Raw genomic sequence first — 57,671 nt, forward strand, 5'->3', positions numbered from 1 at the left:
GGTGATGACATTTTTGTACATTTCTCAGCTTTAAATATGTCTGGTTTCAAAGTATTGGAGGAAGGCGACAAAGTTGAGTTCGAAGTAATTGAGGGAGAAAAAGGACCTCAGGCTGCAAATGTAACAAAGCTGTAAGCTGATACATAATGAAGATACCTCATGACAGATCATCGGTACTCAGAATTTTGAGAACCGATGATCGCCATGGGGTATTTTTCTGCGGATTCTTGCTGAAATTATGATTATATATTAGAATAGCGGCACAGGAGAAAGAAAATATGAACAATCCAATAAAAGAATTAACAAAGAAGGAATGGATCATCTGGTTAGGATCTATTTGTATCGTATGCATATCGAACCTGCTGACAACAGATTTTGATCTGCTGACTCTGGTAGCTGCATTAGTGGGTGTAACTTCGCTGATCTTTGCAGCAAAGGGAAATGTATGGGCGCAGATCCTGATGGTGATATTCAGCATCCTTTATGGGATCATTTCCTACCGGTTCCATTACTGGGGCGAGATGATTACATATCTTGGCATGACAATGCCTATGGCGATCTGGTCTACGATCACATGGCTCCAGAATCCTTCCGGCGGAAACGGAAATGTCGTAAAGATCCAGAAGCTGAACCGGAAGCACATCATAGGGCTTGTTATATCCGGCGTGATCGTAGCGGCAGTATTTTATTATATTTTAGTTGTATTCGATACCCCGAATATTATATTCAGCACCATATCGATCATAACCAGTTTTCTGGCAGCGGCACTTACGATGCTCCGTTCCTCGTATTATGCAGTATGGTATGCGGCAAATGATATCGTGCTGATCATTTTATGGGTGCTGGCATCCATGAAGAATCCTGCCTATATCCCGGTCGTTGTGAATTTCGGTATCTTCTTTATCAATGATATGTATGGCTATATCAGTTGGAAAAGGCGGGAACGGATACAATTGTAAAATGCAGAAAAAGTGGGCTGTTGGTACTATTACTTTACACAAGAGAGTTTGTAGCTGTGGAGCTGAAGAAGTTACCGACTAATAAAAAACAGAATCCCCGCTATGGTGTGTTTTACTATTCATAAAGCAAGCCTTTGGGAGCGTCGGTTCTTAGTGAGTCGCTATATGCGACGAACTTTTCATAGGTATGGAATAGTGAGACAGGCAGAAAATAAATCAGCCCTTGGGGTATATTATAACCCCAAGGGCTGATTTATTTTCGTATGTGTGATTAGTTCTTCGAACAGCGGAACAGCAGATCCTCCCAACGGCGATCCACTTCCTCCTGATACTGAACGAGTAAATGCTCATTTTCAGGCTTGAACAAATGCTTGAAACGTCCCTGTGTCCGTAAGAAGTCCTCGATCGGAAGCTTCTTCTTAGGAGAATAGCTTAAGATCCATTTGCCTTCGATGACTTCAAATAAAGGCCAGTAGCATGTTTCAACTGCCAGCTTACAGATATCCATGATCTGTTCGGTAGGATAACGCCAGCCACGAGGACAAGGAGCCATAACATTTAAGAAAGCAGCACCCGGTGTGTAGATGGCTTTTTCGGATTTCTCGTAGATATCACGCATATTACCAAGCAGAGTAGTCTGACCGACATAAGGGATATCATGAGCTGCCATAACCTGTGCCAGATCCTTACGGTTCTGCATCTTACCGTTTGACTGGGAACCGACAGGAGTGGTTGTTGTATCTGCATACATCGGAGTAGCGGAAGAACGCTGGATGCCGGTATTCATGTAAGCACCATTATCGTAGCAGACATATACCATGTCATGACCACGCTCCATAGCACCGGATAAAGACTGAAGACCGATATCATAAGTACCGCCGTCACCGCCAAATGTTATGAATTTATATGTTTCATCTAATTTACCCTTTTTCTTTAATACATGATAAGCAGTCTCTACACCGGAAAGGGTAGCACCTGCATTTTCAAATGCATTATGAATGTAACTGTCTTCGTAAGCAGTATATGGATACATGAAGGTGGAAACCTCCAGACATCCGGTAGCGTTACCGATAACTGCTTTGTCACCCTCATGAAGGGCACGGAGTACATTACGAACTGCGATCGTACCGCCGCAGCCTGCACACATTCTATGACCCGGAGCAAGACGCTCAGGCTTGTTCATTACTTCTTTAAAATTATATGCCATTTTGTCTTACCTCCTTACTTTCTAAGTCCAATATACTGATACTGCGGAATGGTCTTGCCCTGCTCGATCATTTCCTCTAACTGGTTAAATACATCGGTTGCTTCCACTGTTGTATAATCTCTGCCACCAAGACCGTAGATATAGCTGACAGCCTTTGTAGAAGCTCCGATATCATACAGGTGCTCCTTGATCTCAGCAGATAAAGGACCGCCGCCTGCACGGAAGCCTTCGGAACGGTCTAAGATCGCAACTGCTTTTGTATGAGCCAGCGCCTTTGCAATTTCTTCACCGGGGAATGGACGGAAGACACGGAGCTTTAATAAGCCGACCTTCTTGCCCTGTGCGCGCAATGCATCGATTGCTTCTTTTGTCGTTCCTGCTGCGGAACCGATCATAACGATCGCATAATCAGCATCTTCTAATTTATATTCCTCAAAGAAGCCATACTGTCTGCCGGAGATCTTTGCGAAATCATTCGCAACATCCAGGATCACCTGCTTGGCATTCTTCATAGCTTCGTTTTGATTCATTTTGGATTCCATATAGAATGGAGAAGTTGCATATGGACCGACTGCCATAGGCATCTTTGGATTCAACAGGTACTGTTCCGGATTGTATTCACCGACAAATGCTTTTACCTTGTCATCCTCTAACAGTTCGATATTCTCAACTGCGTGGCTGGTGATGAAACCATCCTGACAGATCATGATCGGAAGACGGACATCCTTGTGTTCTGCGATCCGGTAAGCCTGTACGAAATTATCATAAGCTTCCTGATTATTCTCTGCATAGATCTGGATCCATCCGGTATCTCTTGCACCCATACTGTCTGAGTGGTCGCAGTTGATATTGATCGGGCCGGATAAAGCTCTGTTTACAAGAGCCAGTGCGATCGGCAGACGATTGGAAGCTGCAACATAGAGCTCCTCCCACATCAGCGCCATACCGCAGGAAGAGGTTGCTGTTAAGACACGACAACCGGCAGCACTTGCACCGATCGCAGCACTCATAGCACTGTGCTCACTCTCGACCGGAATAAACTCTGTATCGATCTCACCGTTTGAAATATATGTAGAAACAAACTGTGGAATCTCTGTAGAAGGGGTGATCGGGAATGCCGGCATGACATCCGGGTTGATCTGCTTGATCGCATAAGACACCGCTTCATTTCCTGATAAACGTTCTCTGATACCCATTTATTTGCCCTCCTTCATCGTAATAGCACCAAACTTACACTGATAAGCACAGATACCGCAACCCTTGCAGTGGTTCAGATCGAAGTCAAGACGTTTGCCGCCTACGACCGGGATGCAGCTGTCCGGACAGACCGGTGCACATAACAGACAGTGTACACATTTGCTCTCATCTATGACGGGAGTAGCAGTTCTCCATTCACCTGTGTTAAATGCTTTGGAAGTACCACCGCCGTACACATGGTTACCGGGTGTGATTTCTGTATATTTACTTTTTTCATGTATTCTGCTGATATCTGTTCTCATTACTTGGTTACCTCCTTAAATGCAAGCTCAAGGGCTTTCATATTTCCATCGATAACCTCAGGCTTCTTTGCAAATTTGTGCTGATAGGAAAGTCTCATATCTGCAAGGAAATCATCCTGCTCCATGATACCGCTGACTGCAACGATAGCAGCAAGCATAGGAGAATTCGGGAAGTTCCTGCCGAGTGTCTGCATCGAGATCTCCCGGGCATCTAATGTATAAACTTTTCCTTTGTAGCCATTTAAATGAGGACGAACCTCATCCGGTGTCTTTGGGGTGTTAATGACGATCGCACCATCTTCTTTTAATCCGGCGGTTACATCCACGGATTCCAAGAGGGACTCGTCAACGACAACAACATACTGTGGGGTGTAGATATTGGAATGAACGCGGATCGGATCGCTGCTGATTCTGTTATAAGCAGTGATCGGCGCACCCATTCGCTCCGGACCATATTCCGGAAAACCCTGAACGTATTTTCCTGTTTTAAAAGCTACGTCTGCAAGCAGCAGAGCAGCAGTTTTGGCACCCTGGCCGCCCCGGCCATGCCATCTGATCTCAATCGTATCTTTCACTTTTTAATCTCTCCTTGTGACTATAAACGCATCGATATGTCAGAATGAATATAGAAATGATTTCCCCTATTATTTCAGACAAATAGAAGGTTTATTGAAAAAAATTCTTAATAAAACGTAGACTTTTTTATTATATCATGTATAAATAAGAAGTAAATAAAAATTTTTTTGTAAATAAGAGAAGAAATTTGAACGAATAAAAGGCGGAAAAGTGCAGATAACAGAATTTCGTCATAATGAAAAATGAGGTATAATGAATCGCACCAAGAATGTTAAAAAAGAGGAGAGAAAAATGTCAAAGGGGAAAAAAGTAAAGGTCGTAATTGAGGGAATCATTCTGTTGTTTATTGTTTACTGTGTCGTTTTAAAGATGCTGCCGGTATCGACAGGAAGACTGTCAACATACGAAGAGATCAATGATGCAGTAGCAACAGCCGCTTCAAGGTATAAGAATACGGTTACGCTAAAGACAACAGGGGAACCGTATATGGATTATCAGTCGGTCCTTGACAAGCTGATGGAAAAGAATATGTATGCAGGTGGAGAATTTTATGCATTTTCTTATGTATATACGCCGGATTCAGGTGGAGAAAAAGTAGCGGTAAGGATCAGTCATATGAGCCGGTTAAAAAGCTTTCTTGTATTTATCCGTTCCGGTCAGATTTCGGGGAAGATAAAGGGGCTGTCAGATTACGAGAAAGTGAAAGCGGTACATGATTATATTATCTTACATAATGAATATAACCGCTCATCCGGTGGTGCATGTAATACTCTGTACAGAGGAGATTCGGCATGTAACGGATATGCGCTGGCATTTTATATCATTATGAAAAAGGCCGGAGTCCCGGTTACCTGTGAATACGGTTATGGACTGGAATCCGAGCATCTGTGGAATCGGGTTCAGGTGGATGGACACTGGTATAATATCGATCTGACATGGGATGATCTTGGTGGACAGAATGTCGGATATGATTATTTCCTTAAATCTGATGCGGACTGGCAGGGACATGATCATGGCGGTTCCGATGCAGAAGTTTCTATGGATGTGACAGGAAAGACGGCAGCGGAATATTATAGAATGTTCCCGAATTATAATGCGATTATGATCTGGTCGATCATCGGAGTGATCGCGGCAGGGTTTGCATTATATATCTGGCTGCTTGACCGGAAGATGAAACGGAAGAAGTTAGAGAAAGCCCGTTTGGAAGCACAGGAGGAAGCGCAGAGAATGGAAGAACTCCATAAGAGAATGCAGGTGGTTACAGGGGCATTTACAGATGAAGCGACCGTTCCGGCGGATAGAAATGCAGACACGGACTATCAGACAGCACCATATATGACACAGATGGCAGAGAATGTAGATGAGATTACCATGAATCATGAACAACCCCAGACTGCGGACCCTTCTGAAAGTGCTTCACAGAATAAAGGCAGTGGTGCTCATTCAGGGTTCCGGTTGAAGCAGGATGATTAAAAATATAATAATGAAAACTTTCATCGGCATAGTTGTTCACAACTATGCCGATTTGTGTTAAAATAAACAGCGATTGACAAAATGAGAAAAAGAATCACCAACAAATCAGGAGGAAATAGAATGATTAAATTATTTGACAATGGTGCTTATCTTTTGAATGGCACAGAGCTTGTAGAAGACAATGCCGATGCAAATGCGATTCTTACACAGAAGTTAGGTACAGCCCCATCCAAGGAAGAAGCTGCAAGGAATACTATGGCATACGGTATCCTGGAGAAGCACAACACATCTGACAATATGGACAATCTTAAGATCAAATTCGATAAGATGACCTCTCATGATATAACATTTGTAGGTATCATCCAGACAGCAAGAGCTTCAGGACTGAAAGAATTCCCGATCCCTTATGTCCTTACAAACTGTCATAACTCCTTATGTGCAGTTGGTGGTACGATCAATGAGGATGACCACATGTTTGGTCTTTCCTGCGCAAAGAAATTCGGTGGTGTTTATGTTCCGCCTCATCAGGCTGTTATCCATCAGTTTGCAAGAGAAATGCTTGCAGAATGTGGCGCAATGATCCTTGGTTCCGACAGTCATACCCGTTATGGTGCGCTCGGTACAATGGCGATCGGCGAAGGCGGCGGAGAGCTTGCAAAGCAGCTCTTATGCAGAACTTACGATGTAGCTAAGCCTGGTGTAGTAGCAATCTATCTGGACGGAGAGGTTGCAAAGGGAGTAGGTCCTCAGGACGTTGCTCTTGCAATCATCGGTGCAACCTTCCAGTGCGGTTATGTTAAGAATAAGGTAATGGAGTTCGTAGGACCTGGTGTTGATAAATTATCTGCTGATTTCCGTATCGGTATCGATGTAATGACAACCGAGACAACCTGTCTGTCCTCTATCTGGAAGACAGATGAAAAGATCAAAGAGTGGTATGATACACACTATAGACCGGAAGCATACAAGGAAATGAATCCGGGCCCAGTTGCTTACTATGATGGCGTTGTATATGTGGATCTGTCAAAGGTAAAACCAATGATCGCTATGCCATTCCATCCAAGCAATACATATACAATTGAAGAATTAAATGCAAACCTGATGGATATCTTAGACGACTGCGAGAAGCGCGCACTGGTTAGTCTGGACGGTAAGGTTGACTTCACATTAAAGGATAAAGTCCGTGATGGCAAGTTATATGTAGAACAGGGAATCATTGCCGGATGTGCCGGTGGTGGATTCGAGAACATCTGTCAGGCAGCGGATATCATCCGTGGAAGAAGCATCGGTGCAGATGAATTTACATTATCTGTATACCCTGCATCAACTCCTATCTATATGGAGCTTGCAAAGAACGGTGTACTGGCTGACCTGATCGAGACAGGTACGATCGTTAAGACAGCATTCTGCGGCCCTTGCTTTGGTGCCGGAGATACACCTGCAAATAATGCATTATCAATCCGTCATTCAACCAGAAACTTCCCGAACCGTGAAGGTTCCAAGATCCAGAATGGTCAGATCTCATCCGTTGCACTTATGGATGCACGATCGATCGCAGCGACAGCAGCTAACAAGGGATACCTTACAGCAGCTACAGATCTGGATGTTGAATACAAGGGACAGAAATATTTCTTCGATAAGAGCATTTATGACAGACGAGTTTACAATGGTGTCGGCAAGGCTGATCCATCTGTTGAGATTAAGTTTGGTCCGAATATCAAAGACTGGCCGGAGATGATCGCACTGACAGACAACCTGTTATTAAAGGTTGCATCTGTTATTAACGATCCTGTAACAACTACAGATGAACTTATTCCATCTGGTGAGACATCTTCCTATCGTTCAAATCCGCTGGGACTTGCTGAGTTCACTTTATCCAGAAAAGATCCTGAATATGTAGGCCGTGCAAAGGCAATTCAGGCAGTTGAGAAGAAGAGAGAAGAACTTGGATGCTTCTGCAAGGCAGATGAATCCATGAAGCCTATGATGAAAGAAATCAAAGCAAAATTTGCAGATCGTGAGATCACAGGTTCCAATACCGGTTACGGCAGTACGATCTTTGCTGTAAAGCCGGGTGACGGCTCTGCCAGAGAGCAGGCTGCTTCCTGCCAGAAGGTACTTGGCGGCTGGGCAAATATTGCTAAGGAATATGCAACAAAGCGTTACAGATCCAACCTGATCAACTGGGGTATGCTTCCATTCATCATGGAGGAAGATTTCGCATTTGATAATGATGATTATGTATTTATTCCGGGTATCCGTGAGGCTGTTCAGAATAAGAATGAGATCATCAAGGCATATGTGGTAAATAAAGACTTCAAGGAATTAGATCTGAAGCTTGGAAGCCTGACCGATGATGAGAGACAGATCATCATGGATGGCTGCCTGATCAACTACTATAAGAACAACTAAGGTATTCTAATATAACAATTTCCTTACAAGGTGAGTCCTACCTATAAGTGGAAGTTGTAAAAACGTTGAAACCGCTGCTGGTGGTTTCACAAATATGGCTATGTCTTATGACATAGCCATATTTATATTATAAGAAGGAGAGAAACAACATGATATATATAGGAAATCACCTGTCGTCCTCCAAAGGCTTTGAGGCGATGGGAAAGGCGGCATTAAAACTTGGTGCAAATACATTTGCATTTTTTACAAGAAATCCACGGGGCGGAAAGGCGAAAGAGATCGATCCGGCAGATGCGGAGCGGTTACGTTCCCTGATGGAGGAGCATCATTTTGGGAAACTGGTCGCACATGCACCATATACGATGAATGTCTGTGCAGCAAAACCGGATATTCGGGAGTTCTCATGGAATATCTTAAAGGATGATATGGAGCGGATGGAGTATCTTCCGGGAAATTATTATAATTTCCATCCGGGTGCACATGTTGGTCAGGGGGCAGAAGAAGCCATACCGGTAATTGCTGACGCATTAAATCATGCGATCAAACCGACTCAGAGTACAGTTGTATTACTTGAAACAATGGCAGGCAAAGGCTCGGAAGTCGGAAGAAATTTTAAAGAACTGGAACGTATCATAGAGCTTGTTGACTGCAAGGATAAGATCGGGGTATGCTTTGATACCTGTCATACATGGGATGGTGGCTATGATCTTGTGGAAGATCTGGATGGTGTACTTCACACGTTTGATCAGATCATCGGACTTGACCGTTTAAAAGCTGTTCATCTAAATGACAGCATGAATGTGAGAGATTCACACAAAGACCGACATCAGAAGATCGGAGAGGGTGAGATCGGAGCAGAAGCATTAAAACGGATCGTAACGCATCCATTGCTTGCAGGCAGACCGTTTATCTTAGAAACACCAAATGATGATGCCGGATATGCAAGAGAGATAGCAATGATAAAGAGCTGGGCGGATGAAAGCATGGAGTAATTGTAAGGATAACAGATAAAATAAAAACGGCCACTATCAGAATGGTTACCCAATAACGGTTTCATTCTGACAGTGGCAGTTTTTAATATTACCAATGAATCAGTTCAATCTTATTTCTCTGTTTTTACTAATTCCGATAATGAAGTTGCAAGTCCTGCAACACCCTGAATATCAGATGGAATAATGATCTTGGTTGACTTGCCGTCAGCAGCCTTTGCGAATGCTTCCAGACTCTTGATCGTAAGAACCTGATTAGATGGAGCAGATTCATTTAAGAGACGGATACTGTCTGCATTTGCCTGCTGTACAGCGAGGATAGCCTGTGCCTGACCTTCAGCTTCACGGATCGTTGCTTCCTTCTTAGCTTCTGCGCGAAGAATCTGTGACTGCTTCTCGGCTTCTGCTTCCAGGATAACGGACTGTTTGTTACCTTCTGCAATAAGGATTGCAGATTTCTTTTCACCTTCTGCTTTCAGGATCTGTTCACGTCTTTCACGTTCTGCCTTCATCTGTTTTTCCATGGCATCCTGAATCGCTGCAGGTGGGATAATATTCTTTAGCTCAACACGGTTTACCTTGATGCCCCAAGGATCAGTTGCTTCGTCCAGGGTAGCACGCATCTTTGTGTTGATCGTCTCTCTGGATGTCAGTGTCTGGTCAAGTTCGAGATCACCGATAATGTTACGGAGAGTAGTGGCTGTCAGGTTTTCGATTGCCATGATCGGATTTTCAACACCATAGCAGAAAAGCTTTGGATCTGTGATCTGGAAGAAAACGACAGTATCGATTCTCATTGTAACGTTATCTTTCGTGATAACCGGCTGTGGAGCGAAGTCTACAACCTGTTCCTTTAAGGTAACACGACGTGCGATCTTATCGATAATAGGCATCTTCATATGAAGACCTACGGACCATGTACCGCAGTAGGTCCCCAGACGTTCGATAACGTAAGCATGTGCCTGTGGGACGATCTTGATTGTGCTGCAGATAATAATGATAGCAATGAATACTAAGATAATTACCAGCCATGTGAGTGGTGAATCCATAATAAGTACCTCCTTTAAGTGGCGACAGATATAGTATCTGTCAAATTAAATAAATTATATTCTGCTGACAATAAGTTTTACGCCGGAAACCTCATTGATCGTGACTTCGGTCCCCTGGGGAATAATATCAGTTTCATCAGCAGCACGTGCGGTCCATTCGAGACCATTTACTTTTACCTGCCCGGTAGCCTTTAGATTATCAATGGTTTCAGATACGATCACCTGTTTGCCGACCAGACTTTCAACATTTGTTTTTTCCATATCGGATAATTTGAAATGTTTTAAAGCCACAGGCCTTGTAGTAAACAGAAGAACTAATGAAATAACTGCAAAGATCAATATCTGGATGATCAGTGATGTACCAAAGAATACAGAGATCGCAGATACCAAAGCTCCTCCCGCGAACCAGATGGTTGTAAGTCCGAGAGTAATGATTTCGATAATTATACAGACCATAAAGATAACGGACCAGATAATTAATTGACAGATTAATTCATTTTCCATAAGAACACCTCCTTTATGCCTCCCCGGTCTTAGGCAAAATAAGTTTTGTGGTTTGTTAAGAACCCTTAAACATGTCACCATTTTACTATGTAACTCAGATATCGACAATGCTTTTTTCAAAAATATAGGGTTATTTAAGGTTCATTTTTTGAACGATTTTGGATTTGGTAAAGTCATGGTTAAATCTATTTTAAATCTATTAAAAATAGGAAATTCTATTGCTTGACTTTTTGAAACAGTATATAATTTTTTCAGGTTGTTTATAATTATATGTAAGAATAAATCCATTGATGTGTTGTTACAGGAATGGAATGAAACGACATATCCGATGTTGGGTTTTGAATGCGGAAAGGGAAAGGTTATCAGACAAAATTGGGAAATGAAAAAAAAAGACGGCTGTTTAAGGCGGGAACGATCATATTTCTGGTAATTGCAGCAGCGCTTGTATTTAATAAGATATTGGAGGAGTGGACAGGCTTTCGGAAGGTACTGGATACGATAACCGGGGCGGCAGCACCGATTATAATTGGTTTTGTGATCGCTTTTTTGTTGAATCCGGTGCTTATCTTTTTTGATCGCCTGTGTCATACGATCTTACAGGATCGGGTGATCATAGACAAGAAAAAACTGTTTCATGTATCAAGAGCCATATCGATCATTATAACGATCATTTTGTTCCTTGGTCTGCTCACGGGTTTGATCTGGATGGTAGTGCCACAGGTCATCGACAGTATCAATCTTCTTATATCCAATATGGATAATTACTATAATAATATCATGAAGGCGATCAATACCATTTATGATAAATTCAAGAACCTTGGCGAATCCGAAGAAATGGTAATGAATGTCGTAAACACTGTATATGACCGCTTACAGAAATGGGTAAATACAGATGTTGTTCCGAATCTGGATAAGATTGTATTGAATATCAGCTCCGGTGTTGTGGGCGGATTGAAGTTCATTTATAATTTCCTGATCGGTATTGTAGCATCTATCTATGTGATGGCGAATAAGGAATATTTGGCTTCCAGAGGCAAGAAAATCGTCTATGCACTGTTTAAACTGAAAAACGCGAATATCATTCTGGATGGACTTGCAAGTGTAAATAAGATATTCAGTCAGTTTATCAATGGTAAGATCGTGGATTCGATCATAATCGGGATTATAACATTTATTTTGACAACGATCGTAGATATGCCATATGCATTGCTGATCAGTGTTATCATTGGTGTGACAAATGTAATTCCGTTTTTTGGTCCGATCATCGGTGCGATCCCATGTGTGTTTATTGTTCTGATCGCAGATCCGATCAAGAGTATCATATTGCTTATCATGATCCTGTGTATTCAGCAGTTTGATGGAAATATTTTAGGACCAAAGATCCTTGGTGATGTAACGGGACTTTCCAGCTTCTGGGTTCTGACCGCGGTTATCGTAGGCGGTGGTATCTTCGGATTCTACGGAATGTTACTGGGTGTTCCGGTATTTGCATGTATCTACATGTATATCAATAAGACATGTACCGACAAGCTGGAAAAGAAGCATATGGTATCGGTGTCCTCGGAATTTGAGCGGATCAAACGGATCGATGAAGAAACCGGAAAGCCAATCTATCTGACAGAGGAAGAGGAGGATATCCGTTTTCATAAAAAAACTCCGGAGGAAAAAGCAGCCGCAAAGGCAGATCGCGAAGCAAAGAGGCATGCGAAGAAGCTTTATCAGCAGATTGAGAAAGTGATGCATGCAGAGAAAGCTGACGATCAGTTGGCAGCAACGAAGCATGAAGCGGAAAAACAGAGCAGTGATGACGACAAAGATGATCAAATGTAGGAAACGTAGCATATTCAGAAATGACAGGGCACATATAGTGTAGCTTTATGTGATAGAATAAGCCGGCAGATTTCTGTGGGGTAAATACCCGGTTAGAGATTTGCCGGCGTTCCTTTTGCAATAGGATAAAATAGTTATTTTCTTTGAATTAGAAGCATTTTATCAGATAAATCGATTTAATTTTCCATCGTAGTTAAAACCGGCAGATGCCAGTTTTTCGGAAACATCATTTACATTCAGATCCAGATCCGTACATAATTCATCCAGACTTGGATAAAAATCACGAAGCTTCATATTAATAAAGCTGAGGAGCATAACAGGATCTTTTGGAATATTTGGATTAGCCATAGGTGGAAAACCTCCTTTTATGAAAATCTTTTACATATTTTATTTGTAATAAGTATAAAAAACTGGTATATATATAGGGTATTGGAAACGTGTGTCATTTCCGATGTCAGTATAGCAGACGCCGGAAATATGTGCAACCAGATAGAATGGTAGCTGATCGTCTTGTAGTCAGTTACAAAATAATCAGGAGAAACAATCATGCAGAATGATAATGAAAAGAAGAAAATAAAGAAGCCGTCCGGTATAAGAACAAATTTTGCTTTTCAGGCGGCAGTGCTGGCAGGTGCAGGTATATTATCCCGAGTGATCGGTCTCTTATACCGGTCACCGTTATTTCAGATTATCGGAGATGAGGGAAATGGATATTATGGTACAGCGTATGCAATATATTCCATGATATTGATGATCGCTACGTACAGCATTCCAACAGCGGTTTCTAAGATCATTTCAGGGAAGCTGACCCTGGGAGAATACAGAAATGCGAGACGGGTATTTAAATGTGCTTTTATCTATGTAGTATCTGTCGGATTGGTGGCGGCTGTCCTGACATTTGCATTTGCACCGGCTTTGGTGAAGGAACAGCCAAATGCGATTTTAAGCTTACAGATCCTCGCACCGACAATATTTCTGTCGGGCTTTCTTGCTATCTACAGAGGCTATCTTCAGGCATATAAAACGATGATTCCGACCTCCATATCACAGATTATAGAGCAGATTGCAAATGCAGTTGTCAGCGTTCTGGCTGCCTATCTGATGTCCAGACCATTTGCACCGGGAACCTCTGAACATGCAAAATATGGTGCAGCAGGCAGTGCAATGGGAACAGGGGCAGGTGTTCTCTGTGGAATTATTTATATTCTGATCGCATATGCAGGAAGAAGAAAAGAAATCATGGAGACAGTAGAGTCTGATGTTTCGTCGAATATAGAATCATATGGAAAGTTATTCCGGCAGATCGTAATGATCGTAACACCGATCATTATTGCTGCATTTGTGTATAATATTACGACCACCGTAGATATGAAGATTTTCTACAATGTCTTAAACAGTAAAAATGTAGATCGTGTTGAATCTGCAAATTTGTACGGTATTTTTTCCGGTCAGTATATGGTGCTGATCAATCTTCCGGTATCGATCGCATCTGCGGTTGGAACAACCCTGATACCAAATATTTCGGGAGCATTTACCAAGGGGGATAAAGCGGAAACGAATCATGTATACAATCAGTCCATGAGTATCACGATGATGGTGACGATACCATGTGCAGTCGGAATCGGTGTGCTATCAGAACCGATCATCACACTGTTGTTCCGTGGTGCGGATCCGCTGGTATTTAAGGCGTTGACTGCCGGCTGCATATCTGTGGTATTTTATTCATTATCAACACTTACAAACAGTATCTTGCAGGGAATCGGAAAGGTTATGGAGCCGGTGAAGAATGCGACACTTGCATTGTTGATCCATTTAGTATTCCTTGCTGCTATTTTGAAATTTACAGATGCGAAGCTGTTCGGTCTGGTAGCGGCTACGATCCTGTATTCATTACTGGCATGTATCTTTAATCATATATCTGTATCCAAATATATGTCTACGAAGCTTGATGTGAAGAAGATCTATCTTGCTCCTGCCGTTGCATCGATATTTATGGGAATCGTTGCCTGGGGCAGTTATCAGATCTTCTACCACCTGATCCATATGAATTCAGTCAGTGTTGTTCTGGCAATCCTGCTTGCAGTTATTTTCTATGCAGCAGCTATTCTGGCAGTCGGAGGATATACGAAGGAAGAAATCCTTGCTATGCCAAAGGGAACCCTGATCCTGAAGCTTGCAGAAAAACTACATCTGGTGAGAGAGTAGAGAAAGGAACGTGTGATAATTAACTTCCAGATTATTGCACTAAAACAAAAGATGAGCAAATTTAAAAAAATGATCATGCGTATGGCAGACCGGCTTGACAGCAGCTGCGCGCTGGGTGCGATCCGACAGGGTATGATCATGATGATACCGCTTCTTGTAGTCGGGTACCTGGCGGCGATGTTGATCAATCTACCGATTCCTGCATATCAGACGTTTATAGCGAAATTGTGTGGTGGACATGTACTGGAAATTCTGAATTTCGTATATGCCAGTGTTAATGAGTTCTTTGCTGTTTTTCTGGCAGTAACAACAACGGTCAGTTATGCCATTATGAAACGGAGAAAGCAGGAAATCTATGAAGGTACAGGAAATATTATCATTTTAGTAATTATCACACTGGCTGCTCTGGTAGGGTATTTCGGAATCCAGTACGATGATTTTTCCATTCATTCGTTAAGCAATATGCATGCATTTACGGCACTGTTTGTTGCGCTTATTTCCGGTAAGATCTATTACACAATGAAGAGCAGTCGTTTCTTCAAGGTGAAAAATCAGCGTACGAATACGGACGGTATCTATATTGAAGCAATCGAGGGAATTGCTCCGGCGGTTGCCATTATTGGATTTTTTGCGTTTTTTCGAATTTTGTTACAGGTATTATTTGGAGTAAGCGGTTTTCAGGAATTGGTTGAACGCTTTTTTGATTACCTGTTAAAGCCATTACAGAATGGACTGGGAGCAGGAGTGGTTATTATTTTTCTGACACATGCGTTATGGTTCTTTGGAATTCATGGACACAATATGTTAGACACAGTGATCAAGCAGAATTTTTCTGATATAACAGCCGGAATTTTCAGCAAGACAATGCAGGATGTATTTGTACTTCTGGGAGGAGTGGGAGCCGTTTTGTGTCTGGTGATTGCGATCCTGTTGTTTGCGAAAAAGAAGGGTGTTCGGAATCTTGCATATATGGCAGCACCGAGTTTGGTCTTCAATATCAGTGAAATTGTCTTATTTGGAGTTCCTGTGATTTTGAATCCTATTCTACTGATCCCATTTATGCTTGTACCGATGGTGAATTATCTGGTCACTTATGCGGCAATGTTCTTTGGACTTGTTCCGCACGTGATACGTGAAGTTGATTGGACGACGCCTGTTATTCTGAGTGGGTATCAGGCTACCGGTTCCTGGGCAGGAGCAGTTTTGCAGATCCTGTGTCTGGCAATTGGTGTGTGTATTTATAAACCATTTATTCGTATGTATGAAGAACAGCGGGAACTGCGTCTGAAACGTGATGTCAAAAGACTGGTGGAGGAGATGCAGCGCGAGGAGCAGAACAATTCCATCTCACCATATACAAAGCGTGAAGATGAGATCGGACATATGGCCCGTATCCTGGCAGATGAACTTGTTGAAGCAATCAGACGGAAAGAATTGTTCTTAGTGTATCAGCCACAGGTGAACCGTGATGGCAGGTGCATTGGTGCAGAAGCGTTGATCCGTTGGGAGCATCCGGAATTTGGATTTATCTATCCTCCGTTGATCATACAGCTTGCCAAGGAAAAGAAGGTACTTAGTACGTTAGAGAAATTTATCTTTGATACGGCAGGTGCGGCACTGGCACAGGTAAGGGATATCGTACCGGATGATTTCAAGATGTCGGTCAATCTTACAAATGAATCTCTGGAATGGGATGGCATTGAAGCATGTATCGAAAATGTTGTACAGAAATACCAGTTTCCAAATGTACAGCTCGGACTTGAGATCACGGAGCAGGATGCACTTTCTTCGTCCATTGATATAACGAAAAAGATTGAAGCATTGAAGGCGAAAGGTCACAGATTCCTGATCGATGATTTTGGTATGGGACATACGTCGCTGGTTTATTTGCAGACGAAGTATTTTAACATTGTAAAGCTGGATGGATCTCTGACGAGAGACGTTATTCATAATGAAACGAATCGTGATATCATTGCATCAATCGTCTATCTGGGCAGATCTTTGAAATTCAAGATTATTGCTGAATATGTAGAGAATGAAGCTCAGAGAGATGAACTGAAAAAACTTGGCTGTGATGCATTCCAGGGCTATCTCTACAGCAAGCCGATTAAACTTGATGAACTTATGTCGTGGATCAAAGGGTCAGGACATGAAAGCTGAGATATAAACTAAAAACTCCATGCCGAACGTCTATATATTTTATGAAGCAGACCTGTTCGGAACGTCGGTCTTTAACGAATCACCAGTAGGTGATGAGTTTAGTACCGTTACGTTTCGGATCGAACGAAAGTGTTCTGCGGAATAAAGATATATAGACGTCCGGCATGGAGTTTTTTCTGGTATTTTATAGACTGATATGCTTATGCCATCATAGATGTAAGGATCTGGTTGACCAGTTTTCCGTCAGCTTTGCCTTTAACCTTAGGCATCAGCTCTTTCATGATCTTACCCTTGTCTTTGGCTGTTGGAGCATCGATACCAAGACCTGCAAGAACTTCTTTGATCGTAGCAGTGATCTCTGCTTCATCCATCATCTTTGGTGCGAATTCTTCGAATACGGTGATTCTTGCCTTGCATTCATCTATGATATCGGTACGATCAGCAGGTGTTGTATCGATTGTTTCCTTTGCGAGCTTGATTTCTCTTAATACAACTTCGTTTTCTTCTTCCTCTGTCAGATCAGCACGTTTGTCTATAAATTTATTTTTCAGGGCTGTAAGGAGTGCGGATAATGCGTCCTTTCTCTCTTTATCATGTGCCTTCATAGCGGCCATCATTTCACTTCTGACTTCATCAATTTTACTCATTATATTCATACCTCCGTATAAAGTTATATATAGGTAATTGCAAAACTGTCGATGTTTTGTAATTGCTTCACATATTGTGATCGGACAGGTTTACAACCTGTCGCTCCTTATTATAGCACCGGAAAAGCGATAATTTCAATATGGCAACTGTATTTGAATTATCGGTTGCATTTGTCCGGGGGGAAGGTATAATGAGCGCATATGGGTAAATATGACAAATAACAGGAGATGAAAGGCTATGTCACTTACTATGCAAATGACAACATTATGTTATATAGAGAAAGACGAAAAATATCTGATGCTTCATCGTACAAAGAAGGAGAAAGATATTAATAAGAATAAATGGATCGGAGTCGGCGGACATGCGGAAGGAACAGAAGGACCGGAAGACTGCCTGCTTCGGGAAGTAAAAGAAGAAACAGGACTGACACTGACATCTTATCAGTTCCGAGGCCTGATCACATTTATCAGTGATGTCTGTGAGCCGGAGCTGATGTGTCTGTTTACAGCAGATGGCTTTACCGGAAGCTTAACCGCCTGCAATGAAGGAGAACTGAAATGGGTAGATAAAGGCATCGTGCCATCTCTTCCGACCTGGACAGGAGATGCCATATTTTTAAAACTTTTATTAGAAGATGAACAACGTTTCTTCACTCTGCGGCTGGTCTATGAAGGAGATGAGCTGGTGGAACACCGACTGGAGTTTTATTAAAAGAAACCACCAGCCGGCATTCGACTCTGTATAAGTCATGACTTTTGCAGGCACAACACAACCATTTCATAAGCCTTGACGCTGCAGTTATTTACGAACAGCTTCTTTTATTATTCGTGTGATCTGGATAATAAAGGTTGGGATAAATGCAAGCCCTAAAATGTTCAATACATTTTTAACTGTCAGGTCGGCAATCATGAATAAGCCATGCATAAATGGTGCGAGCAGGACAAAGCCAAGCAGCAGGACACCGGCGAAGAAAGCGGCGACACTCCAGAGGTTGGAGCGGATACCGATCTTTATAATAGAGGATTCGCTGCGGCATGTAAATCCGTGGAACAATCTTGCAAGCGTCAGTGTGGCAAATGCCATTGTGCTGGCAGTCAGGGCATTTACGGAATCACCCAGATAAAAGGCGACGGTTGTAACAATACCGATCAGAACACCGTAGCAAATAAGCTGGAGCGAGAAGGATTTATTGAAGATTCCTGCTTTTGGATCTCGCGGTTTGTTACGAAGTAATTTCTTATCGGATGGTTCCATACCGATGGCAAGTGCCGGAAGTGAATCGGTCAGCAGATTGATAAAGAGCAGATGAACCGGCTGGAATGGGGTATCAAGCGCCATGATGGAGCAGTAGAGAACTACCAGAATGGCTGCGAGGTTTCCGGACAAAAGGAACAGGATGGCATTCATGATATTACGGTAAACATTTCTTCCTGTCAGGACAGCTTTTATGATCGTTGCAAAATTATCATCTGCAAGGATCATAGCTGAGGCATCCTTTGATACCTCGGTTCCGGTGATTCCCATAGCGACACCGATATCTGCTTTTTTCAATGCGGGAGCATCGTTTACACCGTCACCGGTCATGGCGACAATGTGACCTTTCTTCTGCCATGCATCAACGATACGGATCTTGTTTTCCGGTGAAACTCTGGCATAGACGGAGATCTTTGGAAGGACATCTGTAAGTTCGTCATCGGTCATACGGTCGACTTCCTGACCGGTTACGGCCATATCACCATCGTGGAAGATACCGATCTGTCTGGCAATAGCGGTTGCCGTTACTTTATGATCTCCGGTTATCATGATCGGTTTGATTCCGGCGGAGATAGCATCCGCAACTGCAGCCATGGATTCTTCTCTTGGCGGATCGATCATGGATACAAGTCCGATAAAAGTATAACCATATTCGGAGGCTGCGGTCAGAACTTCCGAATCGGAACATTCTTTATAGGCAAGTGCCAGAACCCGTAAACCTTGTCTGGAAAATTGCATATTTTGTTCCAGAATTCTGTTGCGGTCGTTCTCTGTAATCGGACGGATACCATCCTCTGTGATGATTGAAGCCATACGGGTAAGAAGAACATCGACTGCACCTTTTGTCAGAAGTGTAGGTACGCCGTGCAACAGGTATTTGCTGCTCATCAGTTTCCGTTCGGAGTCAAATGGAATCTCTTCCAGACGCGGCATCAGATCACGCAGAACTTCTTCTGTTACACCGACATCAAATAGTTTCGTTTTCCTTGCCATCGTAAGGAGACAGGTTTCAGTCGGATCCCCGATATCCTTGCCATCCCGGATACTGCTGTCGTTGTTTAAGATACAGTTGTACAGAAAATAACGATGTGCCGGAATATGGAGATCCAGTTGGTCGGCATTTAACAGAGTATCACAGGTATAAAGCTGCTGAACTGTCATTTTGTTCTGGGTCAGTGTACCTGTTTTATCCGAACAGATAACAGAGACACAGCCCAGACTTTCGACTGCTTTCAGATCTTTGATGATCGCCTGATCGGCAGCCATCTTTCTGGTACCCATTGCCTGAACGATCGTAACGATCGAACCGAGAGCCTCCGGAATGGCAGCGACAGCAAGGGCAACTGCGAACATCAGAGAATCCAGTATTTTCTCGCCCTGCATCAGACGGAGACCGAATACGATCAGGCTGATCACCATAATGATCGTTGCCAGTTTTTTACTGAAATTATCAAGACTGATCTGAAGTGGGGTCGCTTTGGATTTTGTATTATTCATAAGGGTGGCTATCTTACCCATTTCTGTATGCATTCCGGTTGCTGTAACGAGAACATTTGCACGACCATAGGTAACAAGACTGCCGGAGAATACCATATTGATGCGGTCACCGAGAGCAACATCCTCGGTGATATCAGAGTCGTCTTTATCCACATTTGTAGACTCTCCGGTCAGAGAACTTTCATTTACCTGTAAAGAGAAATTTTCGATGATACGGCCATCAGCGACGATCATATCACCGGCTTCTAAGAGCAGGATGTCTCCCGGTACGATGTCTTTTGATGCAATCTCCTGTTTGATTCCGTCACGTAATACTTTCGCTTTTGGTGCAGATAATTCTTTTAAGGAATCAAGAGATTTTTCTGCCTTTACATATTGGATCGTACCAAGGATCGCATTCATGATAATAACCGCAAATATAACAATCGTACTTTCGATGTTGCCGGATGCCATAGAGACGATCGCGGCAGCGATCAGGATGATAACGAGCAAATCGGCAAACTGGTGAAAAAAGACAGAAGCAACGCTTTGTTTCTTTTGCTCGACCAGAGTATTTTCACCATAGGTTTGAAGTCGCTCTTTAGCATCTGTAGTGGTAAGTCCTTCCGGATTACCACAGGTTCGGAATAATTCTTCTTTGTTCAGTTGATAGATTTCTTTCATAAGACCATGTCCTTTCTTTTGCTTTTTTCCTGAGACAGATAATGAACAGTAGTTTTTTTAAACATACTGCTTGTATTTCGGAAAAATTCTGGTTGGTACATGCTGTTTTTTGTAATTGATAATAAAAAACGAGACTTTTTGTGCACAAAAAATATGCACAAAAAGTCTCGTTTTAACGTATATATCGGTTATCCGATCCCCGGCCTTTTAAGGCGTACTGACGAGAATCGGCACATGCACAGCATGAAACTACTCCCTTTTTGAATGATATATTTTTATCATGTATGAAAAGCTTAGTCAACCGTTTTTAGAAAGGTTTAACCATTTTTTTACCGGAAAATTTGATTTGAAGAACTATACTTTGACAGAATCTTATAAAAACGACCAGAAAATATCGAAAATAAAAAAGAGGTGTGGTACAATGAGCGTAATTGTTTGGACACAGGTCTTGCAGTATATTAAAGCATAAAGTACCTGTATAAAAAGAAAACATATAAGGAAGCAATCGGGAGGCACAGATATGACATTACAACAGCTTGTCTATGCTGTAAAGATAGCAGATACCAAATCCATGAATAAGGCGGCAGCAGAATTGTATGTATCCCAGCCGGCACTTTCCAGTACGATACGGGATCTGGAAGAAGAATTGAATATCGAATTATTTATCCGAACCAATCGTGGTATCGTGATCACGGCGGAGGGAGATGAGTTTTTAAGCTATGCAAGACAGATGGTAGAACTGAATCAGCTGATCGAAGATCGATACATAAATAACGAAAAGAAAAAGAATAAATTCAGTGTATCCATGCAGCACTATTCATTTGCGGTAGAAGCCTTTATCGAGCTTGCAAAGGAGATCAGGCTGGATGATTTCGAACTGGCTGTGCATGAGACACGGACAAATGAAGTGATCGAGTTTGTAAGAGACTACCGGAGTGAGCTTGGAATCTTATATTTAAATGAGTTCAACCGAAAGGCTTTGCAGAAGATCTTCTCAGAAAACGGACTGGAATTTACGGAATTATTTGACTGTGATGTATTCGTGTATCTGAGCAACGAGCATCCACTGGCAGGAAAAGAGAAGATCGCATTTGAAGAATTAAAAGATTATCCTTGTCTTTCCTTTGAACAGGGCGAACGAAATTCGTTTTATTATGCAGAAGAAGTATTCAGCACGCTGGAATACAAGCAGATCATCAAGGCAGATGACCGTGCAACAATGCTGAATCTGATGGTTGGTATGAACGGATATACCTTGTGCTCCGGTATTATCTGTGAAGAATTAAACGGCAGTGCTTACCGCGCAATTCCGCTTGACACGGAGGAGAAAATGACGATCGGCTATATCAAACGAAAAGGCATGCGGCTGAGTACCCTTGGCAGACGCTATATCGAGATACTGACCCAATACGGAACACAGAAAAATGTAAAGAAGACGGCTGAGTAAATGCTCAGCCGTTTTCTTTGTTGTGAGGTCTGAGCCTGCAGGGAGCGGGGTAAATGAAAATTAAGTAACAAGTTGGCTATAAGCTGTATTTATAACCAGCTCACAGAAATACATAGTACCGAAATCCTATTCCTACTGATATACTATGGTATGAATTTCAAGAATACACAGCAGGAAAGGATGACGGTTATTATGGATACAGGAATTGCTACAAAATGTATATATGGAAATCACGAAAAATTTGAAGGCGACAGAACGGGAGCGATCAGCTTTCCTATCTATCAGACAGCAACGTATGCACATCCGGCAGTTGGACAGAGTACGGGGTATGATTACAGCAGACTCCAGAATCCAACCAGAGAACAGTTGGAGAAGATCGTTGCATCATTAGAAGGAGGACTGGATGCTCTCGCTTTTTCTTCCGGCATGGCAGCTATTACAACATTGATGGAGATCTTCAAACCGGGCGACCATATCATTTCGGAAGCAGATCTGTATGGCGGAAGTATCCGTTTATTTGATCATATTAATCAGAAAAATGGTATTGAGTTCAGCCGGATCAATTTTGCAGAGGAAGATCCGGAAAACTACATCAAAGAAAATACAAAAGCAATCTATATCGAGACACCGACTAATCCAATGATGAATGTTATTGATATCCGCAAGACGGCGGAACTTGCAAAGAAACATAATCTGCTGCTGATCGTGGATAATACATTTCTGTCACCGTATTTCCAGCGGCCATTTGAACTGGGAGCCGATATCATTCTGCACAGCGGAACAAAGTTCTTAAGCGGACATAACGATACGCTGGCCGGATTCATCGTGGTAAATACACCGGAGCTTTCGGAGAAATTACGATATATTATAAAGACGACAGGTGCGGGACTTGCGCCATTTGACAGCTGGCTGGTGCTTCGTGGCATCAAGACACTGCCAATCCGTATGGAGAAGGCACAGGAAAATGCACAGGCGATCGTGGAATTCCTGTTGCAGGAGAAGAAAGTAAAGAATGTCTATTATCCGGGAATACCGGGAACAAATAATTATGAGGTCTGTAAGAGCCAGGCGAGTGGATTTGGAAGCATGCTGACATTTGAAGTGGAGAGCAAGGCGCTGGCACTCCATATACTGGAATCCCTAAAGCTGATCCCATTTGCAGAAAGTCTCGGCGGCGTAGAGACCTTGATCACATATCCGACGACACAGACTCATGCGGATGTACCGGAGGAAATCCGTATAAAGAACGGTATTACAGACAGTGTTCTGCGTCTGTCGGCAGGAATCGAAGATAAGAAGGATCTGATCGCGGATCTGAAACAGGCAATTGATTCTTTTGGGGAATAAAACAGTGTAATATATGAATAATGATGAAAAAGTAATTTGCCTGAAAAATATTTTGATATGGAAATATATTTACAGCATAGGATCTGAGACATAACGGGAGGATAATTATGGAAGAAAAAAACCTGAATTTTGATGAAGTAATAGATAGAAGAAATACAGACTGTTTGAAATTTGACTTTGCAGAGCGGAGAGGAAAGCCTGCGGATGTACTTCCTCTCTGGGTTGCAGATATGGATTTTAAGACGTCGAGTCTGGTGCTGGATGCGTTGACAGAGCGTGTACAGCATGGAATTTTTGGCTATACGGAGAGCAGAGAGAGTTATTTCGAGGCGGTCAGCCAATGGATGGAAGCTCACCATGACTGGAAGGTGGAACGAAGCTGGCTGACAAAGACACCGGGTGTTGTATTTGCACTGGCGATGGCGGTCAAAGCATATTCCAAGGCAGGGGATGCCGTTCTGATCCAGCAGCCGGTCTATTATCCGTTTTCAGAAGTGATCCGTGACAATAACCGGAAGCTTGTGAGCAATGATCTGGTACTTGGGGATGATGGAAAATATCACATCGATTTTGATGATTTTGAGAAACAGATCGTTGACAATCATGTTGTGCTGTTCCTGTTGTGCAGTCCGCATAATCCGGTCAGCCGTGTATGGACGGCAGAGGAGCTTACGAAGATGGGTGATATCTGTATCAAGCATGGCGTTACGGTTGTAAGTGATGAGATACATGAGGATTTTGTTTTCGGAGACCACCAGCACACGGTATTTGCGACGATCAAGAAAGAATTCGAACAGAACTCCGTTACCTGTACTTCTCCTGCAAAGACCTTCAATCTGGCAGGACTTCAGGTGTCGAATATTTTTATTCCAAATGGAACTCTGCGCGCAGCATTTCGTAAGCAGGTGGATGCGGCGGGCTACAGCCAGTTAAATGCAATGGGACTTACCGCCTGTGAAGCAGCGTATACTCATGGCGAGACATGGTATCAGGCAATGATGAGATATGTAGAGAGTAATATCGCATTTGTGCGTGATTACCTGAAAAAGGAACTTCCACAGATCAAGTTGATCGAGCCGGAAGGAACTTATCTGCTGTGGCTGGATTTCAGGGCACTCGGAATGACAGAGAAGGAACGGGAGAACCTGATCGTGAATCAGGCAAAGCTGTGGCTTGACAGCGGTGCGATCTTTGGGCAGGTAGGCGAAGGATTTGAACGTATCAATGTGGCATGTCCGAGAGCAACGATCAAGGAGGCGCTTGACCGTCTGAAAGCAGTGATCACAGCATAACCACAGGCAAGTATGATGGCTTTGCAGAAAACATCAAAGGTGTGAATCGCAATGTAATAGCGTTAGCCGGTGTAACTGTTATAAGAGTTACAGATTGGTTCGGTTATAAGCTATGGTTATAACCAGTTAAAATATTTTGACTGGTTGACAAATTATGGAACTGTCACTATAATAGGCACATAACATACAAAACCTACTTTAATACTATGATAAAGAAACGCTATAAGATGTGCCGGATGAGAAAATCATTTATCCAGAGTTGGATGGTGACTTGCAAACAGACATTTACCCGGAGGTTGATGCTTCCGGGTTTTATAACGATAACAAAACATACTAACCAGATAGGAAAAGGGAGAAATAGAAAAATGGCAAATATTCATTCATCAATTACAGAACTTGTAGGACATACCCCATTGGTAGAATTCGTAAATTATGAAAAAGAGTTAGGGCTGAACGCCCACCTCCTTGGTAAGCTGGAGTATTTCAATCCATCAGGAAGCGTAAAGGACCGTGCAGCTCTTAACATGATCTTAGAGGCAGAGAAATCAGGTAAACTGAAGCCGGGCGGAACGATCCTTGATTTTACAAGTGGAAATACAGGAATTGCAACAGCAGCATTTGCAAATTCCAGAGGGTATAAATATGTAGTAGTCATTCAGCCAGGAGTATCGGTAGAACGTACATTGATCTTAAAGGCATATGGCGTAGAGCTGCTTCAGGCAGCCGATGTACCGGGCTTCATGGAGATGCTGCAGAACGGTGGTTTAAGCATGGCAAAGCTTACAGTTATCATGAACAAATATGCAGATGAGCATGGTTACTTCTATATTGATCAAGGAACAAATCCTGATAACCCGGAAGCGCATTACCGTACAACGGGTCCTGAGATCTGGGAGGATACAGACGGAAATGTTGATTATGTGGTAGCACTGGTCGGAACCGGTGGAACACTGGCTGGTCTGTCCAGATATTTCAGAGAGAAAAATCCTGGTATCAAGATCATCGGCGCACAGCCGGCAGTACAGTCCAGAAAGAATGTCAATCATCCGGAAGCAAATACGATCGACGGCGTACTTGCATTTAACGATGTTCCGGCACAGAGTGTTCCGGTATTCTTCAATCCGGAGCAGGTTCCATATGATGAATGTCTGGATATTGTAGCAGAAGATGCATATGAGACAGGAAGAAGACTGGTAAAGAGTGATGGCGTATTCCTCGGACAGTCAGCGGCAGCAGCCTTAAAGGCAGCAACAATCATAGCTGAGCGCCCGGAAGCATCAGGAAAGAATATTGCAATCATCATGGCTGACAACGCATTCAAATATCTGTCAACCAAGATGTATGCGGAGGAATAAAGGAATATCGTATGTCATATAAAACATAGAACAGGAAGGAGACAACATGGCAGACTATCTTACATATGCGAAAGAAACCATGAATTTCATAAACAGCCGGAAGAAACAGGGACCGGAAGGTATCTACTGGTCTTTGCAGGATGCGGCAGAAGGAAGATCCATTTATTATGATGAAATCTGTATGTATGCCGGGGCGTCCGGAATCATCGTATTTCTTCTGGGATTATATCAGACGACGAATGATGTGAGCTATCTGCAGGAGGCAGAAGAAGCAGCCACATATATCCGTTATCGTTTTGATCATGACCGGGATCTGAAAAGAAACTTTTCAAAATACGCATTTTCCAGTGGCTGGAGCGGAGCAGGCTTTGCCATGATACAGCTCTATAAGATAACTGGAAATGAGAAATATAAAACATTTGTGGCAGATATTATTGAGTCTGCAAAGGTAGATGCAAAGCCCGGAAAAAATGGCAGAGGTTATAGCTGGACTTCATTTCCGGGTATCGTAGGAGATGCCGGAACGGTTCTGTTCTTCTTATATGCAGCAAAAACATTTGGCAGAGAGGACTGGACAGCATTTGCTGCAAAAGCAGGAGAGAATTTCCTCGGGCAGCGTCATGATGCTGGAAACGGAACCTGTTGGTATCCGGGTGTAGATCCTGTTTACTTTGGAGCAAAAGAAGATTATATCGATCCGAACTTCCCGATGGGAACCGGAGGAATCGGATTTGTACTGCTGAATCTGTACGAAGCATCCGGTGATCAGAGGTTCTTAGATGCGACAAAGGGAATCGCGGATTTCATGATCGCACAGGCGGTTAAGATGAAGGCAGGAAGCCTGATCCCGCATGGTTTGCCGGATCGTAAGGATCTGTTCTATCTTGGCTATTGTCATGGCCCGGCGGGAACAAATCGTTTCTTCTATAAATTATATGAGATGACAGGAGAAGACCGGTATAAGCGGTATATCGATATGCTGACACAGGGTGTAATTGATACAGGCGCACCTGAGGTTCGGACGGAAGGATACTGGAATACTTACAATATCTGCTGCGGAACTGCAGGTCTGTTAAATATGTATCTGGGTCTGTGGGCTGCATTTGATGATGAGACTTATCTGGAACAGGCAAAGAGGTGCGGTAAGGTCATCACAGACGGAGCAACGATCACAGACGGTACGGAAGGAAGAGAGTGCGCATGGAGATTTGCACTTGACCGTGTCGCACCGGATGTATTAAGTACACCGATCGGTTTATTCGATGGTGCAGCAGGTATCGGAGCTGTATTGCTGCAGCTTGCTTCTGCAGAAAAGGGTCAGTTCCATGCGACAAGAATGCTGGACGATCCATTTCCGGAGAAAAACAAACTATGATAAAACGATTGAAGATTTTATATGCGTAAATAACAGTGATTATTTTACTCGGTGAATGATTTTTTCGTTTCATAATTATTCAAAAACTTACGTTGAGAGGAGACACATGAGATGAGTCAGATAAATAACAACATTGATCCTGACAGCAGGGATTATGATTTGAAATCAATAGAGCCGGATGAGCGTTTCACCCAGACAACAAAGGAATTCTGGATCACGCTTGGAACCTATCTGGTATTTATGGTGCTGATGATCGCCAACCTGTATCTGGTGGGCGGTAAGGATGTATCAAAGTACAAATACATTCTTGGATTTCCACAGTGGATTTTTAATGGGATCATTATTTTGATCGCAATGGTAGTAGCGGTTATTCTGGTTGTAACATTTGTATATCGTGACATGGATGTTACTCCAAACGGAAAATTAAAAGAAAGAAAACATAAGGAGGGCAAATAGAGATGAACTTATCTACAAATCAGAGAATTATAATCATTACTGTATTTGCCGCATATACGATTTTCCAGTTGGTATACAGTCTTGTTACCAGAAAAGCAATGGCAAAAGGAAAAGGTGATTACCTGAGCAAATTCTATACCGGCGGTAGAAGCGGTGGTGTGCTTGTAACTGCCATGATGGTATCTGCCGGTGTTGCCGGTGCCGGAGTATTCATGGGTGTACCGGGTTATACATATACATTTGGTGCGACCTGGATGGTATGCTGTTTCTGGTCCATGTGCACGAACTTCATGGTACTTGGACTGATCGGTAAGCGGGTCGGTATCGTAGCCAGAAGAACGGATTCCAAGACATTTGTTGAGCTTCTGATGCACAGATATAACAACAGCAAGATTGTTGGTGCGCTCTGCGGACTGGTTATCCTGTTCTTCCTTGGAGCATTTGCCGTATCCACAATTACCGGCGGCGGAAGAATTTTCCAGATCTTAACCGGTCAGGATTATCGTATCGGACTTGCTATTTTCACTGTACTTGTTATCATCGCAGCTATCACAGGTGGTATTAAAGGTATCGCATCTGCGATCGTTTTTCAGGGAATTATCATGACAGTTTCCGTTATTATCTTATTTATTATGGGCATCAACGGAACAGATCTCAGCTATACAGAGACGATCCAGTCATTAGTTAAGAGTAATCCGGACTGGTTCGTACCTGCAAGTGTAAAGACGGTTCTTTCGTTTGCATTCTTATGGGGTATCACAACCTGTACAATGCCTCATGTAACAATGACAACGCTTACTTATAAGGATACACAGACTCTGCATCGTGCGATCAAGGTTGGTGCGGTTGTAGTTGCAATCTGGCTCATTGGCTTAAATGGTCTGTGCTTCACGATCAAATATATGTTCCCGGAAGGAAGCCTTGCAACTCCTGACCTTGGTATTCCGACACTTGCAGTAAGTGTAATGCCTGCATGGGCAGCAGGTCTGGTTCTCGCCGGTGTATGTGGTGCGGTTCAGTCATCTGTTGGTGGAATGATCGTATCTCTTGCAGGAACGATCGTCAGTGATCTGTACAAGAATCTGTTCAATAAAGATGCAAAGCAGGAGACATTAAAGAAGTTAAATGTTATCAGTGTTATCGTTGTTGCTCTTGTCGTATTCTTATTTGCATGTGATCCACCGGAACTTCTGGCTTCATTGATCACTTATGCTACCGGTGGTATGACAGTAGCATTTCTTCATACTTTGCTTCTCGGACTGTTCTGGAAGCGGGCAAATGAGTATGGCGCGATCGCAGGTATCATCAGTGGTATTGGCTTATATCTCCTGATCGATATGGGCGTTCTGCCAATCTCACTTGGTTTCAATTCCTGTATCGTTGCCTGTCTGATCTCCACGATCATCATGGTGGTTGTCAGCCTTGCAACACCGAAGTGCCCATACCGTGTGATCGCCACATGGTTTGGCAAGGAGTATCCGGCGGAAGCTTCAGTTGCTGAATAAAGTTAAGATATATATAGCCTGTCTAGTCTACAGCCAGACAGGCTATATTTGCGTTTGTATATGTGATTTATCGCTTGATGATGCTTGAGTTCTGGGTATGGCAGTGGATGAGTAAGTATGATATCCGAGGTGTCTGGTTAGATGAGGGTATGGAATGGGAAATAAGTGTACGATACCCACAAGGACAAGTCTGATGCGGGTATTAGGAAGAATGTTTGGGGAAAATACCCAACGAAGCTAAATAAATTTGGTATGAAGACGAAAAAACCGGTGCGATACCCAAGAGTGGCATATAGTAGAGGGTATAAGTGTGAGAATATAGAGATTATACCCATGATTCGGGAAGCTCTTTTTCACAGGTTGACACTGTGAGGGGATAAGGCTAAAATGAAACTGGCAGGCGATGTGCCTGACTATACAGGTAAGGCTGGTAATTAAAATGAAAACCATAGTAGCGAAAGCTGATCTGGAAAACGAAGAATTATTCCGGAAAGCTTCGGATATATTAAAAAGTGGTGGACTGGTTGCATTTCCAACAGAAACCGTATATGGACTAGGTGGAGATGCGTTAAATCCAAAGGCATCCGAAAAAATTTACAGTGCCAAGGGAAGACCATCGGATAATCCGTTGATCGTACATATTGCTGATACGGCAAGTGTATGGGAGTTGGCGGCAGAGGTATCCACACAGGCACAGATGCTGATGGAAGCGTTCTGGCCGGGGCCGCTGACGATCATTTTCAAAAAGAAAGACATTGTACCGCATGAGACAACCGGCGGTTTGGAAACGGTAGCGATCCGTATGCCATCACATCCGGCAGCTATGAAGCTGATCAAAGATTCAGGCGTGTATATTGCAGCACCGAGTGCAAATCTGTCCGGAAGACCATCACCGACAACAGCAGCACATGTAGAGGAAGATCTGTCCGGCAGGATCGATATGATCTTAGATGGCGGACCGGTTGGAATCGGAATTGAGTCCACGATCGTAGATGTGACAGGCGATCGTCCGACAATTTTACGTCCGGGTTATATCTCAGCGGATATGATCAAGAATATCTTAGGAGATGTCATGATCGATCCGGCACTGGAAAGCGTGGATATGAAGGTCAGACCAAAAGCCCCGGGTATGAAATACACACATTATGCACCGAAGGGAAAACTCACGATCGTAGAGGGTGAGCGGGAAAAGGTTGCCGCAAAGATTGCAGAGCTGGTTGCTTGTAAGCAGGCAGAGGGATATAAGACGGCAGTTCTGTGTGATACAGAAAATACGGATTTATATTCCTGTGAAAATGTCCTTGATGCAGGAAGCAAGAAGAATGAGATTACAGTATCTTCATCCCTGTACCGGCTGCTTCGGCTGTGTGATGATATCGGTGCAGACTATATTTACAGTGAATCCTTCCGGGAAGGTGATATGGGATATGCGATCATGAACCGGCTGATCAAGGCGGCAGGACATAGAATCATATCGGTGTGATGTAATGAGCGCAAAATTATTTGTTCGCAAGGATGCTGATTTTGCGAAATGCATTGAGTGAGCTATGCTCACGATATAATGAAAAAAGTTAACATAGAAAAAACGGGTTGGGTGACAACCACCCGAAAAGATTTTGAAAACAAGAAAGGCAGGACAAAGAATATGATAGCACTTGGATGTGACCACGGTGGATACGGATTAATGCAGGATGTGATCAAGCATCTGGAAGAAAGAGGACTGGAATACAAGAATTACGGATGCTACAGCGAGGAATCTGTTGATTATCCGGTATATGCAAAGAAAGTTGCACATGCAGTAGCAGATGGAGAATGTGAGCGAGGAATTCTGATCTGCGGAACAGGAATCGGAATCTCCATTACAGCAAATAAAGTACCGGGAATCCGTGCAGCACTTTGTGGCGATTGCTTCAGTGCACAGGCGACAAGAGAGCATAACGATGCCAATATCCTTGCAATGGGTGCCCGTGTAACCGGACCGGGACTGGCACTCAAGATCGTTGACACCTTCCTTGACACACCATTCTCAAATGACGAACGTCATATCAGAAGAATCAAGATGATTGAAGAGTAAAGAAAAATACTATAAACTGCATATACCAGCAAATGTGAGTGCTTGTTTGAGCCGACAGGCGAGTTGGCACTGGAACATTTGCGGATAAGGAATATGTAATTTATAGAAGATTATAAGTAGTAAGAAAAACATCATCTATCAGGGTGGGATGTATAGTTATAGTTTTGTAACAGTTTTTTGCATTGGTATTTAATGTATGTAAAATAACAACAACCATATAATAAGACCGCAGTCAGAAGACATTATCGAGGATTTCGATATGAACTGCATATACCAGCAAATGTGAGTGCTTGTTTGAGCCGACAGGCGAGTTAGCACTGGAACATTTGCGGATAAGGGATATGCTGTTCATAGAAACCGCAGATAGTCTTTGACTGCGGTCTTATTATATGGCTGTTGTTAATCACAACAAAAATTGTGCAAAATGACGTGAAAAATGGTTAAACTAAATTTGACAGTTTGTATTGTTTGTCAAAAATGCCTTAAAAACCGGTAAAATTTCATGACCTTTTGATGAAAAATCTATAAAAGAAAATAAATATTGCTTGAAAAGAGCACACTAACATAATAAAATATTAACAGAGCGGCATTTCATGCCGAGATTAATAATTACGGAGGGAGAAATTATGCTACAGGAAGCCATGAAGACATTAGAAGATGCAGAAGCAGAGGCAGCCGAGATCGTAAAAGAAGCCGGTAAAAAAGCAGAAGCAATTCAGGCGGAAGCAAAGGAAAAGGCAAATGCGATGATCGTAGATGCAAATGCAGGTTCTAAAACAGATCTGGCGGCTATCGCGGTCGACCAGAAGAAACTGGAAACTGATCTTGCAGAAGAAGCTTTGAAAGAAGCATCCGACGAGATTGCTTCCTTAAAAAAACGTGCATCCGAGCGAGAGGGTGAAGCCGTAGAGCTTGTGATCAAGCAGCTATTGTAAATGCTTGAATATCAGGATGCAGAAGGGAGGTAATCATTATGGCGGTATTGGCTATAAAAAAGATTGACATATGCGCCATGAAGAAAGACAGAAAAGCCATATTGGAGAAACTCCAGTCCATGGGAGCTTTGGAGATCCGGGCCGGTGGGGATGAGACGGATGTATTTAAGAAGATCAACACAACCAGTCAGCGTTCCAAATATGAAAAACGAGTCCAGAATACCGACGAAGCTTTAGAGATCCTTGGCAGATATGCACCGGAAAAGACATCGATGCTGCAGGCACTTGCAGGCAAAGCTGATGTAGACGATTCTGTATATAAAGATATTGTTGAGAATCGGCATGATTATAATATGATCGTGCAGAAGATCCGGGAAAAGGATAAGAAGATTGGAAACTGCAAAGCAGAGATTGCAAAATGTCAGCTTGCGATCGATGGACTGAAACCATGGATCAATATGGATGTTCCGATCAATACGACCGGAACCGAACATACAGATGTGATCATGGGAAGCTTAGGACCTGGTCTTACAGAGAATATGATAGAAGACCTGGTTGCAAAAAGGCAGCCGGAGTTATCAGCTCATGAGATCACGGTGATATCTTCTGATAAAGATCAGACATGTATATTTGTGGTATGTTTGAAAACAGAGACGGAAAGACTGGAGGAAGCCTTAAGGGCAGAAGGATTTACCCGGATGTCGTATTTTTCAAAACGGACACCGGAGAATAAGATCAAGAAATACCGACTCACGATAGAGGGGTATGAGGATGAGATCGAGGATCTGAAAAAACAGATTGCCGGATTTGCAGAAAACAGGCAGGCACTTAAGACCTTATCCGATTATTACAAGATCAGAACTGAGAAATATCAGGTGCTTGGAACCTTGCTTCAGTCGAACAGTACATTTATCATAACCGGTTATGTGCTGGAACGGGATGAGGAAAAGGTAAAAGAAGAACTGAATCAGAATTTCGTGCTGATGGTGGAGACCGGCGAGATACCTGAGGATGAACCGGCACCGGTACAGTTAAGTAATAAGATGCCATTTGCATCGGCAGAAGGAATCCTGGAATCCTATGGACTTCCTGCCAGAGGCGAGATGGATCCGACGACACCGATGAGTTTATTCTATGTATTCTTTTTCGGATTGATGTTATCGGATGCGGCATATGGACTTATTATATTCCTTGCATGTTTTATCCTGCTTCGGAAGTTCCCGAAGATGGGAGATGGCATGAAGAAGTCACTGACATTATTTGAATATTGCGGTATATCGACATTGATATGGGGTATCTTGTTTGGAGGATATTTTGGAGATGTGGTAGCAGTCGTATCACGAACCTTCTTCCATCATGAGATCACGATCGCACCGGTATGGTTTGCACCGCTTGACAATCCGATGAAGATGCTGATCTTCTCCCTGTTATTTGGATTGATCCATCTGTTCGGCGGTCTGGCGTTAAAAGGTTATATGTGTTTAAAGAAGAAAGATTTTGTAGGCTTCTTCTCAGATGTTATATCCTGGTATCTGCTCATCATCGGTCTGGTACTGATGCTGATGCCAACCAGTTTATTTGCATCGATCGCACAGGTAAGCTTCCATTTTTCAGATGGACTTAAGACCTTCAGCTATGTCATTACGATCTTAGGTGCAGCGATCATCGTTGTGATGTCCGGCAGAAGTCATAAGAATCCGGTGCTCCGACTGGCACTTGGTTTGTATGATATTTACAATATCACAGGCTGGCTGTCTGATCTGTTATCTTATTCCAGACTGCTTGCACTGGGACTTGCAACCGGTGTTATCGCACAGGTTATCAATCAGATGGGAAGTATGGTAGGAGATGGAATATTGGGCGCGATCGTATTCATTCTGGTATTCATCATCGGACATACATTTAACCTTGCGATCAATATGTTAGGTGCTTATGTCCATACATGCCGACTTCAGTATGTAGAATTCTTTGGTAAGTTTTATGAGGGTGGCGGAGAAGCGTTCCATCCATTTAAAGAAAATACAAAATATGTAGATATAGGGAATGCAGGCATGAAAACCTGTAAACCGGAAATTAAGGAGGAATAATCAATATGACAATGGGTACAGTTTTAGCTTTAACAGGAGCTGCATTAGCAGTTATTTTGGCAGGTATGGGATCTGCTTACGGTGTAGGTATCGCAGGTCAGGCTGCATCAGGTGTAGTAAGTGAAGATCCAAGCAAATTCGCGAAGGTTCTTATCATCCAGCTTCTTCCCGGTACACAGGGTATCTATGGACTGCTGGTAGGATTCATCGCTTTATCAAAGATCGGTATTTTAAATGGTGCTCCTGCAGAACTTTCAACAGCGACCGGATTACTGATCCTTGCAGCATGTCTTCCAATCGCATTAGTTGGCCTTGTATCCGCTATGCATCAGGGCAAAACCGCTGTATCAGCAGTTGGTATCGTAGCAAAGAAGCCGGATCAGTTCGGTAAAGCAATGCTTTTCCCTGCAATGGTAGAGACATATGCGATCCTTGCTCTGCTCGTATCAATTCTTGCAATTAACGGTGTACCGGTATAAAACAGGCACAGATTTGAAACATGATTGAACAAGTAGTACAGGAGGATTTGTATGACAGGATTAGAGAAGATCGTTGAACAGATTCTGGAAGAAGCAAACACTCAATCCGATATGATCCTTGAAGATGCACAGAAAAAGGCAGATCAGATTATAGAAGATGCAAAGGTGGAAGCAGATAAGATCAAGGCGGGTTCGGCTGAAAAGGTCAGCCATGTAAAAGCGGACGGAATGGCAAGGGCAAAATCCTCTGCCGACCTGAAGAAACGCCAGACAGTCTTAAAGGCAAAGCAGGAGATCATCAATGAAGTGATAGGTAAAGCCTATAACGGAATGATTGATATGGAAGTTGACAGATATTTCCATATGATGGAGCGTATGATTGGAAATGCAGTACAGCCGAAGAGTGGACAGATCAGCTTCTCAGCCAAAGATATGGAGCGGCTTCCGGCAGGATTTGCAAAACGGGTATCAGAGATAGCAAAAGCACATGGAGGAGATTTGACGCTCGCAGATAAAGCCAGTGATATAGACGGAGGATTTATCCTGATCTATGGCGGTATCGAGGAGAATTGTTCATTAGCTGCCATGTTCCATGCGCAGAAAGAAGAAATGGCAGACAAATTAAATTCCCTGTTATTCACATAAGGGAGGTAGAAAAATGGCAGACAAATATATATATGCTGTTGCCAGGATCCGGGCACTTGAGATGTCCCTGTTTTCACAGGCTGTGATCGAGCAGTTGATTGCCCAGAAAACATATGCGGACTGCCTTCAGTTCTTAGGTGAAAAAGGCTGGGGTGATACAGAAGCCGGAGTGCAGGATGCAGAGACCATTTTGAACAGGGAACTGGAAAAAACATGGACACTGGTCAAGGAGATGGTATCCGATCAGACAGTATTTGACGTATTGTTGATCCAGGATAGTTTCCATAATTTGAAGGCAGCGATCAAAACCGTTGTAGACGGAGAAGTTCAGGCAAATATATTTTATGACAATGCATCTGTTTCGGGTGAAGCATTAGTCGAGATCATTAAAGATAAAGATTTCCGGTCATTACCGGAATCTATGCGGGAATGCGCATTAGAGGCATATGAGTGTCTGGTGCATACCGGAGATGGTCAGATGTGTGATGTTATCATTGACCGGGCAGCCATGCGGGCAATGCTTGCGGCAGCGGAGAAGAATGGAGATGCATTATTAAAAGAATATGCAGAGACAGTTGTGGCAGTTGCAAATATCAAGATCGCAGTCCGTTCTGTAAAGACAGAAAAAGGACTGGATTTTATGAGACGTGCGATGGAGGAATGTCAGACGCTCAATGTGGAACGGCTGATGCGGGCAGCACTTTCCGGTATGCCGGATGTGATCAAATATCTGGAAGAAACACCGTATTCCGGTGGAGCTGCGGCATTATCAGACAGTTCATCCGCATTTGAACGCTGGTGCGATAACCGGATCATAGAGGCGATCCGGCCGCAGAAATATAATTCATTTACGATCGGACCACTTGTTGCTTATGTACTTGCAAGGCAGAATGAGATCAAGACAGTCAGGATCATCCTGACCGGAAAGTTAAATCATCTGCCGGATGATGCAATCAGGGAAAGGGTAAGGGAAATGTATGTATAGAATTGCAGTATTAGGTGAATATGACAGCATCTATGGCTTTGCGACTCTGGGACTTGAGACCTTCCCGGTATCCGATGCAGAACAGGGCAGTACACAGCTCAGAAGACTGGCAGAAAGTGGATATGCCGTTATCTATGTAACAGAGAGCATGGCAGAGCAGATCAAGAAAGAGATAGAGAGATATAAGACGCAGATGCTTCCGGCGATCATCCTGATCCCAGGAGTTTCCGGTAATACATCTGCAGGTATAAATGGAGTAAAGAAATCCGTAGAACAGGCAGTCGGTTCGGACATTCTGTTCAGTGGAAACTAGGAAGGAGCGTGACCAGAAAACGTGGCAACAGGTAAGATAAAAAAAGTTGCAGGACCTCTTGTTATCGCAGAGGGAATGCGTGACGCGAATATGTATGACGTTGTCAGAGTAAGTGAGAGCCGACTGATCGGCGAGATCATAGAGATGCATGGAGATCAGGCATCTGTTCAGGTTTACGAAGAGACATCAGGACTTGGACCGGGTGCACCGGTAGAGTCAACCGGAATGCCGCTGTCCGTAGAACTTGGACCCGGACTGATCAGCAGTATCTATGACGGTATCCAGAGACCTCTGGATGATATCATGAAAATCTGTGGAAATAATTTGCAGCGAGGCGTTGAAGTTCCATCATTAAAGAGAGACATCAAATGGCCATTTGTTCCATGTGTTAAGGCAGGGGACAAGGTAGAGACCGGAGATGTGATCGGAACCGTACAGGAGACAGTTGTCGTAACTCAGAAGATCATGGTTCCATATGGTATAGAAGGAACTGTAAAAGAGATCAAGAGCGGAGATTTCACAGTAGAAGAAACTGTATGTGTGATTGAGACAACAAAGGGTGATAAGGAACTGACACTGATGCAGAAATGGCCGGTTCGTAAGGGTCGTCCTTATGCAGAGAAGATTCCGCCGGTTATGCCGCTTATCACAGGACAGCGAGTTGTCGATGCATTCTTCCCGATCGCAAAGGGTGGTGTAGCAGCAGTTCCCGGACCATTCGGTAGTGGAAAGACCGTTATCCAGCATCAGCTTGCAAAATGGGCAGAAGCCGATATCGTTGTATACATCGGATGTGGTGAACGTGGAAACGAGATGACAGATGTATTAAACGAGTTCCCTGAACTGAAGGATCCGAAGACCGGATACTCCCTGATGGAGAGAACCGTTTTGATCGCAAATACATCGGATATGCCGGTTGCAGCCAGAGAGGCTTCTATTTACACCGGTATTACGATCGCAGAATATTTCCGTGATATGGGATATTCCGTTGCGCTGATGGCTGACTCTACTTCCAGATGGGCAGAAGCACTTCGAGAAATGTCAGGACGTTTACAGGAGATGCCCGGTGAGGAAGGTTATCCTGCATATCTAGGAAGCCGTCTGGCACAGTTCTATGAGCGTGCAGGTATGGTTAAGACACTTGGTTCGGAAGGAAGAACCGGAGCCTTATCCGTAATCGGAGCCGTATCACCTCCCGGTGGTGATATTTCAGAGCCAGTATCGCAGGCGACCCTCCGTATCGTTAAGGTATTCTGGGGACTGGATTCTGCACTGGCTTATAAGAGACATTTCCCGGCGATCAACTGGCTGACCAGTTATTCGCTGTATGTAGATAACATGGGAAAATGGTTTGAGGAAAATGTCAATGAGCACTGGATGGAAGATCGTCAGAAGCTTATGACATTATTACAGGAAGAAGCAGAGCTTGACGAGATCGTTAAGATGGTTGGTATGGATGCCTTATCCGCAGGCGACCGTCTGAAGATGGAAGCAGCCAGATCCATCCGCGAGGACTTCCTGCATCAGAACTCATTCCATGAGATCGACACTTACACACCACTGGATAAGCAGTTCCGCATGATGGAACTTGTGCTGGCATTCTATGAGGAATCATCAGAAGCCTTGAAGCGTGGTGCAACTATAAAGAATATTCTGAATATGGAGGTTCGTGAGAAGATCGGACGTTTCAAATATACACATCCGGAAGATGTGGAAGCAGAATATGACAAGATCATAAAGGCACTTCATCAGGAACTGGAAGCAGCCATAGCAAAGGAGGACTAAGCACATGCCAAAAGAATATAGAACCATACAGGAAGTTGCAGGACCTCTGATGTTGGTACATGGTGTAGAAAATGTTACCTATGATGAACTTGGTGAGATCGAGCTTGCAAGCGGCGAAGTCAGACGATGCAAGGTTCTTGAGATCAATGGTGAAGATGCACTGGTACAGTTATTTGAGAATTCAACAGGTATCAACCTTTCAAACAGTAAAGTAAGATTCCTTGGACGAAGCATGGAGCTTGGCGTATCAGAAGATATGCTTGGCCGTGTATTTGACGGATTGGGAAGACCAATCGATAAAGGACCGGATATCCTTCCGGAGGAGAGAAGAGATATCAATGGTCTGCCAATGAATCCGGCAGCCAGAAATTACCCATCGGAATTTATCCAGACAGGTATCTCTGCTATTGATGGATTAAATACACTGGTAAGAGGACAGAAGCTGCCGATCTTCTCAGCATCAGGACTTCCACATTCGAAGCTAGCAGCCCAGATCGCAAGACAGGCTAAGGTACGTGGAACAGATGAACCATTCGCCGTAGTATTTGCAGCTATGGGTATCACCTTCGAAGAAGCGAACTTCTTCACGGAGAGCTTTAAAGAGACAGGCGCGATCGACAGAACCGTACTGTTCATCAACCTTGCAAATGACCCTGCGGTTGAGCGTATCGCTACTCCTCGTATGGCACTGACCGCTGCGGAATATCTTGCATTTGAAAAAAACATGCATGTACTGGTTATCCTGACGGATATCACAAACTATGCAGATGCATTACGAGAAGTATCCGCAGCCAGAAAAGAGGTTCCGGGTCGTCGTGGATATCCCGGATACATGTATACAGACCTTGCAACCTTATATGAAAGAGCCGGAAGACAGCGTGGCAAGAACGGTAGTATCACAATGATCCCAATTCTTACCATGCCTGAGGATGATAAGACACATCCAATCCCTGACTTAACCGGATATATCACAGAAGGACAGATCATCTTAAGCCGTGAGCTTTACAGAAAGGGTGTAACACCACCGATCGATGTACTTCCATCCCTGTCACGTCTGAAGGATAAGGGTACCGGTGAAGGAAAGACAAGAGGAGATCATTCCAGCACCATGAACCAGTTATTTGCGGCATATTCCCGTGGTAAGGATGCAAAGGAACTTATGACGATCCTTGGTGAATCTGCATTGTCGGATATCGATATTTTATATGCAAAGTTTGCAGAAGCATTTGAAAAGGAATATGTATCTCAGGGGTATGAGACAGACAGAAGTATCGAAGAAACATTAAACATCGGCTGGAAGCTGTTATCGATCCTGCCTCGTGCAGAACTGAAACGTATCGATGACAAGTGGTTAGATATGTATTATGGAAAGTAACGAGAAGCGCGTGAGTAGACTTGCAAATGGGATGCTTGAGCTTGCTCATAGCAGACGATTTGCAAGGATACGAGCATGGTTCGACAGAACCCACCGAGCCGACAGGCGAGGTGGAGCGCTTCGAGTTAATAAACGGAAGAGCGCTACGAGCCGACAGGCGAGGTGGAGCGCTTCGAGTTAATAAACGGAAGAGCGCTACGAGCCGACAGGCGAGGTGGAGCGCTTCACAGTCTATAAACCCTTTATAAGGAGGCAAAAAATGGCAGCTACACAGGTAAATCCTACTAGAATGGAACTGACCCGTTTAAAGAAGAAGCTTGTTACGGCAACCAGAGGCCATAAGCTGTTAAAAGATAAACGAGATGAGCTGATGCGGCAGTTCCTTGATATGGCAAGAGAGAATATGGCGCTTCGAGAGAAGGTTGAGGCCGGTATCAAGGCCGCCAATACGAATTTTGTCATAGCAAAAGCCGGCATGTCTGAACAGATCCTTCATACGGCACTGATGGCACCGAAACAGGAAGTCCAGCTTACCTGTAAGGATCGAAATGTTATGAGTGTAGATATTCCGGTATTTGAATATACAACAAAAAGTGCGGATGAGAATGATATCTATTCTTACGGTTTTGCATTTACCTCCGGTGATCTGGATGATGCAGTAAAATCACTTGCTGACATCCTTCCGGATATGCTGAAACTGGCGGAGATTGAGAAATCCTGTCAGCTTTTGGCATCGGAGATCGAAAAGACCAGACGGCGTGTAAATGCGCTGGAGCATGTTATTATTCCTGAGACAAAGGAGGGCATCCGTTATATTAGCATGAAGCTTGATGAGAATGAGCGAAGCACGCAGGTGCGACTCATGAAGGTCAAGGATATGATGCTGGAGGAAGCCCATCACTATAAAGAGCATCAATTTGAATAGAAACGGACGAAAACTCCTGATATTATACATTGTTATTATGCAAAACGCTTGCGCTCTATCCTCGGTGCAACGGTACGTAAGGCAGCAAGGGACGTTGCCTAAGAACCGGCACTCGGATAGGTTTGCTACATAACAAGTATAATATCAGGAGTTTTCTGTTTGTTATTATATATAAATAAGATTTTATTTGTTTCGTTCAGCAAGTTGAGCCTTTAATCTTGCAATCTCGGCGTCCTTTTTAGATAAAGCAGCACCCATTTCAGATACTGTAGCATCTCTTTCGGCCAGAGCGGTGACTGCTTCGTCCCGTTCTTTTTTCAGCTCATCGATCATATAATTGACAGTATTCTCATCCAATTTTCGTAATGCTTCAGAAAACATGGTAACAATCTCCTCCGGGTGATACAGATATTCTGACATATCCATGCAGATGGCTTCCATCCACGGATAGTCGGATATCAGTGCTGCAAGGTCATCCATGGTAGTTGCCGTTAACAGGGATAACCGTGCGTTAAGTTCGTTGATATCTTTAGAATACTTACTTTTCCGGAAGACGTCAAGTGCAACGACATAGTATTCCTGCAGAAGATGGAAGTTGATCCCGGTATCAAATGCAGCCTTTCCATGATGCAGATAGATATCGGATAATTCGGGATCTTTACATTCTTTTGGACTGCTTTCAAACATCACGATCGTATAAACGGTTTTCAGATCCTGATAGATGAATGTACTTCCCTTTTCCCCTTTTACTCTGGTGTATTGGCGGAGCAGAAGATCAGCAGAGTAGCAGGACATCCGCTCACCGGGAAAGGTGTATGGGATCTTCTGGATCTCCACATTTGCGATCGAACCATCTTCTAACTGAACAATGATATCCAGAAGCAGGAGAGAAGTTGATGGAAGCATGCTGTCTTCATTTGACAGGATACATTTTACGGTAACATTTGTACCGATGATACTGCTGATCAGTCGTGATAACCGTTCCGGGTATATATCTGGGTTGAACAGCTTTTTGAAAAATGGATCATAGGTCAATGGCAGGCTTTTCTTACCTTCCATGAATTCCAGAAAGTTTGATTTCCATTTGTCAGGCCAGTTCAGATATGTCCGGTAAAGGGGTGGATTCTTTTTCAATTCTACCAGACATTCATCTTTGGTTCGGGATGGGAAAAGCTGATGGATGTTTAATGCGGCAAGCTGTATAGCATTGCCTTTCTGTGAGACAGCAATGTTTCTTTTTTCATTTTCATTGTGCATAAATTTAATTCCTCGTAATATCCGGCGCCTGTTTTGTCGACAACATAAAGACAGCTTTAAAGAAACAGTTGAAAAAGAAATCCATCGGATATATAAAGACGTGGAAGATAAAATAATAAGAAGATAAATTTTTAAATCCCCTGCCTGTTATAGATAGAAACATATGAATCTATAACAGACAGTTTTTTGTTGCATTTAACTTGACAAAACAGTAAAAAAGAGTAAAGAACAGTAAAACACATATAAAAGAGTAAAGAACAGTAAAAAAAGGAGGTGCAACATGCAAAATCCGTTTTTATTAGTTTTCGGAAGAAGTCCTTTAGAATCAGTGTCCAGATTAGTACAGACAAATGAAATTATAGAAATGTTTTCAGCAGATTTATATGATTACAGGGGGACGAGGCAGTGGAAAGAAAGTTATGCTGACGGATATTTCAAAGCATTTCCGAAAAGAAAAAGAATGGATCGTTATTGAGATGAATCCGGAACGTGATCTGCTGTATAGTTTTGCTGCAAAACTATATGATCAAAAGGAATTAAAAGATTTATTTATAAAAGCCAAGATTGATTTATCTGTACTTGGAATCGGTATATCAATAGAAAAAGCAAATCCTTTTTTGATATAGACAGTATCTGAGTGAATATGTGTATGACAAGATCTGGTCGGAGTTATCGAACAAAGACAGGAAGATCTGTTATGGTATTGCAAAAATAGAATCTGGTAAATAAAGGAGATATGAGATAAGCTTTCGTTGAAAACAAATGAGTTTAATCCGTATCGAGACAGGTTAAAGAAAAGGGGTATTATTGATTGCGAGGAACATGGGTATGTTTTCTTTTCATTACCTGAATTTGGGGAATATGTATTAACGCATTTGTAATATTAGATAGATGGATATAACTTCTATAAGAAATAAACATTTTCAACTTGTACCTCTTTTGTTCGCACGATAATATGAAAAAAATGAATTCTTTGCGTGTAACAGAGAATTTATTGGAGGTATCCTGTGTCTGATCAAGGTCATCGTTGACCGGCAGGGGAAAAAGCTTCCGGGAACGATTACTGACTTTGTCAATGAAAATGGTGTTGATTTTCCGGTTGTGCAGTTTCAGTATAATGGACAGGATATGAAATTACGAGCTGCAAATGGCGGAAACAAAAAGTTAAACCGGAATGATCCGGTGGAGATCATTTATCGTCCGGGCAAAGCAAAGTATGTGAACATTGTTGGAGATAACAAAGATGTAGTGATCGCAGTTGGAATAACCGTATGTGGTATCGGTCTGATCATTTGTAAGATTTTACGGTAAATAATTATAAACTTGTTTTCCTTTCCAATATCCGTTACAATCAAACTTGGAGAGACGGAGGCAATATACAAAGCTAAAATATGCATGTTATTCTGTTCTATCAGTATTAAGAAAGGAGATAGAACATGGATAACGAAATTGTATATTCCTCCAAGGCAACTGATCAGAAAGCACAGTATGATGCCAGTGCCAAGCGCCTGCTTGGACAGAAGATCATACTGGCGCATATACTGATCAGGGTAGTAGAAGAATTTAAAGGTATGGATGCAGATACGGTCGCTTCTTTGATTGAAGGTGAACCATATATCAGCCAGGTTCCGGTTGAACTGGGATTAACGAACAAAGAAACGGTGGATGCCAGAACCGGTGAACGGATTGTCGGACTGAATACAGAAAGTTCCGAAATTGATGAGGGAAAGATATATTTTGATATTATCTTCTATGTACGGATGCGGGATGGATTGGCGAAAATGATCATTAATCTGGAAGCCCAGAAGAATGAACCGACAAAGTATTTTATCTTAAATCGGGCAATCTTCTATACGGCAAGACTGGTGTCATCCCAGAAAGAGCGGGAATTTACAGGTTCTGACTATAACGAGATCAAACAGGTGTATTCCATCTGGATCTGTATGAATATGAAAGAGAACAGTCTGAGTCATATTCATATGGTAAAAGATGATTTACTTGGCGAACAGGACTGGAAAGGCAATCTGGATATTCCTAACATCGTGATGATCGGATTGGCAAAGGAGATACCGCCTAAGGAAGAAAGATATGAACTGCATCGCTTACTGGGAACGCTATTGTCGCAGACAATGACGGCAGAACAAAAATTGAAGCTGATGAAACAAGAGTATGACATACCAGTAGACAGACACGGTATCAGAGACGAGGTGAAGATCATGTGTAATCTGAGTGAAGGCGTAGAAGAAATGGGATATGCGAAGGGCGAAGCCGCTGGCAAAGCTGCTGGCAGGGCAGAAGGCGAAAAAATAGGCGAAGCACGAGGTAAGGTCATTGGAAGGTCTGAAGGAAGATCGGAAGAAAGAGTTGATATTATCCTGAAAATGCATAAGAAAGGCTACACCTTAGAACAGATCATGGATGTAACCGATATGAGCGAATCGGAAATTAAGGCAATTATAGACTAAAGACACAAGCAGGACAGGTAACATGTATATTTTAGTAGAAGTCCAGATATGGCAGAAATGCTGTATCTGGACTTTTATGCTTTATTACAGATATCAGGAAATTTGATAATTTATCTAAAAAGTTAAAAAGAATTTGTACACTATTGGAGTCAAGATGCATATGGATATCAGATTTGTTATTCTTCTAAGAAAAATATGAGTGGAGCAAAGAAAAAAGTAACAAAGAAATTATCCAAGACATTAACCGGATTAAAATCTAAAAAGAAATACTACATTAAGGTTCGTGCATTTAAGAAGGATTCTACCGGAAACCGGGTGTATGGAAAATGGAGTGCTGTAAAAGCAGTCAAGATTAAATAATCTGGTATTAGATGTGTAGCGCTCACAGAAAAAAGTAGAGTGTAAGTATAAGGAAGAGCAAAAACTGCCGCCAGTCATTCAACTGGCGGCAGTTTTTGTGTTCTTTGTTTATTAATTTTTTCGTATTTGAATGCTGCCGGTCGTATGAGATCATTTTCGTCCATATCGGAAATCGCAAGAATCTGCACCTTCGGCGATCGTCTTTGTCCGGATGAGCTTCATCTGCATCATGTCTGCAAGCACATAGTCCATGCGGCACAGATATTTTGCCAGTTCAAAGCAGTCTTCATCCCGGCACAGATTACAGATACCACAGGTATGATAATCATAACCAAGTTCAAAATCATCCTGTGGAGTTCCTTCGATAATATCAACAACCCAGTCGTTTTCATATCTGTGTAAATGGGAATCTGCTGACCATTTCAGTCTGTCCGGCATCTTTTTTTTATCAAGATAGCTGTTGGCATTTCCAACCGCTATATGAAACAGTTTGTTGGAAGATAAGCCGTCCTTGTACAGTTCATAGCAGGCTTCCGGTGACAGTGGGGTTTTACGGTTTAAGGCGATAAAATATGCTCCCATGCAATAGGAACTCATAAGTCTGGATTTGCCAATGTCCTTCGCATTTTTCATAATCGATACATATTCCTGCTTTATTGCTTTTTTATTAATATTCAACTTCTGTTTTGCTGCCTGCTTCATACAGGAGCTGTGATAAAAATATCCAAATAATTTCTGTGTAAATCCATATTCCATTTTAAGCGGCCTCCATATTAATCAAATTCCAATTCGATGATCTGGCACATTTTCTTCCATATAGAGGAATTAATAATGTTTCCTGTACGGTTCCTTTTTCAATCTTAATTTTTTTCATGTTTTGGTTCCTCCTGTTTTTTTATTCCAAGTGCTGCTTCCAGTCCATGAAGCAGAATGTTCATTGCTTCTAAAAATGCCTGTTTGCACTCAGGTGTGATCCCGTTTTTGCAGGAATCATCTGCGATTATTTCACAGACCATCGAGAACTCAGAGGATGAGAGAATATAGACTGTTTTTTCTGATAATTGATTTGATGCAAGTCCTCGTTTGTATAATTCGGAATAATACTGCATTGCAAATCTGGTGCATTGTTCAATATAGATTTTACGGAAACGGTTTATATATGTACCGGAGTCATTTTTTAACAGCATATGAAATAACTGCATGTCATCTTCTAACAGCTCGAAGGTGCGGATGGATATCCCGGAATATAAGACCTGAAGTAACTGATCATCTGTCATGGAAGTAAAATCTGCATGCAACATAGATTCGGAAAGCAGCATAAGCTTATTTCCGCTTTCCGCAAAGATTTCTTCAAACATATCTTCTTTGCCGGAAAAGTGTTTATAGATCGCTCCGGGGGTGATTCCGGCTTTGGCTGCGATCCTGCGCATGGAAGCTTCCTGATATCCATATGTCAGAAAGATATCTTTGGCACTCGTAAGGATTGCCGTTCTGGTTGCTTTTGTACTTTCTCGGATTGTTCTCACTCCTTTTTGTTCAAATGGTAAACGTTGTTTACTTTATAGCACAGATCATAAATGAAATCAAGAGAATAATGAATATAAGATTAAAACAATTACTTGCGTTATAGAAGAAAGTTAGGTAAAATAATTTCTGTATGTAAAATGCTAGAAATGAATGATACTATATAGAAGAAAGTAAAGTAGTTGTGAGGGAGATGGACGATGAAATTATCCATTTTGTGTTGTTTAACGGACGAAGAAGAATTAAACAAGGCGACCATTGAAGTATTTGAAAAGATGGCGGCATATGGGCTTGGTAAGAATAATAAAGTCCGGATCGGTGAAGAATTTGCAAATGCAGCAGGGGAAGGCAGTATGGCATTTGCAGAAGGAAGTAGTACTGATATTGGCGACAGTGATCTGTCGGCGGATGATATTTCTCAGGAAAAGATCAGTATGGGTGAAAAGAAGAAGCATGCTGAGACTGAGAAAGAAAAAGAAGAAAAGAAATCAGAGACTGTAGTTTCGGATGCACAGATGGCAGAGTATTCGGTTCAGTTTGTGCTGAATACCAGTCAGGTAACAGCAGATAAAGACTGGTATAATAATGTGATCACCAGGATCGGTAATCCTGCATTTACGGTAACAATTGACGATACCGCATATACTGCACCGGCAGAAGCATATCATCAGATGGCAGAGAAAGCAGAGGGAGATTACTGTGCATTTATAGAAGCCGGAGATGTGATCTCAGAGAATCTGGCAGAGATCCTTACAAATGGAATTACAATCTGCCCGGGACATCATGTATATATGATCGCAAAAACATTTGCAAATGCAACGAAAGGTGCATTTCGTAATTTCTTAAAAGTTACAGACAGTAAAAAGGAATTAAAAGCATTTTATGTGATCGATTTGAAGAATAAATACGACTGTTATCCATTTACTTTTGCAGGAACAATTTTAAAAACGGATATTTTAAAACAACATAATGTCAATACATCACTGGGATTGGAAATAGAACGTGATTTCTTCCTTCGTTTGATGGCAGAAGAAATGAAGGTTGTATATCTTCCGGGTGTGGAATATACAGCATACGAATATGAGGAACATGATATTACATTTTATCGTGGATTGTATATGCAGGAGTGGTATTTTGATTCTATTACAGAATTCTGGATGCCGTTCTTAACAGAAATGAAAGAAAAATATGGAAGGATACCGGTATTTATCCAGTATAATTTCATGTATTCCATACATGCCAGATTTGAAGGCAACATGGACAATCGGAACAAGCATGTGATCGAGGAAGGCCATGGCGAGGAATATCTGGAACTGATAGGTAAGGCACTTGGATTGATTGAAGAGAGTATCATGCTGAACCGGAATAAGATAGCGGCCTGTATCACAGGTGATACGATGAAATGGGTGTATGGTATCTTACGAAATGGACAGGATTATAAGTTTCAGCGATTTTTCCTTGCAGGAAAGATCTATTATGGAATCGGGGATACCCTGTTTAATTCAGTTATGAGCTTAAGCACTAACATCCTGTTCATCAATTACAGAGATGGTAAGCTGGAGATCGATGGAACGGTTCATCCAATCCTGTACTCCATGGCGGACGAGATTTATTTCAAATATAACAATGTCAAATATAAGATCGAATATAACGGACGATATGGTCTGACAAAGGCATTTGGAGCAGCTATCTGTAAGAGGCATTCTTTCCATCTGAGTATTCCGGTCGCAAAGAAAAATGAAACAGCAATATCCTGTGAGGCGAAATTCGGAACGCAGATCGAGACGATCTCACTTCATTTCCCATCCCATTTCAGTCGGGTATGTGGAGCCTTTACAAACAGCCACTGGTTCTTTGGAGATAACAGAGAGTATATGATGACATCTGAGCGGAGAAGTATGGTGATCCGTAAGGTTAGCAAGTCACAGAAATTTGTAAAAGAGCTTAAGTTACTGAAGGATATGTTTAAGAAGGATAACTGGACAAGAAAGTATGCGATATTCAGAATGCTGTACTTTATCTGTCGTCCATTTATGACCAGAAAGCCAATCTGGATGTATATTGATAAGATTTACAAGGGCGGGGATTCATCCGAGTACCTGTATAAATATGCCAGTGCACAAAACAGCAAGGATATTAAGCATTATTATCTGGTTGATAAGAAGAGTACCGATTATAAGCGCCTGAAGAAGGAAGGATACAAGCCATTGGTGCGTGATTCCTTAAAGCACAGACTGGTATTCTTATATGCAGATATGATGGTGATATCGAATTCAACTGTGTATGCGTTTAACGGATATAAGCTGAAGAATTCCGCATTTATCCGTGATCTTCCGCATTTTCATGTCTGCTGTGTTCAGCATGGTATGTCGATCCAGAAAATCGCGATCGCACAGAACCGTCTGCGAGACAATCTCAGACTTTATTTCTGTGCATCCAAGTATGAGATCGAGAACCTGTCACGACCGGTATATGATTATGTTGGCTATGATGCATTGAAGCTGACTGGTGTACCACGTTATGATGGCTTGAAGGATCGGGCAAAGAAACAGATTATGATCAGCCCGACCTGGAGAATGCAGGCAGCAATGCCGGTGCGTACCAGTGAGAGTGAGCAGCGTGATTACAATCCACTGTTTAAAGAATCCGAATACTTTAAGGTATTCAATGCACTTATTAATGATAAGCGTCTGATCGAAGCAGCAGAGAAATACGGATATCGGATCAAATATGTTTTACATCCGATCGTAAGTTCTCAGGTGGAAGATTTTGATAAGAATGATTTTGTAGATATTGTTCCTGCAGTTGGTGATATGAGCTATGAAGATATGTTCTGTGAATCCAGCCTGATGGTAACGGACTTCTCAGGTATTCAGTTCGATTTTGCTTATATGAGAAAGCCATTGGTATATCTGCATCATAAGGATATTCCACAGCATTACGAAGAAGGAACCTTTCATTATGATACGATGGCATTTGGTGAGATCTGTCATGATAATGATGAGCTGATCGATACTTTGATCGAGTATATGCAGAATGATTGTCAGATGAAGCCGGAGTATGTAAAACGTGCCGATGACTTCTTCTACTACAGAGATCATAATAACTGCGAGAGAATTTACAAAGAAATGATCGACTATCAGGAGAAATATGTTCTTCCTGAAAGATATTAACGAAATACAAATTAATAAAAACAGGCGGTTATCAGTCTGGATATGCATGATAAAGAGTGAATGCATATCTGCGAAGATCTGGTGGTTGCCTGTTTTTTTGCTGCCGCGATATGGAAAGGAAGAAAAAATTTTACAGCATCTGTAGATTAGTGATTGTGCAGAGCGTAAATGCCATGATAAAATATGTTTAATATCTGCGGAGATGAATAGAGGAAGACAGATCATATAAATGAAAAGGAGCGAGTGACTATGAAAAAATGGAAGAAATTAACTGTGGCATTAGCTGGAATTGCCGCTTGTGTTGGACTGATCGGAAGTCCGGCTATGGTACAGGCAAAGGAAGATTCTGCAAAGGCTGTATTGCAGACACAGACAGTATCTGAATCAGACCAGACAGAAGCGGAGCTATCGGCTGTAAAGGCGGTAAAGCTGAATGCGGATAAGGTTGGGGAGACGACCTCCTACAATGATATGATGTATTCACCGGAGAAGAATGGAATTTATTTTGTCCATACAGTAGGTGAGGTTTATGGAAATTACAGGACATACGAGATCGTATTCTATGATATTTCCAAGAATACATATACGACGGTATATACAAGTGAACGTGGGGTTGAAGAGTCTTATATGGATGATAATGCCATATATTTTGCGAAAACGGATGTATCATATACGAATAACGAAAATACAGGTTCTTATGATTGTACATGTGATTTAGAGATCACAAATTATAATTTTAAGACAGGAACAGTAAATAAGCAGGCATTTGAAACATTGGATATTGGTGCGAACTGGGCAAATCCTATATCTACATTTGGAGTCGATTCATATGGAAGATATTATATTGCGACCAATGAAGATAAATTGTATCTGTTCAATTCCGAAGGAAAATTATTGAGTACGACCAAATGTGGAAGTGAGATATATGAATTTGCAGGCTTTGATAAAACGAATGGTAATTTTTATTACCGAGGATCAGAGAACTGGAGATATTGGGGATATGATCACAGCATGGCAAGTCTGAAGGCTGGCAAGGTAAACAGCGATAATTCTATCACGATCAAGGGAGAGAATATGATGTATCTCTACCAGGATGGATGGTTTGCACATAAGGCTCCGATCCGGATGTTAAATGACAGGTATCTGGTATCTCTGTCTACATTTAATGGGAACATCTGTGTACTGATAGATTCGAATCAGTATGATATAAATGATGTAACCCAGAGCTCTACAAGTATTAACCTGATTGATAGCAGTGTATCCGTATCACCAATCAACATTGCAAATAAAAAAGCATTGAAGATGGCGTTTTACACAGCTGATTCATATTACGGCGATGGATATATTGACCTTACAAGCATCGGACCAAGATGTGCATTAAACAGCACAGCAAAGTCTCTGATCGTAAAAACAGATGAGACGGTATTAACAGAATACGACATAGCAAAGCAAAAAGAGAAGATACGGTTACAGACAAAGTACCCGGTCTATACATTTTTCATGGACAAATCCACCTGTGTAGTAGTAGAGAAAAAGAATGACAATTATTATCTGGAAACATTTGACTGGACATATCCGACAACCTTCCGTGTGAGTGCACCGGCCAGTATGAAGGTAGGAGCATCGGGAACAGCCGCCTGCAGTACAAATGGTGGCTTTGCTCTGGACTATACTTATAAAAGTTCAGATCCAAAGATCGTAAGTGTCGATAAGAATGGCAATTTAAATGCATGGAAAAAGGGAACGGCAACGATCACGATCAAGGCAGATCCGATCAATGTGAAGAAGACGATCACGATCAAGGTAACAGATTCGACTTTATCAAAGAGCAGTAAAACTTATAAATCGACCGGAGCAGTCGGTACAGCATCAGCAACCATGCATCTGAGTACAAACAGTGGATATACATATGGAAATGTACAGACCGCTTATCTGAATGCAAGATCCGATGGAACCTTTGAGCGTGTAGAGTATATCAGAGGTTTGGTAGTTCGCGAGGTTTATGATTCTTCTTATCGGTTAAAGAGCCGGAAAAAGATCAAATGCGAACTCCCGTTATTTGGCGGATATTATAATGGAGAGAAATACAACTATCTTGTATTTGGACAGTCAAATACAAAGGAGAGCAAGACAAAGGAAGTTATCCGTGTTGTAAAGTATGATAAAAACTGGAAGCGGATCGGAGCCTGCCGGATCAAGGGAGCAAATACATATATGCCATTTGATGCAGGTGGACTTTCAATGACAGAAACAGCAGGTAAATTATATATACACACCTGTCATACGATGTTTGCCAGCAGCGACGGATATCATCATCAGGCAAACTGTACCTTTGTAGTAAAAGAGAGCAATATGAAGCTGGCAGATTCGTATTATGATGTTATGAATCTGTCAGAGGGTTATGTCAGCCATTCATTTGCACAGCAGATTGAAACAGATGGTAAGTACATTTATCGTGCAGATCTGGGAGATGCTTATCCAAGGGGTATTGCGCTTACAGCAACGAAAGTCGGAGATCAGGTAAAGGATCCGTCCATGTATGGAACGGTTATTGCGATTCCGGGAGACACAGGATATAACTATACCGGTTATACATTAAATGATCTGAAGCTTGGAACCAATAACTATATTCTGACCGGAACAGGCATCAAGAACGAAAAGACCTCTGTAAGAAATATCTATGTGAATGCAGGATCGAAGACACATTTGCAGACAGGTGCAAAGTGGATCACGAACTATACAGCGAAGGATAAGATCACGGTTATGAATCCAAAGCTTGTAAAATTGTCGGGAACACAGTTCCTGTTATTATGGGAAGAAAAGAATACAGTGAAGAATACTTATACAACGAAGATGGTGCTGCTGGATGAAAGTGGAAATAAAACCTCGGAGATCTGTTCTTCTCCACTGGCACTTGCGATGTGTGAGCCGGTTGTAACCAAATCCGGTACGGTTATATGGTATGTAACCAATAACGATTCACCGGTATTTGTCGAGATCAATCCATATCAGTTATCCAAGGTACAGAAAAAAGCCAGGAACGTAAAGACCTTCAAAACCGACAAGACAGAGTCATTTGATAATGGACAGAAGAGTGGATACCGGAAGGGTGATATCTATATCAAGGATAAGATGATTTATAAGATCACATCATCAAAGACGGTTGCCTTTGGCGGAGTTACTTCAAATACCATCACATCACTTTCAATTCCTAAGACTGTGAAGATTGGAAAGAAAACATATCAGGTAACGGCGATCGCATCCCGTGCCTTTGTAAACAGAAAGAAGCTGAAAAAAGTAACGATCGGTGCAAATGTATCCAAGATTGGAAATTATGCTTTTTATGGATGCACAAATCTGAAGACCATTACGATCAAGTCAACAAAGTTAACAGCATCGACTGTTGGCTCTAAAGCATTTTCAAAGATCTATACAAAAGCAACGATCAAGGTCCCGAAAGGAAAGAAGATGGTATATAAGAAGTTCCTGTTAAAAAAGGGAATTACAAAGAAGATGAAGATAAAATAGAGAGCTGGAGATTTCTGTAGTCGATGAGCTGTCAGGCATTTATATGTCTGACAGCATTTTCTTTTATAAGAAAGGAATGACCTGTAATGTAAAAATATTTCGCTGAGCATAAAAATATATGATATTGTCCAGAATATAGAAAAAGGGTGGTGGATGTGTACATGAAAAGATCGGCGAAGATTTACATGGTGCTGCTTGTCTGGATCGCAGCAGCATTGCAATTTTTTATAAATGAGAAAATGGACATTGAAGAAGTATTTGCCGGAGTGCAGGAGGCAGATGCACAGATGCAGATCGATGCGGATGTGAGTGCATGGGGCGTGTACCAGGTGGCTCATTCTCATCTGACGCCGACAGCAATAAAAAATCTTCTGTTAAATACGGCTGAATATTTTTGCCTAACTTCCGGTGAACTGACAGTCACCGGACAGGATGAGTATATAACAACATTTCAAAGCAACGGGGAAAGTGAGCTCTGGAGAATCACTTTCCTTGTTGATTCTAATACCGGTCAGAGTTATCTGATCTTTCATACGGATAATATAGAAGCAGTTGACCGGATTCATACATTCTATGATGATCTGAATATTGATGAGGTGGTGAGCGTTGAAGCTGATATTTCTTTGCAGCCGTCAGGGAAGGACCCATTATTAGAGAAATTGCTGGCTGAGCTTCCGGTCACAGGGCTTACGCAGACTCCGGAAGGCTGGTATGGACGGCTGAATTCCAACGTGCATCTGAGCGATCTTGCAGCAAATAAAAATGTCCGGATTCAGGAGACGGGTTACGGTTCGGTTCATCTTCAATTCGGTGATAAGACAGATCTGGTCAGACTGTATGCTTCGGTACTTACACAATAAAAATCCGTATGAAAAATCTATACAAAACCTAAGAAAAATAACACGAAATATATATTAATTTTCTCCCGGATATGTTAGAATTAGTTGATTTTTGTCTAATGATAAAAATTATAAATAACTTGAAAAGGAGAGTGTATAAATAATTGGAAAACATTATCGAGTTAAAGCATATCACAAAAAATTTTGATGATAACTTTACGGCTGTGGATGACTTTAATCTGGAGGTGCAGCGTGGAGAGTTTGTAACCTTTTTAGGGCCGTCCGGTTGTGGTAAGACGACCACACTTCGAATGATAGCCGGTTTTGAGATGCCGACAGAGGGGGAGATTTTATTAAATGGTAAGGACATCAGTAAGTTGCCGCCAAATAAGCGCCCGATCAATACGGTATTTCAGAGATACGCATTGTTTCCACATTTAAATATTTATGACAATATCGCATTTGGCCTGAAGCTGAAAAAGCTTCCAAAGGCTGAGATTGAAAAGAAAGTAAAAAAAGCTCTTGAGATGGTAGATCTTGAAGGGTTTGAAGATAGACGCGTTCAGACATTGTCCGGTGGACAGCAGCAGAGAATTGCAATTGCACGTTCACTGGTAAATGAGCCGGAGATTCTGTTGCTTGATGAGCCGCTCGGTGCGCTGGATCTGAAAATGAGAAAAGAGATGCAGCTCGAATTAAAGGAAATGCACGAGAGACTTGGAATTACCTTTATCTATGTAACCCATGATCAGGAAGAAGCGCTTACAATGTCAGATAAGATCGTTGTAATGTCAGAAGGACGTATCCAGCAGATTGGTACGCCGGAGGATATTTACAATGAGCCGAAGAATGCATTCGTTGCGGACTTTATCGGAGAAAGCAACATTTTTAATGGTATCATGACAGGCAAATTAAAGGTTCGTTTTTGTGGTGCGGAATTCGAATGCCTGGATGATGTAGAGCATGGAACACAGGTGGATGTCGTAGTGCGTCCGGAGGATATCCTGATCGTGTCGCCGGAGCAGGGAGCAGTAAAAGGAACGGTTATCTCTGTGGTATTCAAGGGTGTTCATTATGAGATCACAGTACAGTCCGGTAAAAATGAGATCGTGATACAGTCCACAAAGTCTGCAAAGGTGGGCGACATGGTTGGACTTAACGTAGAGCCGGATGGCATTCATGTTATGCCTGCGGAGAAAGCACTGAACCGCATCGAGACAGGAGTTGACAAATATTATAAGCTGGAATTCTTAGATGGTGAGCTTGAGTGTGATCTGAGTAAGATCGTTCCATCGTCTCATTATGAGGATGGTGTATTAATGGATGCGTCCGGAGATGTCATCGATCATGAGCGGCTCAAGGTGATCTTAACGATCAAGCCGGATGATATTACGATGAGTGATGATCAGGAGGAAGGTATCATATCCGGTCATATCATTAACCTGATCTATAAAGGAGACCACTACAGCTATGTAGTCCGTACGGAGAATGAGGAAGACTTCATTGTTCACGATGAATATCTCTGGAATATGGATGACTTTGTCAGCCTTGTGATTCCAAAGGATAAGATCCACTTTGAACTTAAGAAATAACCGAAAGCAAAAGGAGACAGAGATGAGTACATTACGTTTTTCCAGAAAACAACTGTGTGTGCCATATGCATTGTTCCTGATATGCTTTGTGGTTGCACCGCTTATAGTCATTATATATTATGCATTTACAAATGGGGAGGGACAGTTTTCGCTGGAGAACCTGACAGGATTCTTCACCAGTCCGAACACGATCGGAACCCTTGCCTACAGCTTTGCGATCGCCTGTGTATCGACTGCAGCAGCTTTGTTGCTGGCGTACCCGATCGCCTATATACTTGCCAGAAGTGAATGGAAGAAAAAGTCGATCATTGTTATGATCTTCGTTCTTCCGATGTGGATCAATTTTACGTTAAGACTGACTGCTTTAAAGGAAGTCCTGACGTTGATCGAGCATAATCTGGCATATTATCCGTTTTTGAATTCCGTGATCGGTATGGTATATGACTTTCTTCCGTTTATGATTCTGCCGATCTATACAACATTGATGAAGTTAGATAACAGTCTGTTAGAAGCAGCAAATGATCTGGGTGCAAGTTCTGTTCAGACATTTTTAAAGGTGACGCTTCCGTTATCTGTTCCGGGTATCATCAGTGGTATCGTGATGGTATTCCTTCCGTCTATGACGAACTATGTTGTATTGGATATGTTGTATAACAGCACTTATGTTATGGGTAGTCTGATAGGCAGCTATTTTGCTGCATACGATTGGCACAATGGATCCATGATCGCACTGGTGCTTCTGTTGATTATATTAATCGTTACTCTCTTTACAAATAAATATGAGGGAGAAGACAACAACAGAGGAGGTGCATTGTTATAATGAAAAAAGGATTTCGGGTTGCTTTTATTATATTGATGTTGGTGATCCTCTATCTGCCGATTCTGATCCTTGCAGTTTATAGTTTTACGGATTCGGCAAATATCGGAACGATACACGGATTTTCCGTTCAGAATTATGTTACATTATTTACCAAGCCTGAGCTTGCAGATATGATCTGGGGAACGGTTCTTCTTGCGGTTGGATCTGCATTGATTGCCACTCTGCTTGGAACATTGGGTGCGATCGGTGCATTTTATTCCAAGAAACTTGCATCGGGGATCGTATCTGCGATGAATCAGGTTCCGGTTGTAAATGCAGATGTTGTAACCGGTTTTTCAATCTGTATCCTGCTGATCGTAGTATTTGGTGTCAGTAAGGAATCCTATGTGCCGCTGGTAGTCGGACATGTTGTGCTGTCTGCACCATTTGTCTATCTGTCAGTTGTACCAAAGCTAAAGCAGATGGATGGAAGCTTGTATGAGGCTGCTATGGACTTGGGCGCATCACCATTTACCGCACTGGTAAAAGTAGTTCTTCCACAGATCTTGCCGGGTGTAATTTCGGGATTTGCATTGGCAATTACTTTGTCATTAGACGATTATTTCATTGCGAGTTATACAAAGCCGGCTACCTTTGATACGATCAGTACTTATGTCGTAAATGCGACCAAGGGTTCTCAGACAGAGATCAAGACTGCTTTATGGGCGTTATCAACAGTGATCTTCGTGATCGTTATACTGATTGTTGTTGGTATGAATATGACATCAAAGGCAAAGGCGAGAGCCGGAAAGGCAGGTGGCAGATATGA

Annotated in this window: 50 protein-coding genes (3 of these 50 running past the window's edge); 38 read left to right on the forward strand and 12 right to left on the reverse strand. The window is 42.3% G+C overall.

All coding sequences use genetic code 11. The features are described 5' to 3' along the window. Window positions 1-135, forward strand: partial view of a cold-shock protein gene (locus WKT03_RS12220; protein ID WP_008402657.1) — the 3' portion only. 66 nt of this gene lie to the left of the window's left edge; the window shows 135 of its 201 coding nt (coding positions 67-201); its start codon lies off the left edge, out of view; its stop codon occupies window positions 133-135. A gap of 143 nt (window positions 136-278) precedes the next feature. Further along, entirely contained in the window at window positions 279-959 is a 681-nt protein-coding gene (pnuC, locus tag WKT03_RS12225) for a nicotinamide riboside transporter PnuC (RefSeq protein WP_118662547.1), read from the forward strand. Between the two features lie 271 nt (window positions 960-1,230). Here pnuC and WKT03_RS12230 read toward each other — a convergent pair whose 3' ends face one another. The 4 genes from WKT03_RS12230 to WKT03_RS12245 are packed head-to-tail and all read right to left on the reverse strand — an operon-like array spanning window position 1,231 to window position 4,240. Next, window positions 1,231-2,166 carry a thiamine pyrophosphate-dependent enzyme gene (locus tag WKT03_RS12230; RefSeq protein WP_008402654.1) on the reverse strand — a complete coding sequence of 312 codons (936 nt, stop codon included), beginning with the start codon at window positions 2,164-2,166 and terminating at the stop codon, window positions 1,231-1,233. 14 nt (window positions 2,167-2,180) lie between these two features. Continuing rightward, window positions 2,181-3,362: a 2-ketoisovalerate ferredoxin oxidoreductase subunit alpha gene (gene porA / locus WKT03_RS12235; RefSeq protein WP_008402653.1), complete on the reverse strand. Its 1,182-nt coding sequence runs from the start codon at window positions 3,360-3,362 to the stop codon at window positions 2,181-2,183. Continuing rightward, window positions 3,363-3,665 (reverse strand): 4Fe-4S binding protein, encoded by a 303-nt coding sequence (locus WKT03_RS12240; protein WP_008402652.1) that lies wholly within the window; start codon window positions 3,663-3,665, stop codon window positions 3,363-3,365. Continuing rightward, the gene (locus tag WKT03_RS12245; RefSeq protein WP_008402650.1) at window positions 3,665-4,240 is read right to left on the reverse strand and encodes a 2-oxoacid:acceptor oxidoreductase family protein; all 576 of its coding nucleotides are present in this window, start codon (window positions 4,238-4,240) and stop codon (window positions 3,665-3,667) included. Before WKT03_RS12245 ends, WKT03_RS12240 begins: the two co-directional genes overlap by 1 nt. A 292-nt stretch (window positions 4,241-4,532) precedes the next feature. Here WKT03_RS12245 and WKT03_RS12250 point away from each other — a divergent pair, with 292 nt between their 5' ends. The 3 genes from WKT03_RS12250 to WKT03_RS12260 all read left to right on the forward strand — a co-directional run bounded on the left by WKT03_RS12250 (window position 4,533) and on the right by WKT03_RS12260 (window position 9,118). After that, complete coding sequence (locus WKT03_RS12250; RefSeq protein WP_340392295.1) at window positions 4,533-5,714, forward strand: transglutaminase domain-containing protein; 1,182 nt, start codon at window positions 4,533-4,535, stop codon at window positions 5,712-5,714. Between the two features lie 120 nt (window positions 5,715-5,834). Then, entirely contained in the window at window positions 5,835-8,126 is a 2,292-nt protein-coding gene (locus WKT03_RS12255) for a hydratase (RefSeq protein WP_340392298.1), read from the forward strand. A gap of 149 nt (window positions 8,127-8,275) precedes the next feature. After that, the gene (locus tag WKT03_RS12260) at window positions 8,276-9,118 is read left to right on the forward strand and encodes a deoxyribonuclease IV (protein WP_173788483.1); all 843 of its coding nucleotides are present in this window, start codon (window positions 8,276-8,278) and stop codon (window positions 9,116-9,118) included. A gap of 110 nt (window positions 9,119-9,228) precedes the next feature. Here the strand turns inward: WKT03_RS12260 and WKT03_RS12265 are convergent, their stop codons facing one another. After that, window positions 9,229-10,164 carry an SPFH domain-containing protein gene (locus tag WKT03_RS12265; RefSeq protein WP_008402646.1) on the reverse strand — a complete coding sequence of 312 codons (936 nt, stop codon included), beginning with the start codon at window positions 10,162-10,164 and terminating at the stop codon, window positions 9,229-9,231. Window positions 10,165-10,218: 54 nt separating this feature from the next. Further along, window positions 10,219-10,668 (reverse strand): NfeD family protein, encoded by a 450-nt coding sequence (locus tag WKT03_RS12270; protein ID WP_008402645.1) that lies wholly within the window; start codon window positions 10,666-10,668, stop codon window positions 10,219-10,221. A gap of 342 nt (window positions 10,669-11,010) precedes the next feature. Here WKT03_RS12270 and WKT03_RS12275 point away from each other — a divergent pair, with 342 nt between their 5' ends. Further along, on the forward strand, window positions 11,011-12,498 hold the full coding sequence (locus WKT03_RS12275; protein WP_117807201.1) for an AI-2E family transporter: 1,488 nt from the start codon (window positions 11,011-11,013) through the stop codon (window positions 12,496-12,498). Window positions 12,499-12,660: 162 nt separating this feature from the next. Here WKT03_RS12275 and WKT03_RS12280 read toward each other — a convergent pair whose 3' ends face one another. Then, entirely contained in the window at window positions 12,661-12,846 is a 186-nt protein-coding gene (locus tag WKT03_RS12280; RefSeq protein ID WP_021944922.1) for a DUF4250 domain-containing protein, read from the reverse strand. Window positions 12,847-13,044: 198 nt separating this feature from the next. Here WKT03_RS12280 and WKT03_RS12285 point away from each other — a divergent pair, with 198 nt between their 5' ends. Further along, window positions 13,045-14,703, forward strand: a complete 1,659-nt coding sequence (locus tag WKT03_RS12285; protein WP_340392302.1) for a putative polysaccharide biosynthesis protein — start codon at window positions 13,045-13,047, stop codon at window positions 14,701-14,703. A gap of 51 nt (window positions 14,704-14,754) precedes the next feature. Beyond that, window positions 14,755-16,863, forward strand: a complete 2,109-nt coding sequence (locus tag WKT03_RS12290; protein ID WP_147341679.1) for an EAL domain-containing protein — start codon at window positions 14,755-14,757, stop codon at window positions 16,861-16,863. A 200-nt stretch (window positions 16,864-17,063) separates the two neighbouring features. Here WKT03_RS12290 and WKT03_RS12295 read toward each other — a convergent pair whose 3' ends face one another. Continuing rightward, window positions 17,064-17,510: a GatB/YqeY domain-containing protein gene (locus WKT03_RS12295; protein WP_021944919.1), complete on the reverse strand. Its 447-nt coding sequence runs from the start codon at window positions 17,508-17,510 to the stop codon at window positions 17,064-17,066. 250 nt (window positions 17,511-17,760) lie between these two features. Here WKT03_RS12295 and WKT03_RS12300 point away from each other — a divergent pair, with 250 nt between their 5' ends. Further along, window positions 17,761-18,222 carry an NUDIX hydrolase gene (locus tag WKT03_RS12300; RefSeq protein ID WP_340392362.1) on the forward strand — a complete coding sequence of 154 codons (462 nt, stop codon included), beginning with the start codon at window positions 17,761-17,763 and terminating at the stop codon, window positions 18,220-18,222. 87 nt (window positions 18,223-18,309) lie between these two features. Here the strand turns inward: WKT03_RS12300 and WKT03_RS12305 are convergent, their stop codons facing one another. After that, window positions 18,310-20,925 carry a cation-translocating P-type ATPase gene (locus WKT03_RS12305; protein ID WP_340392306.1) on the reverse strand — a complete coding sequence of 872 codons (2,616 nt, stop codon included), beginning with the start codon at window positions 20,923-20,925 and terminating at the stop codon, window positions 18,310-18,312. Between the two features lie 520 nt (window positions 20,926-21,445). Here WKT03_RS12305 and WKT03_RS12310 point away from each other — a divergent pair. From WKT03_RS12310 to WKT03_RS12395, 18 genes are all read left to right on the forward strand, one after another. Further along, window positions 21,446-22,372, forward strand: coding sequence for a LysR family transcriptional regulator (locus tag WKT03_RS12310; protein ID WP_340392309.1), 927 nt, complete (start codon window positions 21,446-21,448; stop codon window positions 22,370-22,372). 192 nt (window positions 22,373-22,564) lie between these two features. After that, window positions 22,565-23,719: a trans-sulfuration enzyme family protein gene (locus WKT03_RS12315; protein WP_262530036.1), complete on the forward strand. Its 1,155-nt coding sequence runs from the start codon at window positions 22,565-22,567 to the stop codon at window positions 23,717-23,719. A 107-nt stretch (window positions 23,720-23,826) separates the two neighbouring features. Continuing rightward, on the forward strand, window positions 23,827-25,011 hold the full coding sequence (locus WKT03_RS12320; RefSeq protein WP_340392312.1) for a MalY/PatB family protein: 1,185 nt from the start codon (window positions 23,827-23,829) through the stop codon (window positions 25,009-25,011). A gap of 365 nt (window positions 25,012-25,376) precedes the next feature. After that, the gene (locus WKT03_RS12325; protein ID WP_021944914.1) at window positions 25,377-26,366 is read left to right on the forward strand and encodes a PLP-dependent cysteine synthase family protein; all 990 of its coding nucleotides are present in this window, start codon (window positions 25,377-25,379) and stop codon (window positions 26,364-26,366) included. A gap of 46 nt (window positions 26,367-26,412) precedes the next feature. After that, on the forward strand, window positions 26,413-27,741 hold the full coding sequence (locus WKT03_RS12330) for a lanthionine synthetase LanC family protein (protein WP_340392315.1): 1,329 nt from the start codon (window positions 26,413-26,415) through the stop codon (window positions 27,739-27,741). 111 nt (window positions 27,742-27,852) lie between these two features. Then, window positions 27,853-28,197: a YhdT family protein gene (locus tag WKT03_RS12335; RefSeq protein WP_340392317.1), complete on the forward strand. Its 345-nt coding sequence runs from the start codon at window positions 27,853-27,855 to the stop codon at window positions 28,195-28,197. Between the two features lie 2 nt (window positions 28,198-28,199). After that, entirely contained in the window at window positions 28,200-29,702 is a 1,503-nt protein-coding gene (locus WKT03_RS12340; RefSeq protein WP_340392319.1) for a sodium:solute symporter family transporter, read from the forward strand. 439 nt (window positions 29,703-30,141) lie between these two features. Continuing rightward, on the forward strand, window positions 30,142-31,185 hold the full coding sequence (locus WKT03_RS12345; RefSeq protein ID WP_173788488.1) for an L-threonylcarbamoyladenylate synthase: 1,044 nt from the start codon (window positions 30,142-30,144) through the stop codon (window positions 31,183-31,185). 162 nt (window positions 31,186-31,347) lie between these two features. Further along, complete coding sequence (gene rpiB, locus WKT03_RS12350; protein ID WP_021944910.1) at window positions 31,348-31,776, forward strand: ribose 5-phosphate isomerase B; 429 nt, start codon at window positions 31,348-31,350, stop codon at window positions 31,774-31,776. A gap of 626 nt (window positions 31,777-32,402) precedes the next feature. Beyond that, window positions 32,403-32,711 carry a hypothetical protein gene (locus WKT03_RS12355; protein WP_173788489.1) on the forward strand — a complete coding sequence of 103 codons (309 nt, stop codon included), beginning with the start codon at window positions 32,403-32,405 and terminating at the stop codon, window positions 32,709-32,711. 38 nt (window positions 32,712-32,749) lie between these two features. Beyond that, window positions 32,750-34,798 carry a V-type ATP synthase subunit I gene (locus WKT03_RS12360; protein ID WP_262530032.1) on the forward strand — a complete coding sequence of 683 codons (2,049 nt, stop codon included), beginning with the start codon at window positions 32,750-32,752 and terminating at the stop codon, window positions 34,796-34,798. A 5-nt stretch (window positions 34,799-34,803) separates the two neighbouring features. After that, window positions 34,804-35,277 carry a V-type ATP synthase subunit K gene (locus WKT03_RS12365; RefSeq protein ID WP_008402619.1) on the forward strand — a complete coding sequence of 158 codons (474 nt, stop codon included), beginning with the start codon at window positions 34,804-34,806 and terminating at the stop codon, window positions 35,275-35,277. A gap of 51 nt (window positions 35,278-35,328) precedes the next feature. Further along, on the forward strand, window positions 35,329-35,922 hold the full coding sequence (locus tag WKT03_RS12370; protein WP_021944907.1) for a V-type ATP synthase subunit E: 594 nt from the start codon (window positions 35,329-35,331) through the stop codon (window positions 35,920-35,922). 13 nt (window positions 35,923-35,935) lie between these two features. Next, a complete protein-coding gene (locus tag WKT03_RS12375) occupies window positions 35,936-36,907 on the forward strand; it encodes a V0D/AC39 family V-type ATPase subunit (protein ID WP_021944906.1) in 972 nt (323 codons plus the stop codon). Next, window positions 36,900-37,220: a V-type ATP synthase subunit F gene (locus WKT03_RS12380; protein ID WP_021944905.1), complete on the forward strand. Its 321-nt coding sequence runs from the start codon at window positions 36,900-36,902 to the stop codon at window positions 37,218-37,220. The genes WKT03_RS12375 and WKT03_RS12380 overlap by 8 nt, the downstream gene beginning before the upstream one ends. Window positions 37,221-37,241: 21 nt before the next feature. Continuing rightward, on the forward strand, window positions 37,242-39,005 hold the full coding sequence (locus WKT03_RS12385) for a V-type ATP synthase subunit A (protein ID WP_118675279.1): 1,764 nt from the start codon (window positions 37,242-37,244) through the stop codon (window positions 39,003-39,005). Between the two features lie 4 nt (window positions 39,006-39,009). Next, complete coding sequence (locus tag WKT03_RS12390) at window positions 39,010-40,380, forward strand: V-type ATP synthase subunit B (protein WP_008402614.1); 1,371 nt, start codon at window positions 39,010-39,012, stop codon at window positions 40,378-40,380. A 259-nt stretch (window positions 40,381-40,639) separates the two neighbouring features. Further along, the gene (locus WKT03_RS12395; protein ID WP_021944903.1) at window positions 40,640-41,305 is read left to right on the forward strand and encodes a V-type ATP synthase subunit D; all 666 of its coding nucleotides are present in this window, start codon (window positions 40,640-40,642) and stop codon (window positions 41,303-41,305) included. A 183-nt stretch (window positions 41,306-41,488) separates the two neighbouring features. On the opposite strand, the gene WKT03_RS12400 is transcribed toward WKT03_RS12395, so the two are convergent. Continuing rightward, window positions 41,489-42,562 carry a PD-(D/E)XK nuclease family transposase gene (locus WKT03_RS12400; RefSeq protein ID WP_340392329.1) on the reverse strand — a complete coding sequence of 358 codons (1,074 nt, stop codon included), beginning with the start codon at window positions 42,560-42,562 and terminating at the stop codon, window positions 41,489-41,491. Window positions 42,563-42,945: 383 nt separating this feature from the next. Between WKT03_RS12400 and WKT03_RS12405 the strand changes: the two genes are divergently transcribed. From WKT03_RS12405 to WKT03_RS12420, 4 genes are all read left to right on the forward strand, one after another. After that, window positions 42,946-43,188 (forward strand): mS29 family ribosomal protein, encoded by a 243-nt coding sequence (locus WKT03_RS12405; protein ID WP_243000507.1) that lies wholly within the window; start codon window positions 42,946-42,948, stop codon window positions 43,186-43,188. Between the two features lie 502 nt (window positions 43,189-43,690). After that, entirely contained in the window at window positions 43,691-43,873 is a 183-nt protein-coding gene (locus WKT03_RS12410) for a hypothetical protein (RefSeq protein WP_147341681.1), read from the forward strand. 125 nt (window positions 43,874-43,998) lie between these two features. Further along, the gene (locus tag WKT03_RS12415) at window positions 43,999-45,027 is read left to right on the forward strand and encodes a hypothetical protein (RefSeq protein ID WP_340392332.1); all 1,029 of its coding nucleotides are present in this window, start codon (window positions 43,999-44,001) and stop codon (window positions 45,025-45,027) included. 195 nt (window positions 45,028-45,222) lie between these two features. After that, entirely contained in the window at window positions 45,223-45,387 is a 165-nt protein-coding gene (locus WKT03_RS12420; RefSeq protein ID WP_445293055.1) for a hypothetical protein, read from the forward strand. Window positions 45,388-45,537: 150 nt separating this feature from the next. Here WKT03_RS12420 and WKT03_RS12425 read toward each other — a convergent pair whose 3' ends face one another. Together WKT03_RS12425 and WKT03_RS12430 are read right to left on the reverse strand one after the other, a co-directional pair. Further along, a complete protein-coding gene (locus WKT03_RS12425; RefSeq protein ID WP_021943447.1) occupies window positions 45,538-46,143 on the reverse strand; it encodes an L-2-amino-thiazoline-4-carboxylic acid hydrolase in 606 nt (201 codons plus the stop codon). A gap of 104 nt (window positions 46,144-46,247) precedes the next feature. After that, window positions 46,248-46,913, reverse strand: a complete 666-nt coding sequence (locus tag WKT03_RS12430; RefSeq protein ID WP_340392335.1) for a TetR/AcrR family transcriptional regulator — start codon at window positions 46,911-46,913, stop codon at window positions 46,248-46,250. 198 nt (window positions 46,914-47,111) lie between these two features. Here WKT03_RS12430 and WKT03_RS12435 point away from each other — a divergent pair, with 198 nt between their 5' ends. Further along, complete coding sequence (locus WKT03_RS12435; RefSeq protein WP_340392337.1) at window positions 47,112-50,084, forward strand: CDP-glycerol glycerophosphotransferase family protein; 2,973 nt, start codon at window positions 47,112-47,114, stop codon at window positions 50,082-50,084. A gap of 249 nt (window positions 50,085-50,333) precedes the next feature. Continuing rightward, window positions 50,334-53,612 carry a leucine-rich repeat protein gene (locus WKT03_RS12440; protein WP_117785846.1) on the forward strand — a complete coding sequence of 1,093 codons (3,279 nt, stop codon included), beginning with the start codon at window positions 50,334-50,336 and terminating at the stop codon, window positions 53,610-53,612. 161 nt (window positions 53,613-53,773) lie between these two features. Continuing rightward, window positions 53,774-54,472: a hypothetical protein gene (locus WKT03_RS12445; protein WP_340392341.1), complete on the forward strand. Its 699-nt coding sequence runs from the start codon at window positions 53,774-53,776 to the stop codon at window positions 54,470-54,472. 143 nt (window positions 54,473-54,615) lie between these two features. Then, window positions 54,616-56,043 carry a polyamine ABC transporter ATP-binding protein gene (gene potA / locus WKT03_RS12450; RefSeq protein WP_021943441.1) on the forward strand — a complete coding sequence of 476 codons (1,428 nt, stop codon included), beginning with the start codon at window positions 54,616-54,618 and terminating at the stop codon, window positions 56,041-56,043. A 22-nt stretch (window positions 56,044-56,065) separates the two neighbouring features. Further along, entirely contained in the window at window positions 56,066-56,863 is a 798-nt protein-coding gene (locus WKT03_RS12455) for an ABC transporter permease (protein WP_186847315.1), read from the forward strand. Then, window positions 56,863-57,671, forward strand: the 5' portion of a protein-coding gene (locus tag WKT03_RS12460; protein WP_117822058.1) for an ABC transporter permease. 4 nt of this gene lie beyond the right edge of the window; the window shows 809 of its 813 coding nt (coding positions 1-809); the start codon lies at window positions 56,863-56,865; the stop codon falls past the right edge of the window. Before WKT03_RS12455 ends, WKT03_RS12460 begins: the two co-directional genes overlap by 1 nt. Then, window positions 57,668-57,671: the 5' portion of an ABC transporter substrate-binding protein gene (locus WKT03_RS12465; protein WP_340392343.1), read on the forward strand. Its footprint extends 1,595 nt past the window's final position; only the first 4 of its 1,599 coding nucleotides appear in the window; its start codon is at window positions 57,668-57,670; its stop codon lies off the right edge, out of view. Before WKT03_RS12460 ends, WKT03_RS12465 begins: the two co-directional genes overlap by 8 nt.

It is taken from the genome of Coprococcus sp. HCN-4056 (assembly GCF_037892645.1).
Taxonomy (GTDB): Bacteria; Bacillota; Clostridia; order Lachnospirales; family Lachnospiraceae; genus Coprococcus; species Coprococcus ammoniilyticus.

Bases quoted from the DNA above. Each gene is read 5' to 3' on its own strand.
- pnuC (WP_118662547.1), top strand. From the start codon at position 279: ATGAACAATCCAATAAAAGAATTAACAAAGAAGGAATGGATCATCTGG.
- WKT03_RS12230 (WP_008402654.1), bottom strand. From the start codon at position 2,166: ATGGCATATAATTTTAAAGAAGTAATGAACAAGCCTGAGCGTCTTGCT.
- porA (WP_008402653.1), bottom strand. From the start codon at position 3,362: ATGGGTATCAGAGAACGTTTATCAGGAAATGAAGCGGTGTCTTATGCG.
- WKT03_RS12240 (WP_008402652.1), bottom strand. From the start codon at position 3,665: ATGAGAACAGATATCAGCAGAATACATGAAAAAAGTAAATATACAGAA.
- WKT03_RS12250 (WP_340392295.1), top strand. From the start codon at position 4,533: ATGTCAAAGGGGAAAAAAGTAAAGGTCGTAATTGAGGGAATCATTCTG.
- WKT03_RS12255 (WP_340392298.1), top strand. From the start codon at position 5,835: ATGATTAAATTATTTGACAATGGTGCTTATCTTTTGAATGGCACAGAG.
- WKT03_RS12260 (WP_173788483.1), top strand. From the start codon at position 8,276: ATGATATATATAGGAAATCACCTGTCGTCCTCCAAAGGCTTTGAGGCG.
- WKT03_RS12265 (WP_008402646.1), bottom strand. From the start codon at position 10,164: ATGGATTCACCACTCACATGGCTGGTAATTATCTTAGTATTCATTGCT.
- WKT03_RS12270 (WP_008402645.1), bottom strand. From the start codon at position 10,668: ATGGAAAATGAATTAATCTGTCAATTAATTATCTGGTCCGTTATCTTT.
- WKT03_RS12275 (WP_117807201.1), top strand. From the start codon at position 11,011: ATGCGGAAAGGGAAAGGTTATCAGACAAAATTGGGAAATGAAAAAAAA.
- WKT03_RS12280 (WP_021944922.1), bottom strand. From the start codon at position 12,846: ATGGCTAATCCAAATATTCCAAAAGATCCTGTTATGCTCCTCAGCTTT.
- WKT03_RS12285 (WP_340392302.1), top strand. From the start codon at position 13,045: ATGCAGAATGATAATGAAAAGAAGAAAATAAAGAAGCCGTCCGGTATA.
- WKT03_RS12290 (WP_147341679.1), top strand. From the start codon at position 14,755: ATGAGCAAATTTAAAAAAATGATCATGCGTATGGCAGACCGGCTTGAC.
- WKT03_RS12295 (WP_021944919.1), bottom strand. From the start codon at position 17,510: ATGAGTAAAATTGATGAAGTCAGAAGTGAAATGATGGCCGCTATGAAG.
- WKT03_RS12300 (WP_340392362.1), top strand. From the start codon at position 17,761: ATGCAAATGACAACATTATGTTATATAGAGAAAGACGAAAAATATCTG.
- WKT03_RS12305 (WP_340392306.1), bottom strand. From the start codon at position 20,925: ATGAAAGAAATCTATCAACTGAACAAAGAAGAATTATTCCGAACCTGT.
- WKT03_RS12310 (WP_340392309.1), top strand. From the start codon at position 21,446: ATGACATTACAACAGCTTGTCTATGCTGTAAAGATAGCAGATACCAAA.
- WKT03_RS12315 (WP_262530036.1), top strand. From the start codon at position 22,565: ATGGATACAGGAATTGCTACAAAATGTATATATGGAAATCACGAAAAA.
- WKT03_RS12320 (WP_340392312.1), top strand. From the start codon at position 23,827: ATGGAAGAAAAAAACCTGAATTTTGATGAAGTAATAGATAGAAGAAAT.
- WKT03_RS12325 (WP_021944914.1), top strand. From the start codon at position 25,377: ATGGCAAATATTCATTCATCAATTACAGAACTTGTAGGACATACCCCA.
- WKT03_RS12330 (WP_340392315.1), top strand. From the start codon at position 26,413: ATGGCAGACTATCTTACATATGCGAAAGAAACCATGAATTTCATAAAC.
- WKT03_RS12335 (WP_340392317.1), top strand. From the start codon at position 27,853: ATGAGTCAGATAAATAACAACATTGATCCTGACAGCAGGGATTATGAT.
- WKT03_RS12340 (WP_340392319.1), top strand. From the start codon at position 28,200: ATGAACTTATCTACAAATCAGAGAATTATAATCATTACTGTATTTGCC.
- WKT03_RS12345 (WP_173788488.1), top strand. From the start codon at position 30,142: ATGAAAACCATAGTAGCGAAAGCTGATCTGGAAAACGAAGAATTATTC.
- rpiB (WP_021944910.1), top strand. From the start codon at position 31,348: ATGATAGCACTTGGATGTGACCACGGTGGATACGGATTAATGCAGGAT.
- WKT03_RS12355 (WP_173788489.1), top strand. From the start codon at position 32,403: ATGCTACAGGAAGCCATGAAGACATTAGAAGATGCAGAAGCAGAGGCA.
- WKT03_RS12360 (WP_262530032.1), top strand. From the start codon at position 32,750: ATGGCGGTATTGGCTATAAAAAAGATTGACATATGCGCCATGAAGAAA.
- WKT03_RS12365 (WP_008402619.1), top strand. From the start codon at position 34,804: ATGACAATGGGTACAGTTTTAGCTTTAACAGGAGCTGCATTAGCAGTT.
- WKT03_RS12370 (WP_021944907.1), top strand. From the start codon at position 35,329: ATGACAGGATTAGAGAAGATCGTTGAACAGATTCTGGAAGAAGCAAAC.
- WKT03_RS12375 (WP_021944906.1), top strand. From the start codon at position 35,936: ATGGCAGACAAATATATATATGCTGTTGCCAGGATCCGGGCACTTGAG.
- WKT03_RS12380 (WP_021944905.1), top strand. From the start codon at position 36,900: ATGTATAGAATTGCAGTATTAGGTGAATATGACAGCATCTATGGCTTT.
- WKT03_RS12390 (WP_008402614.1), top strand. From the start codon at position 39,010: ATGCCAAAAGAATATAGAACCATACAGGAAGTTGCAGGACCTCTGATG.
- WKT03_RS12395 (WP_021944903.1), top strand. From the start codon at position 40,640: ATGGCAGCTACACAGGTAAATCCTACTAGAATGGAACTGACCCGTTTA.
- WKT03_RS12400 (WP_340392329.1), bottom strand. From the start codon at position 42,562: ATGCACAATGAAAATGAAAAAAGAAACATTGCTGTCTCACAGAAAGGC.
- WKT03_RS12405 (WP_243000507.1), top strand. From the start codon at position 42,946: ATGATTACAGGGGGACGAGGCAGTGGAAAGAAAGTTATGCTGACGGAT.
- WKT03_RS12410 (WP_147341681.1), top strand. From the start codon at position 43,691: ATGAAATTACGAGCTGCAAATGGCGGAAACAAAAAGTTAAACCGGAAT.
- WKT03_RS12415 (WP_340392332.1), top strand. From the start codon at position 43,999: ATGGATAACGAAATTGTATATTCCTCCAAGGCAACTGATCAGAAAGCA.
- WKT03_RS12420 (WP_445293055.1), top strand. From the start codon at position 45,223: ATGAGTGGAGCAAAGAAAAAAGTAACAAAGAAATTATCCAAGACATTA.
- WKT03_RS12425 (WP_021943447.1), bottom strand. From the start codon at position 46,143: ATGGAATATGGATTTACACAGAAATTATTTGGATATTTTTATCACAGC.
- WKT03_RS12435 (WP_340392337.1), top strand. From the start codon at position 47,112: ATGAAATTATCCATTTTGTGTTGTTTAACGGACGAAGAAGAATTAAAC.
- WKT03_RS12440 (WP_117785846.1), top strand. From the start codon at position 50,334: ATGAAAAAATGGAAGAAATTAACTGTGGCATTAGCTGGAATTGCCGCT.
- WKT03_RS12445 (WP_340392341.1), top strand. From the start codon at position 53,774: ATGAAAAGATCGGCGAAGATTTACATGGTGCTGCTTGTCTGGATCGCA.
- WKT03_RS12455 (WP_186847315.1), top strand. From the start codon at position 56,066: ATGAGTACATTACGTTTTTCCAGAAAACAACTGTGTGTGCCATATGCA.